The organism is Bacillus sp. RHFS10, assembly GCF_016757475.1.
Lineage (GTDB): Bacteria > Bacillota > Bacilli > Bacillales > Bacillaceae > Bacillus > Bacillus subtilis_G.
Genome location: NZ_JAESPO010000002.1, coordinates 460950 through 518620, shown reverse-complemented (window position 1 = coordinate 518620; position 57671 = coordinate 460950). Strand labels below are relative to the sequence as shown.

Here is a 57671-nt window from a genome sequence, read left to right as displayed (position 1 = left end):
TTGCCTGCTGCGGATGCATTCCGTAGTCCAGCATTCGGGTTATCATGGCCGTCTGGGTTTGCGGCTGGCCTTCTCCGCCTTGTGTGCCGTACAGGATTTTCGGTTTCCCGCCTTTGCAGGCCATAGCCGGCATCAGGGTATGGAAGCTGCGCTTTCTCGGTTCAAGCGTATTGACATGATCTTGATCCAATGAGAAAAATGACCCGCGATTTTGCAGTAATATGCCTGTATCACCAGCAGTGACAGCCGAGCCAAATTCAAAGTACAGGCTTTGAATGAATGACACTGCATTGCCATCCGCATCGAAGACGGCCGCATATGCAGTGTCACTTCCCACTGGCCTGCTTTCTGCCGGTTCTGCCAGATAACCGATTTCTTCCGCCAATTGTTTTGCATACTTTTTGTCCAAAAGCTTTTCAATTGGAATGTCAGCAAACGCCGGATCAGTCAAGACGGCATTTCGATCTAGGAAACTCTTTTTCAGCGCCTCCACTAACACATGATAATACTCAAAAGTGCCGTGCTCAATTTTGTGGAAATCATAGTTTTCCAAAATGTTCAGCGTCAATAAACCGGTAAATCCCTGAGAATTCGGCGGCGCCTGGTACATGCTGTACCCTCGGTAATCACTTGATACAGGCTCCGTCCACTCGCCCCGGTGCGCTTTAAAATCATCAAGTGTCATGCAGCTGCCGTTTTGCTGTAAATACGAGACAATTCGTTGAGCGATATCTCCTTCATAAAATGCGCTTCTTCCTTTTTCGGCAAGCATGTTCAAACTGTCTGCAAGTTCTTTTTGCACAAACCGCTCTCCCGGGACAGGCGCTTTGCCGCTTCTTGTGAAGATGTCGGCCGTGTAAGGCGCGGAGGCCAGCAGTTCAAGATTTGTTTCTGTGTGACGGCACTGATCAGCTGATACTGGAAACCCATTTTGGGCATAGTCTCGTGCGGGTTCCAGCACATCCGCAAGAGACATATGTCCGTACTCCTTCAGTACCGCATCCCAGCTATCAACCATCCCCGGAACGGTAATGGCGCTTTCGATCCCCCGCAGCGGAATCGTGCTTTTTCCCTTATAAACATCTCTCGTCACATTTTTCCCTGAACGGCCGCTGCCATTGTAGACTCTTACCGCCTTTGTTTCCTGGTGAAAGGTCAGCCAAAAGGAATCCCCGCCAAGCCCTGTCATATGCGGATACACAACTGCCAGACAAGCACTTACAGCCACAGCGGCATCAAACGCGTTACCTCCCTTGTCCAGTATGCGATTTCCAGCTTGAGAAGCAAGATAATGCGGGCTGACGACCATTTGCTTTGTACCGATGACAGATTTGTTCATCACAAGTCCCCTTTTTCAAGAGATTTTCTTTAGTATATGGAGCCTGATTTTCCACATCTACTGATGCGGCAGAAAAACTGACGAACTTTCTCCCTATCGAAAACAACAAAACATTATTTTATTCATTTTGAAAACAAATATAAAAATTTTCTTTCGAAACGTAACTTTTATGATAAAATGAAGTCTAAAAGGCAACGAAAGCAGGTGGAGCAATTGAGTCATGAATATCAAATCCCCAACCTTGTTCTTGATGAGATCGACAAACAAATTCTCACCATTTTACACGAGGAAGGCAGGATATCTTATACGGATCTTGGCAAAAGAGTTGATTTATCACGGGTCGCCGTACAGGCTCGTATCAACCAATTAATCGAAGCCGGTGTTATTGAAAAATTCACCGCTGTCATCAATCCCGCTAAAATCGGCATTCATGTATCCGTGTTTTTCAATGTCGAGGTCGAGCCGCAGTTTTTAGAAGAGGTCGCTCTTAAGCTTGAGGAAGAGCCTGCGGTCACCAGCCTTTATCACATGACAGGCCCGAGCAAGCTGCATATGCACGGGATCTTTGCCAACGATCAAGAAATGGAAGAGTTTTTAACAAAACGGCTGTATCCGCTGCGAGGCGTCGTCAGCGTTGATTGCCAGATGCTGATCAAACGATACAAAAGCCGTATGGGAATGAAGCTGTAAAAGGAGAGAAACGAATGAAAAATCATCCTTATCGGGATATGACAGCCGCAATGGTGCGTACCGGAATTTTAGGGTTCGGGGGCGGACCTTCCGTGATTCCGCTGATCCGCCATGAAGCGGTCAATAAATATAAATGGATTGACGATGATGAGTTCGGAGAAATATTAGCGATCGCTAATGCGCTTCCCGGACCGATTGCCACAAAAATGGCTGCGTATTTGGGCTTCAAGCTAAAAGGCACATTAGGCGCGATTGTCGCAACCCTGGCCCATATTCTGCCTACTTGTCTTGCTATGGTGGGCTTGTTTGCCGCTGTAAATGTCTTAAGCCATTCAGCAGTTGTTGCCGGCATGATTGGTGCTGTAACACCGGTCATTGCGGTAATGCTCGGTATCATGGCATACGAGTTTGGCCAAAAAGCGCTTAAAGGTTTCGGCTGGGTTACAGGCATCCTGTTTTTTATCATTGCTTTTATCGGCCTGCAAACGCTACAGATCAATCCGGGCCTTGTCATTATCATTTTCCTAGCGTACGGAGCGTTTCATTTTAGATTAAAAGACAAAATCACAAATAAACATTCAAAAGATAAAGGAATGTCGGCCTCATGATTATGATTTATTTATTTATGGCGTTTTTTATCGCAAACCTACTCGGATACGGTGGCGGACCTGCGTCTATCCCGCTGATGTTTGAAGAAGTTGTCAACAGATACAGCTGGCTTTCAAACGACCAATTCTCAAATATGCTCGCGCTTGCGAACGCATTGCCGGGACCGATCGCAACCAAAATCGCCGCCTATGTCGGGTACAGCGCCGGCGGGTGGCCCGGCTTTCTGGTTGCGCTGATCGCAACCATTGTACCGTCGGCGCTCGCATTGATCGTCCTGCTGCGCATCATTCAGCGCTTCCGCCAATCACCCGTCATCAAGGGCATGACGCTATCCGTTCAGCCTGTCATCGCGGTCATGATGCTCATTCTTACCTGGCAAATCGGCGCCGATGGCATCAAAGCGATCGGCTGGATCCAATCTATCGTGATTGCGGGGATTTCCCTTCTTGCCATGACAAAATTCAAGATGCATCCGGCATTTCTGATTATCGCGGCATTTTTGTATGGCGGTCTTGTGATTCCTCATTTGTAGAAAAAAGTACCCGGACAGGTGCTTTTTTATTTTGGTCCCGAAATGCCGTTCGATATGACAATTTGTTCTTCGCCTGCATCATTCTTCTTAATGTGCTTGATTTGCAGCATGGTCCCTGCTATTCTCACAGATTGCTTAATCTGATGCGAATTGGTTTCAATCTGAATCCAATCAGCAGGCGGCGCCTTCCAAATGAAAAAGAATGCCAGCATCAGCATACCAGCAATGACCGACAGCAGAAATTTCATATCGCATCATGTCTTTTCAATAATCGGCTCGCAGCGGACAGCGCCTGATGATCATCAAGAATATCGCCGGGACGATTGCCTTCTCCCAATACATAGCCTTTAAAAGGCATCCTCATGAATGCAAAAATATGCTCAAATTGCTGAATCAACGGCAGCCCCTTTATTTTAGGGTTGTCTCCGCCCACTGCTGCCACATATGCCTGCTTCATCGACATTTGCTGTTGAAAATCAGGAAATCGGGGATCTTTCAATGTCTGAGACCAGCGATCAATAAACAGCTTTAACGTTCCTGACATGCCGAACCAATAAATGGGGGTAGCGAATATGAGAATATCGCATGGCAATGTCCGTTCAATGATTGAATCGTAGTCATCTTGAACCGGGCCAAAGCCGCCTTCAGCATGGCGCAAATCTTCAATTGGCTGGATATGATATTTACGCAAATGAATGTGTTCCGTATCGAATCCTTGAACAGTTTTCTCCGCAAGAATATCCGTATTTCCGCCAGACCGCGTGCCGCCATTAATAACCGCAATTTTCATGATGCATCTGCTCCTTTGTTTACGAATGATTTTCTTCATCATATAATGAATTCATTAATCAATACAGATGATTATTTCGATTAACACAATCGATTAAATCGATTTAGAAAGGAAGAGAACAGGTGGAATTGAAGCAGCTGATAACGTTTATTACGGCAGCAGAACAGGTAAACTTCACCCTAACCGCCAAGATGCTTAATTATGCACAATCAAGTGTTACCTCTCAGATCAAATCACTTGAAGAAGAAATCGGGACGCCTTTATTTGAGCGGCTCGGCAAGCGGCTCATCCTGACAGAAGCCGGCAAAACGTTCAAAGCCTATGCAGAGAAGATCATTACTTTAACAGAAGAGGCAAAAATGGCCGCAAATCAAGTTAGAGAAACAACAGGAACCTTAAAAATCGGGGCGACGGAAAGCCAGTGCACATACCGTCTTCCGCCTATCATAAAAGCATTTAAACAGGCTTTTCCCCAAGTAAAGCTCATCTTCAAACCGTATATTTCCAATGAGCAAGCGAAAGAACAGCTCTTACAGGGCCAGCTTGATATCACCTTTATCTTGGATGTAAGCCGGGCGGACGACGCACTGCACGTTGAATCTCTGGTTCAGGATGAGATTAAAATAGTAGCTGCCAACGACCATCCTTTCCCTGCACATTCACCAGTAACATTGAAGGACCTTCAAAACGAAACCCTTCTGCTGACAGAAGACGGCTGCTCTTACCGCACGCTCTTTGAAAACACTTTACATGACGCCGCTGTCTACCCTGACAAATTAGAATTTGTCAGCATAGAAGCCATCAAACAATGCGTGATGGCGGGACTTGGAATTGGACTATTGCCTGAAATGACAGTAAAAGATGATATCGCAGCAGGCCGGATGAAAGAACTCAATTGGCAGAACGATTGCCCCGTTTTTACTCAATTAGCATGGCACAAGGACAAATGGATGTCTGCGCCATTAAAGGCTTTTATCGATTTGACGAGGAAAACATTCAAATAAAAAACTTGCGGCCCATGTGCCGCAAGTTTTTGAATGAACAAGCAATTCATATCGCTAGGCATTCATTGTTAAACCATTTTCTCATTTATCATCCTTACCCCAAATACTCCGCCCGCTGCTGTTCCCTCTTTTGATTTGAACGTGACAGTTACGCTCTTTTTTCCTTTCGTCCATGCAACTGGAATGTCATAACATACATCAAAAAGCTTTCCCGGATGATTTGCCTTCAGCTGCTGTCTGGCGAGTAATTGATCATCTATCATAATCTCAAAATGTCTTTCGTAAGTTTGTCCTTCTGCTTGAAAGGTATCATCACTTCCAAAATATGTGACCAGCAAATACATGGGTTGACTCGGCTCTGTTTTCATCTCATAACTAAAAAAACCATCTCCTCTGCTGTCTCGCCAGCCTCTGTGAACAATATCCGCGTAACCGGAGTAAGAGTTTTCTTTCTTTAGGTGATGTTCGATCTCCTGCTGCTGCTCATGCGGCTGAACGGCATCAACTGTTATGCGTCTGATGATCTCCTCCTTTTCTTTTTCTTCATCTGTATAATCAAGATATTCTTTCTCGGTCATCACATCCCAATAAACGGAATACCGCTGATGATGCACATTGTAGAACGGCATTAATGTGATTTCTTTATTACCCGGCTGGCCAATCGGTTTTGTTCGAAATATGAGTGATGTTTCATCTATCCGCTTCACCCATTGATCCAATTGACGCTGATCCGCAACCAACACAGGGACATCAATTAATGGATGATTATTAAGGGCGAGATGGTCAGCAAGTATATCTGTGTCAGGGAATTCCTCTCTCCCCAGTGCTCCTGCCAATACAACCGGCCCATACATCAGGACGCTTTTTTTAGGATCATCCTTCGCTTGATAGATGTGGAGTTTCATCGGCAAATCAATATCAATACAATCTCCTATGTTCCAATGTTTGTGAATAGCCAGGTACCCATTTTTCTCAACCGGCTGAATTCGCCTCCCATTGACACAAGCTTTAAGGCCGCCATTTGCCCAATAAGGCATGCGAATATGCAGCGTCATAGGCACATCGTCAGCTTTTTTCACAATCAGCCTGGTTTTTTCCGACGCTGGAAAAGAGGTTTCCTGTGAGATGATCAGTTGTTTTTCTTGCATGTTTATTTGTGAAGGAATAAATAAATTCACATACAGATCGTCTTGGTCTATATGATAAATATGCTGCGTATAGCGAGCGGGGTTTTCCATTCCCGTGCCGGTACAACACCAAAAAGAATCTTCCGGCGAACAATACACCTTAAAATGGCCCGGCTGTGTGGAAACAAAATAGGTTTTCATGCCCGAATCGGGATCTTGGGAAGTAAGAATATGATTATAAAGCGCGTTTTCATAGTAATCCATAAATCTCGCTTCGTGAAACCACCGGAACAAATGCTTCGTCAATTTCAGCATGTTATACGTATTGCACGTTTCCGCGGTCGTTACCCCTAACTCCTCGCTGCCTTTTGCTCCGAAATGCTCTCCGATACTGTTGCCGCCAATTGCGTAGGAACGCTGATAGACAACCTGTTCCCAAAAGAAGAGTGCGGCTTTTCTATATGCTTGTTTACCCGTTATATCATACAGCTTAGCGGCTCCAATCACCTTTGGAATTTGGGTATTGGCATGCTTTCCTTCAAGTTCATCCTTCCCCTCTGCCAGAGGCTGAAGAATGGCGCGATGACAGAAACGTTCTGAAAGTTCAAGAAATTCTTTGTTTTTCGTCAGCATATATAGATCCGCCATCGCCTCATTCATTCCGCCATGCTCGCATATCAGCATTCGCTGAAATTGCTCGTCCGTCAGGCGATCCAGCCCCTTTTTTGCCCAGTCAGCCAGCTTGACGACGACTCGTAAAGCCGTCTGATTGCCGGTTAGCCGATACGTATCTATTAATCCCGCAAACAGTTTGTGGAGGCTGTACCACGGCACCCAAGACCCCCCCAGACTAAAGTGGTCCACTCGAAAATCACCGCTGAACACCTCATCAAAACACGCCCTGGAGAAACCGCTTACATATCCCTCTACATCAAATCGCTGGATATGGATCAGTTCATTCACTGCGTACTCTGCTTTCTTTTTTAGCTCCTCATCCCCGGAAGCCTGGTACATAGCTGATGCGGCGGACAGCCAGTGACCAATTGAATGCCCGGCAATTTCCTTTGCCTCCCACCCGCCGTAGCGCGGTTTTTTAGGCAACTGAGATACAGCCTCATAACACGGAGCCAAAAGACGGTCTACATCCAAAAAAAGCAAATATTCCTTCCCTTTCATCTGAGAATCATAAAACATGCCTTTTAATAATGTTACATTTTCCATCTTGATCTCCCCCTATCATGTTTCATCATTCATAGTGATGCTTTTATTATCCAAATGATCATAAGGGATGTGAATTCAATATTTATCAAAAACATATCCTTTTTTTAGATTGAACCGTTACACTGGAGATAAGACAAGAGAAAGATGGTGAAGCCATGTATAAAGTAAAACTCCAAGCCAATCATTTGCCTAAGATCCGTGAGGCCGGACATATGAAGGATATAGAAGGGACTTTACGGCACCCTGACAGGACGATGGATGGAATCAGTGTATTTTTTTACGTAAAACAAGGCTCGATCCATGTATTTGAGAACGAAAACGAGTACCGCATTCAAGCGGGGGGATATCTTTTTCTTAAGAACAATACACCGCATTGGGGAGGCGATCTTTATACACCCGGAACCGAATGGTACTACTTTCATTTTTATGCCGAACCTTCCTTGGATCAGGAGGAAGAGTTTTCTCCATTTCACAATTCACCAATCCTTCTCGACAGCATCTATTCATCGAAATTAACCTTTCCGAAAAGCGGTTCTGTCTCTCATCGTGAGTACACAGAAAAACAGCTAAGCAGCATTATTCATGCTTTTGAATCACCAAGTGCTTTCAGAGCGCTCCAAGCGTGTTCGCTCACTTATCAATTTTTTATTGACCTGTATAGCAATGCGATACATAGTCAGGCAGGCACCCGCTCTTCAAGGATCATCAGCCGAATTATTGAATTTCTTCACCAAAACAAGCATGCAAAGCTGGTTAGTAGAGATTTTGAGGACGCTTTAGAAATGAATTATGCCTATCTTTCTTCCCTTTTCAAAAAGCAAACCGGGAAAAGCATCACAGCTTATAAAAATGAACTGCTGATCGCACAAGCAATTGATCTATTCAAAACAAGCAACTTAAACGTAACCGAAGTCAGCAGCACATTAGGCTTTTCTAATCCTTATTACTTCAGCAGAGTGTTCAAACGGGTCACAGGAGTAGCCCCGTCTGTATATATAAGCGAGATATACAGGAACCAATAAAAAACACTTGCAGTTCTCGGTCTGCAAGTGTTACACGTGATTTTTTTGATAAAATGTTCGCAAGACGTGTGTTTCAAGGTCAGCAAGGCGGACAGGGATTGGCAGCCGACTTTCTTGATTGATCAGGCTCATCGCGATGTGATAGCTGCTTTCTAAATCAATATGATTTCCGCAAGACAAGAAAATAGGCTTCACGTTCCGCCGCGTCCGCAGCGCCCGTCCATATACCTCGCCGTCAATGATAATATCGGTATATGCACCAACTTCATTTTCAGGCATCACGAAATCACAGCCTTTGATTTTGAGATAGGTTTTCGCAATCCCAATTGTCGGCTTATTAAGAAAAAAAGCCGCATGGGTGGCAACCCCCATGTGGTTGTAATGCAGGTACCCGTTGCCATCAAACAAAAACACATCCGGCTCCGTTTCCAGCTTTTTGGCCGCCTCGATGATCAGCGGCAGCTCGCGGAACGCAAGAAAACCGGAAACATACGGCACGCTGATTTTCCCCATACTGTGCACTTTTTCAATGACTTCTTTTGTATCAACGTCAATCACGATAATGCTGCACACCCCATACGGTTCGCCATCCTGATCCCAATAAGCGAGGTCGACGCCCGCACAGGTGTTGATGGAGTCTGGATGGATAGTGGGGGATAGGTTGATTTTATGTATAAGGGATTGTTGTGTTTGGACAAAATCCAATTCATCTTTTAGATGAAAATCGTGAATATGATGTATTTTCATTTCACTAGTTTTCCTCTCTTTACTTCCTAAAATAGTCTTCTCTGTTCAAATGTTTCTTATGGCTTTGAATCTATTTTCAAGGCGATAAAACTTCCATTAGGAAAATCTCCATCCCATCCACATGGAAAATAGCCCGCTTTATAAATTTCAAAAAGCTTTTCAAAAAAATTGTGTGTGTTCCCATTTATCGCTCTATTGATTGCACAATTATTCAGGTCTGCTACAACATCTTCAAAAAAAATATTAAATTCAGCCGAAACACTTCTGACATTTTCAGAAAAAAATTCTAGTAAAACGTCTAAGTCTTGTGGTTTTTGATCATCGTTTAATCCGTAAATATCGCCCCATACTTCACTCATTTCATTTTCTCTTATATCTTTCCACGTATATTCATCTTCACCAAATACTTCTTCATATGCATGGTATTTAGCTTTTATTTTGTCATTAATGATTTTAGTAAAATAACAGATATCATTTGATGCTAGAGGTTTAAACATTTTTGAAAAATCAATAACTTCTTCTACTAAATGATGATAATGTCCGTATTTCATTACTGATTATACCAACTTTCTCAAAGATCAACTGTAGCTCCCACACCTCTTTTCAATCATCATCTCTGCACATTCGTTCTTGTACCATTCGTCTAATTCCCTTTTCACAAATAGAGTTCTATAGAAATTATGGCTCATTGAAAAAAGCAGATAGTATCATCTGCTTTTTTATTAATATTCATTGTTAATTTCTTTTATAAAAATAAGATCCAATTGTTTAATTAATTCTTTAAGTTCAGTGCACATAATATCCTCTACAGGATTTTCCCAATCTCCGTTTTTTATAAGTTCAATGCCATAGCTACCGGTTGGATCTCCTTCTGGGTACCACCCTACATCAAGCAACAAATTTTTTGTCTTATGAGAAATTTGCAGGAGATCTTGGTTAAAGTCAAATAACCAAGCATCATCATTTGCCTCTAGAGTCTTAGGATCAGTATCTTTTAATGTAATATAATCAACAGTCCAACCAGCCGGTATCTTAAGCCTTAAGAAATTTGGAATCTGTTGGGTAAGTGGCTGCAAATCCTCTAAAACCCCACTCCCCACATTCCAGATTTGATATTCTAATTGTTCTAATAAATGTTCTATTTCATCAAAAGTTGCTTCTTCATAAATCATATCTGTTTTTAAGCCAACTACTTTGTTATGGTATTGATTATTTTCATATATTACTTTAATAGCAGCATTGCGTTTTTCATTTTGTAGTTTTAGTAGTTCATATTTTTCTTCCGTTCTTTTTTCTGAGTTTAAATTATTCACTACCACAGTCCATCCATCTAAGAACTTTAATGGTTGTATTCTAGAAAAATCATCATTTTTCAAAGTGTATTCACTTCCTATTTTGAATATACTCTTCTCTTGACATCATTTTGTTTAAATAATTTTTTATTCTATCATCATTCATTGGATGTCCGTGATATTTTCCCCCACTTGTCAACTCAGCTCTTACCCAATTAGCAGGTTTCCCTAAGTCATAACCAACAGGCTGGTCAAAGCGGTGAAAAAAGTAAATAGTTCCTTTTCCTTCATCAACAATTTTACCCTGTTGTAAAACTAATTTCTCTAAAGTCTTATTATCTACAGACGCCAAATACTGAGCTTGTTTCTTTCCAGTCTCACTGAATTGTTTTGCCTGCTCATCAGTCTTAGCTTTTATATGTTTTTTCCCATGATCAAAGTATTCTGCTTCGTTTATCATTCTTCTAAATTCTTTAGAACTATAATAATTATTATGAGCGACATAATCATGAAGTTTAGAAAAATTAGGAGTTTTACCACTAACCATCTTCACAATCCCAAGATCCTTCACAGCCGTCTTTTCCACATCTACACGGACTGACGGGATTCCGAACGTGGAGCCATCCGGAGTTACAGGGCGTTCTGCGTACACGCGGACGTTTGTTGGGACTTTGAATTGTTTGACTTTTTCTAATGTCTTGTTAGCTTTTTGGACTTTTGAATGAGTTGCAAGCGGTATGCCTTTATCTACATGTTTCGCCAGCGCACCTGCACCAACTAAACTCAAAGCCGCTTCCAGCCCACCTTGCTTCCGCTTCTCCTCTGACACTTCGTTGCCAAACATATCCCGTCCAGTAACAGCTTCTGAGAATCCGTTAGAAGCAACAAGGCCGTATGCGCCCATTTCTGACATTTTGAGAATGTCTAAGGATTTGCCTGTTTTGTAGGCGTCTAAAGCGTGTTCAGCTCTGGAGAGTTTTTCGCCAGTGACAGGAAAAAACAATTCATTTATAAAAAAACCTTGAAAGGCTTCAGTAGCCAATCAAGGTAAGAAATCAAAAATAATGTTATTGTACTTAGAAAAGGCTTCTTCATCTCACCTCTGCATCAAGTATCCATACTTTCTATTAGTTATTTAATATTATATTTTTCTTTTATTTTCTTAGACAACTCTTCAATAACTTCTTTCTTTTCAGGATTTTTTTCTAGATAAAAATTACATGTTGCACTTAAATACTGATACAATTCATCATAATCCACAATATCGTAATCATCATCACCATCACCAGAATAGAATAGAACTTTATTTTGTCCAAAGTATTCCTCATCATCTTGTTCATATTCATCTGAAAAAATTACTCCATTATATTCCCGACGTTCCCCATCTTTATTCTTAAATTCTTCTAAATGGTGAAGGAAGTTACGTCCATTAACATAAAGATTCAATACATCTATAACTGCTTCTTTAGTCAAATTATTCTGTTTCATCATCTCAATAAAATCTTCATATACACTCATCTAATCCACCCATTCTAACACTGGATAAGCATTCTCTATCTCTCCAGTTTCTGAATTCATAATACCTTCAAATTTTATTTTTTTTCCATCATAGTCTGTTTGTCCTTGTATTTTTATCTTCTTTTGTTTTAATAGAGGAATTTCCCTTTTACTGCTTAATCCTTCAACCATTGCCTTTTTGCTTAATTCTATTATTTCATCATCCGGAATAACCTTTGGGTCGTACACTGTCTTTTTATACATTTTGTCTTTATTAGGTATTACTTTGTATTCGCCCGTTCCGTTTTTACCAGTATAGTCCATTTTTTTCATATTTTACTTTATATTCTATATCGAAAATTCCATCTATACTTGGATGTTCTTTTTTATTAACATTTTCCAACTCATACTTGTTAGATTTACTATCAAAATAATTCTTAAACTCATCATAATTATGTCCACCACTAACACCATTACGTTCTGTAAACTTTTTAACTGGTCCTGTTGTATGTTCAGCATAGTAACCTTCTTTAAATTTTAGATTACCCGTACCCTTACTACCTTTACCACCACTAGCCATCTTCACAATCCCAAGATCCTTCACAGCCGTCTTTTCTACATCTACACGGACTGACGGGATTCCGAACGTGGAGCCATCCGGAGTTACAGGGCGTTCTGCGTACACGCGGACGTTTGTTGGGACTTTGAATTGTTTTACTTTTTCTAATGTCTTGTTAGCTTTTTGGACTTTTGAATGAGTTGCAAGCGGTATGCCTTTATCTACATGTTTCGCCAGCGCACCTGCACCAACTAAACTCAAAGCCGCTTCCAGCCCACCTTGCTTCCGCTTCTCCTCTGACACTTCGTTGCCAAACATATCCCGTCCAGTAACAGCTTCTGAGAATCCGTTAGAAGCAACAAGGCCGTATGCGCCCATTTCTGACATTTTAAGAATATCTAGGGATTTTCCGGTTTTGTAGGCATCTAATGCGTGTTCGGCTGCGATAGCCGCTTTTCCGGTTTTGTAGATGGCTTTTCCGCCTTTGAAGGCGCGGCCTGCCCAGCCGACGACCGGGATGTACCCTGCGGCTGCCATGGCGCCTGCTGTGACGCGTTCGGCTGTGGAAAGTTTTTCTCCTGTGACAGGATCGTAGCCTTCGGTTGCTCTTATCGTATCATAATAGCCGGTGACTTCGCCTGTGAAGGTGCAGACGCCATCCCATGTTTTTTCGTACCATGGTTTATTCGCTTCTTCTTCCGCTTTTTCTTGAAGGCGTCTTGCTTCTGCTTGCTGTTCTTTCGCCTCAATATAAGAAGTCGCTTGTTTTTCCGCTTCTATCGTACCTTTATACACTTCGCTTGAGGTGAATGCTTTTTTGTTGTAGTGAATGGGAGAGGCGCTTTTTCCTTTGCTTGTTGCTTGCATTAAAGCGGTGTACTTAGCAAGCACGGCATTATCGAGCGACTGCAGATTTTGATATTCTGTGGTCAGTGACTCGTCCAGTTCATCAACCGCTGTAATCGTATCGCGCCGGATTTTTTGTGCGTCGTACATCTTGTCTGCGTAATCGTTAAGAGAATAAGAGGATAAATCCAAAATGCCGACAAGATCGGCGAGAATGTTATCAATCTCCAATTTGTGCGCGGAGACGATTTCAGACGCTTTCAAACTCCCGTTTGTCAGCTCATTTTCCAGATATGACGTTTCCACATAATGATCTTTCAATTCTTTTTCTTTGATATCCCCTGAAATCCCTTTTAAAAAAGCGATTTGGGCTGAGACAAGTTTCAGCCACGTGTCTACAATATCAGCCTGTCCTTGAAAAAAATCTTTGATGTTGTCTGCGCCTTTCCCTGTAAAATCTTGGCCTAGATTGGCTACAGCCTGAAACGCTTTTTTTAGGGTTTCTAACTGCTCTTCAAGCGTTTCATATTGCTTTTTTCTGCTCTTCGCTTCTTCGATTAAAGTCTTTGATTCAAATACTTTACTCATTGCACAGCCCTTTCTATGCTATTTTGCGCCAATTGCCTCGTCCTGCTCCTTCAGTGAATCAACATTGTCTTTCGTGTCTTCTATGTTTTTTTGGACAGCTTTTTTATAATCGCCCAGCATGGTTTTAATGCTTGCCTCGCGCTCATGGTACTTTTTTGTATATTCCAGGTTGTTCTTGCCATTGGATCCGGCGGCGCCGATTGATACACCAGCCAGCGCATCTTTGACAGAATCCAATGTTTTAATAACAGTATCGTATTTCAGCTTAATTTCTGACATAAAAAAAGATCACCACCATTTTAGTTGTCTAATTGTATTTCCGACTTCTTCCGCGAATTCTTCTCCCTTTTTAAGAAGATCTGCTGCACCATTTGCTATGAACAATTCCGTCGCATAAGTGGCTTTATTTAATTCTAGACTAATAATTTCACCACTAATCGAAGCCATATACTCGTTATACTTATCATTCACAATCTTGGAAGCTTCCGATTTCGCCTCTTCTCTGCCCTTGTCGAAATCATCCGCTTTTGTTCCCGTCCAGTGCTTGCCCAATTCCGGTTTCACAATGTCTTTGATTTCTGTAATGGCCTCTTCTTGCAGTGTGTCTATGTCCTTTTTTGCTTTTTTCAGCTTTTCGATCTTGTCTTCGATATCGGAAATTTTTCCGTTGAGCGAACTTTTGATATCCACCAGCTTACTTTCATAACCCATCTGAATCACCTCTTAATACTCAAAAAGTCGTATGGAGGAGCTGATGAAGATAGACTTTTCCATACTTTATTTCCATATATTATATTTTAAAATAGCCAGAAGGCGGCATAAATAGGGTAAATGGCTTAATTTAGGCGTATAACACTCTCTATGTGTAGGTCTATGATCTTGTTTTTGTTCGTTATACAGCTAATGAAAGCGCTTTATGATATTGGAGCACCTAAAGTCATAGTTATAAAGGCACTTGAAAGAGACAGATATTGATGATCTATCTCTTGTTGTAAGAGTACATTCTGCTTTTGTTATTTTTCGTTTTAGACCTTAGCAGAAAAGAAAAAAACCGGCTCCCAGCCAGTTTTCTCTTTTCCAACTATTGAATTGCACCTGCTGGAACAACCGCCTTCCGTCCCACAGAATAATATTCCACCCCTGCAGCGGCTGCTTCATCCAATGTGTAGCAGTTTCTGCCGTCAAAGATGAGCGGCGTTTCCATCAAGTTCTGATAGGCCGCTAACGGGAATTGTTTAATGTCGGCCCAGTCGGTTAAAATCATGACGGCGTCAGAGCCTTTGACAGCTTCCTCGATTGTCTCTTTATATTCAACGGCTTCTGGCAGAACACGCTTTGCATGGTCCGCGGCAATCGGATCATAGGCTTTCATATGGGCGTCGAGCGCAGCGAGACGGTCTGCGATGACAATCGACGGCGCTTCCCTCAAATCATCTGTATTCGGTTTAAATGACAGTCCCAAAAGGGCAATCGTTTTTCCCGTCACCCCGCCGAGCCTGTTCAGCGCTTTATCTACCAGGATCGCCTGCTGATTGTTGTTGACTTTGATGACCGATTTCAGCAGCTCAAAATCATGCTCGACATTGCCGGCAATTTGCACGAGGGCGTTTGTGTCCTTCGGAAAACAAGAGCCGCCGTAACCTATGCCCGCTTTTAAAAACTGGCTCCCGATCCGCTTATCCTGTCCCATGCCGTACGCGACTGCTTCAATATCGGCGCCGACCTTTTCACATATATTTGAAATTTCATTTATAAAACTGATTTTAGTGGCCAGAAAAGCATTTGAGGCATATTTGATCATCTCGGCGCTTCTGATATCCGTTTGATAAATCGGAATTTGGAACGGGCGGAAAAGCTCCTCAAGCGTCTTGGCTGTTGTCTGATCCGCTGTTCCGATCACGATCCTATCGCCATGAAACGTGTCAGAGATCGCTGACCCTTCACGTAAAAATTCCGGATTGGACGCGACCGAAATGCTGACAGGCGCCGCAAGATGTTCAGTGATCAGCCCCTTAATCAAATCGTTTGTCCCGACGGGCACTGTGCTTTTCGTTACCACGATGGCATCCTGTTTGACATGCCGGGCGATGCGTTTGGCCGCATCTGTAATATGCTCCAGATTCGCGTGCCCGTCGCTTTTCTGCGGTGTACCGACCGCTATAAAAATAATGTCTGCCTGTGCCAAGCCTTTCTCATAGCTCATTTCAAAGTTCAGCCGTCCATCAGCTGTATTTTTCCTCATCAGCTCTTCAAGACCCGGTTCAAATATGGGGGAAATGCCCTTTCTCATTTCATCAATCTTGTGAGCGTCAATATCAATGCAGGTTACATGATATCCAATCTCAGAAAGAGAAACACCTGTCACAAGACCGACATAGCCTGTTCCGATGACTGTTATATTCATTGTTTCCCTCCAACAGTTAAATTGCTGCTTTGCAGCTTCCATAATATCGTATGAGAACATCCTATCATGAATGCGGATGATCTCCCGCATAGCCTGTCGGGTTCAGCCTGTACAGATTTCTGAAATGTGATTCAATCATACAATATACTATTATATCGCGCACAGAAAGGAAGTGGTGAAATGAGAACCGGCTGTTTAAAAGAGCCCAAATAATTTTCTTCTCTTGACCGGCCGCGGAGGCTGTCTGAAGATCGTCTGATTCTGCAGGAGAAGCTCAGCGTTTTCCGTCAGTATATAAGGAAATTCCCGACCGAATTCTTTCTCAAGAACATCAAGGGCTTCCCGGCAGCGAAAGTCTCTTGTTTTCAGATTATGAGCATCTGAGGCTACGAAATGAATCAAATTGGCTTCAGCCAGCCGGAGAGAAAATGCTTTCATCTGTTTTCCGAAAGTCCCCGCAAGACTTCCTGAAGTAATCTGAGATACCGCTCCTTTCTCCACAAGATGATACAGCAAGGATGGGTTTTCGCGAATTTCCCTGTTGCGTTCAGGATGGGCGATAACCGGAATATATCCTTTCAGCTGCAACTCATAAAAGAGCCGCTCCGCATAGCGGGGAACCTGATCAAACGGAAACTCAATCAGGATGTATTTTGTATCATTCAGCGAGAGCAGCTGCCGTTCAGCAAGGCCCCGCTCTAAATCGCCGTAGATTCTGATTTCCTGCCCCGGAAGCACGGTTAAAGGGATATTTTCTTTGATTAAACGTTTGTTTAACTGATCTGCCGCTTCTCTGACTGCCGCCGGCTCGTTTTCATACACACCGTTCTTATGATGCGGTGTCGCTACAATCGTCCGGATTCCCTGACGAACAGCGGCTCTTGCCATTTCTATGCTGTCAGCTGAAACGCTTGCCCCGTCATCCATTCCAGGAAGAATGTGACAGTGGATATCTATCATGTCTTAGCCCCCTTTTTCCGCAAAAATAAATAACGGGCAAGATGCACGTTATTTATTTTGTATGAAGTTATCCTTGTTTCCGTAGTATCCATATGCAGAATCCCTCGAAAACTTTTTGCCGTTCATAATCGCCCCAAGGAGCTTGCTATTGCACGATTCAAGTGCCTCTTTCGCTTTTGCGGCTTGTTCTTTTTCTGTTTTACCGCTTGAAATAACCAAAATAGAACCGTCTGCCACGCTCCCTAAAATCTGTGCATCCGCTACAGCGAGAATAGGCGGCGTATCAAAAATGACCATGTCATATGCCGCACACGCCTCGTCGGCAAGTTCTTTCATCCACTTTGAGGAGAGAAGCTCGGCCGGGTTTGGCGGGATCGGGCCGCTCGTCAGCACGTCAAGCTGTTTTTCATTAGATGTTTGTACAGCCTGTTCCAGTGAACTTTTCTTTAATAAAACAGATGTTAAACCTATTATATTTTCAAGATGAAAGGCTGTATGTACTGTTGGTCTTCGCAAATCAGCGTCAATCAGGAGCACTTTTTTTCCCTGCTGGGCAAATACGACAGCAAGATTAGCGGCCGTTGTTGATTTTCCTTCTCCGGGACAGGCCGATGTAATCATCACTGATTTCATTTGACGATCCACTGAAGCAAATTCTATATTCGTACGAATCGTCCTATATTGTTCAGAGTTCAAGGATTTCGGCTCTGTCATCGCAATGACATTCCTGCGCATCCAAGAGCCTCTGCTTTTTTTAAGCGCCAAAATGCCCACTCCCCGCTTTTTCAGATTGGATACCGTGTAAGCTTGCCGCTTTTTTCTGCTCATTTGCAATGGTGGAAACCGTCCCTAAAACAGGTATGTCCAGCAAGGATTCGAGCTGTTCTTCCGATTTGATCGTATTGTCCAAATACTCAAGCAGGAACGCCAGTCCGATGCTTCCCGCCAATCCCGCCGCGAACGCGATAGCAATGTTTAGGAGCGGCTTTGGCGATACAGGTGACGGATGTCCTGAAACCTCGGCTTTTGACAAAATGCTGACATTGTCAACATTCATAATGGTTGTGATTTTGTCTTGAAAGACAGATGCGATGGTATTGGCAATATGAGCCGCTGTTTCCGCATTTACATCCTTGACTGATATGTTGACCACTTGGGAGTCCTGCTCGCTGGATACGGTAATTTTGTCATTCAGCTCTTGAGAGGTCATCGACAGGCCCATCTCTTTAATGACTTCGTCTAAGATGGCAGGGCTCTTAATGATGACGTTATACGTATTGATTAACTGAAGATTGGTTTGGACATCATTAAATTGGACTTCTTTTCGGTCGTTTTTCGATTGATTGACCAGAATCTGAGTTGATTTTTCATAGATGGGTGTAAGTGCGAAGAAACTGATAAGTCCGCCGGCAGCAGTGGCAGCTGCGGTTACAATCATAATCAAAAGCATGCGTTTTCTTAACGTTGATAATATCTCTTTTAAACTAGTAGATTCTCCCATGATACCTCCAAATCTCTTATAGCATCCTTTTCCATATACGATTATACAACGTAGAAACCGCATTTCTCCAGATTTTCACGTGACATTATTCGACATTTTTTTACAAAACCTTATGTTGCGATCGTTTATGAAAGCGCTCTATTTTCTACCTTGACAAAGATGCCCTTTTTCTTCCATTCAGGCGTTCACGTCTTCTCGCATAAAAAAACCCCGCATCAGGCGTGCGGGATTCTTATGTTGCATATCCATTTTTAATATGAGAAATTAAATTTTCAAGCATTTCCTTCGTCGTCATCTCAGATGACCGTTCACCAATCTCATGTGCATGCATCAAAATTTTCAGAAATTCCTCTTGATTCAATTTCTTTTCACTCATCTTCTTGTTCCTTTCAGCTTCCATTAAGTTGAAAACACGATTATTATATGATGCTGATTCTCAATTTGCAATCTCTAATACATCATTCGACACATCCCATTTTTTATGTCCTTTTTTAGGAAAAACTTTTTCAGGCCGATGTGTTGCGATATAATAGAGAAATTGGATCTTTTTATTACGTGACTCGGTTAGGAGCGATAATCATGCTTCAGAATATGATTTCCAAAGACGATGTGCTGGCATCCGCTGAACAGTTGAAAGAACTGCTTCCTTACAATGAGGAACATGTTCAGCTGATTAAAAAAGCACTTATTTTATATCGGCAGGATTCAGTCTATCGTTTACAAGCAGTGAGTCCGACGGAAGTTACGGCTTACGTGCAGGATGTTGTGCCTGTGCGGGTCACATTGAACTTGTTTGCCATAGCCAAAAGCGGCTGTTCATGTCCGTCCAGAAGAATCTGCCGCCATATGCTGGCTGTTTTTTTATATGTATATGCAATGTTCGAGCGAGTGGGTACCTTTACAGAGCATTGGCTGGAGAGGGAAAAGCTCGAGGAAAGCAAAGAACTCGTCCGCCGGCAATTTCAGGAAAAAGTGCTTCCTAATGAAGAATCGCTTTCTAGCTGGCTTGCTTTTTTTGATTCAGAGTTCTCTCTCTGGCAGGCGCGCACGCCGGAAGGCAGCCAAAATATGCAGGGCCTCTATTACGGCTACCTGTCCGCTTTAAAAAAGCACACGCCAAACAAGCCGGAGCTAAAAAACCTGTACCAGATTCATTCCGCGATTGCGGTGTGGCTTCGCATGTTTACATTGATTGAAGCGGGCAAACTGAACCCCGATCAAGACTTTTATTCCCTCAATCCGTATGTTGAACAGCTGATGGATACGATCTACAGCTCTATTGATAAATTAAAAACATACGCGCTGTCATTCGCGCTTGATCCGTTTTTGGAGAGAACACCCGATGTTATCCGGCATTTGCTCTTGAAAGAAGATATTTTCCAATATGAACGCATCCGCATTTTCGGTGAAATTTGGAGCGCGTTGCTGTCGCGGCCAAAATGGGTAGCACGTGAACAGGACATTTTGAAAAAAGAGGCTGGACGGCGCTTTTCTCCTGAATTGCAATTCGGGCGCCTGCATTTGGAATTCCTGCAAAAGAATGATGATGTTATTTTTGCGGAAGCTGGTCAATTCCCGCCGGATGCGCTGCCATATACGTTTCAATGGCTGAGTGAAATCACTGCCAAAAAAGATTGGAAAAGGCTGAAAACATGGTATCAGCGAATTGAATCGATTGCGATGGGTTATACGAAACTCGATAAGCCGTTTAAAGAAATTCGCGACGTGATCGGCGAGCTGTTTCTTCTGCTGAATGCCTATGTGAAGCAAACCAATGACCAAGCGCTGTTTGAACGCTATGCTGCAGGCTGCCTGCCGTATACGTTCACAGAATACAGCCATCATTTATATGAGCAAAAACGATATGCCGAGTGGATCGAAATTCACAGCCTTGTCGGCTTTTCCATCTATGAAATGGATAAAATGATGCTGAAAGAAATTGCAGCGGGCGACCCGGAGGCGCTTATCCCGGCTTACCACAGAGAAGTGGCCTTTTTTATCGATCAAAAAAACCGCAGCTCGTACAAGGAAGCCGCCCGGCATTTAAAAAAACTGCGCACCCTGTACAGAAAAGCGAAGAAATTGAAGGTGTGGGAGCGGTATATTCAGCAGCTGAGCTCGCATTATAAGCGCCTGCGCGCGCTTCAAGAAGAACTGCAGAAAGGAAAGTTGATTGATGGCGAGTCTTAAAGAAATACTCATTCACGTCGAACAAATGGAAGATGGGTCATTTACGCTCTCAGCCTTTGATGAGAATGAGCAGCCCCTTCCCTACAGCCATATGAAGAGGCATTTGTTCCAATGGCATGAATCCTCATTTTACGGAACCTTTCTTGAGGATGTCAGCTTCATCGGGACAACCGCTGTTTTGCTTTCTCCATGGATGACTGTAGAGCTTCTCGGCAAAAACTCGTTCAACTCATTCAGCTCCGTGCAGCTTACAGAAGAAACGGAGCCGCTGATTGAGGCGGCATCAACCATCTATGAATTTATCGCAGACGGTGATTATCTGCCTGACTATGAAGCATGGACAAACGGTGTTTTTCGCTGGAAGGACCGCGATAATATGCTGGATGGCTTTACGGCGGATTGGTTTTCCGCCGCAGTGCAGGATTACGTCCAATACGACGATGACCTGCAGGAGAAATGGGAGCACATCAAGGAGAAATCGCCTGCGGTCACGTCATTCCGCGGACATTTTCTTGATGAAGAGGATTTTCTTGAAGGCATCGGCTGGATTGACGATCGATCTCCATTTACAGTCGGCCTGCGCTTAAATGAGCCGGATTTTGACGGAGACGATTGGAAAATCGAACTGTTTTTACGCGATAAAAAGAACGGCGCTGTTGAATTCTTTGACGGGCTGAAAAGCCTCAAAAAATCATGGCAGGCGCACAGCGATAAAATCGCGCGTGAGCAAGACCGCTTTCACAGAACGGTTCCGTGGCTGTCATTTGATTCCGGGACCACTCTGATTTCGGAGGAAGAAGCCTGGATCTTTCTGTCAGAAGCGAGTGAAACGCTTGTCGATATGGGCGTTGAAATCCTCCTGCCGTCCTGGTGGCAAATTGTCAGAGACAGCAACATGATGCTGAAGGCAAAGGTGTCATCCGCCCCACGCGGCGAGTCATTTGTCGGCATGAATGCGCTGCTTGATTTCAACTGGCGGTTTGCAACAAATGGAATTGAGCTGACTGAGGCCGAATTTAATGAGCTTGTCGCCAGCAACAGGCGCCTTGTTAATATCCGCGGGCAATGGGTCAAAATTGATCCGCAGTTTATCAAACAGATGAAACGCCTGATGGAAAAAGCGGAATCAGAAGGACTCCACATGTCTGATATTCTGTCGCGAGAACTAATGGATCAAGAGGAAGGCGGGCTTGAGGATTCAGATCTGATTGATACATCCGCTTTTGCCGGCATTCAATTCGATCTGTCCAAACAGCTCCGGTCACTGATTCGGAAGCTTACTGCCGCTGAAAACCTGCCGGATCACGAAGTCAGTCCTTCTTTCAAAGGCACGCTCCGCCCCTATCAGAAATACGGCATGAACTGGCTGCTGTTTCTGCGGGAAAGCGGTTTTGGCTCCTGTCTGGCTGACGACATGGGCCTTGGAAAAACGATTCAAATGATCGCCTATTTCCTTCACGTGAAGGAAAGCGGCCGGCAAAAAACGCCGAATTTGATTATCGCGCCGACATCCGTACTCGGCAACTGGCAGCGGGAGCTTCAAACCTTTGCTCCTGACCTGACTGTAGCGCTCCATTATGGGCCGCGCCGGCCAAAAGGTGATGATTTCGACGCGCATTACGAAAACGCAGATGTGGTACTCACTTCATACGGACTGTCTCATGCCGATTCGGAAGAGCTGTCTTCTGTGACATGGAACACAATCTGTCTTGATGAAGCGCAAAATATTAAAAACGCGCATACGAAGCAATCACGCGCAATCAGAAAGCTTAAAGGGCTTCACCATATCGCGCTGAGCGGCACGCCAATGGAAAACCGTTTGACCGAGCTGTGGTCCATTTTTGACTTCATGAATAAAGGCTACCTCGGCAGTCTGACGGGCTTCCATAAACGCTATGTGCTGCCGATCGAAAAAGACCGGGACGAAAAAAGAATCGGACAGCTTCAACAATTAATCCGGCCATTCCTTCTTAGGCGGACGAAACGGGATGAAGAGGTCGCGCTTAATCTTCCTGAAAAGCTGGAAGAAAAAGAATTTATCCCGCTGTCAGCCGAACAAGCGTCACTTTATGAGCAGCTTGTCAAAGACACATTTGACCATATGACATCACTGACCGGCATGCAGCGAAAAGCGCTGATCCTCAGCATGCTCGGACGGCTTAAACAAATATGCGATCATCCCGCGCTTTATTTAAAGGAAGATCAGACCGAATTGTTGGCCGGCAGATCAGTTAAGCTCGAAAAATTGCTGGAACTCATGACGGCGATCCGCGCCCAAAACGAAAGCTGCCTCATTTTCACGCAATACATTCAGATGGGGAACATGATGAAACGGCTGCTTGAAAAAACGTTCGGCGAACCCGTGCAATTTTTAAACGGGAGTCTCTCCAAGCAGGAGCGGGATACACTCGTTGAGAAATTCCAGAAGAAAGAATACCCGACACTGATTCTTTCATTAAAAGCTGGAGGCACCGGGCTCAATTTGACCGCCGCCAATCACGTCATCCATTATGACAGATGGTGGAACCCGGCGGTTGAAAACCAGGCCACTGACCGGGCATACCGCATTGGCCAAGAGCGCTTTGTCCACGTTCATAAAATGATTACGACGGGAACAATCGAAGAAAAAATTGATGTCATGCTTGAATCGAAACAAACCCTGAACGACCAAATTATCCAAAGTGAAAACTGGATTACCGAGCTTTCCACACAGGCACTCGAAGAATTGTTTACATTAAGCGCCTCAGCGCGATGATCATGACTATAAAAAAGCTGGCTCTTTGAAAGAGCCAGCTTTTTTCCGTTCGTAGCCGTCACGCCGGAATGTCCAGAGAATCCGTTACGCCGGTTATTAATAGGATGCACTTTTGATGCAGCATATAAACCTACAGTAAATGTTTAATCATATGTGCGACGCCGTGTTCGTCATTGGTCAAGGTTACAGCGTCGGCCATCGCTTTGATATCTTCCCGCGCATTGCCCATCGCTACACCTTTTCCCGCAGCCTCCAGCATCGATTTGTCGTTTAAGCTGTCACCGACAGCCGCCGTTTCTTCGATCTGAATATTCAGCCGTTCCGCAAGCCGCGCCAGCGCCTGCCCCTTGGAAGCTTTGCGGGAAGAAAGCTCAAAGTTATGCTCAGCCGAACTGACAAGTGTTAAATCTTCAGCATGTTCATATCTTTTCCAGCCTGCCTCAAGCTTCTCTTTGAAGAAAGAAAAACCGAGAATATTATAAAAGTCGATCTGCTGATCAGTTTCAAACAGCTCTTGAAACGAGCCAATGTAAGCGAAGCCCGATTGGCTGTATTGCACTTCGGCCGCCTGCATAAGGACAGAAAGATCCGCCTCCGGATTTGCGCTTCTGAATCGGTCCAGTTCAACTTCAAGAAGCTCTCTGCCGTTTTGCGGCGTATAAATGGCTGAATCTGTGAATACCTCGTAGTAATAGTTTTCCGACGCAAGCCATGAGAGAATGTCATACGCCCGTTGTTTCTCAATGGTTTCCTGATGATAAAGCCTGCCGTCAGGATCGTGAATGACGGCGCCGTTCGCGCTGATGACCCACGTTTTGATCCCGAGCGGCTCAAAAATCGACATGACGTCAAAATGAGCGCGCCCAGTTGACACCACCACTTCAATGCCGTCCCGCTGCGCCTGCCGCAGCGCGTTTTCATTTACCAAGCTTACTTGATGCTTGCTGTTGAGTAAGGTTCCATCTAAGTCAATCGCAATTAATTTCACGTTTGTCAGCCCTTTCTTCATCCTGCTCTGTTACGAGAAGTTCCACCCCGTTACGGTCAAGCAAATCACAAAATGCCTGATTCGGCAGCCTGTCTGTGACCAAGAGATCGATTTCGCTCAGCTCCGCATACTGATAAAAACTGGTACTTCCCAGTTTCGAATGATCTGCAAGCGCGATCACCTGCTTTGCCTGCTGAATCATTTTTCGCTTCACCATGCCATCTTCTTCATGTGCAATTGTAATGCCATGCTCAGAAATGCCGACCACACCGATCAGCGCTTTATCGACGTGATAACTTGAGAGCTTTTCAATCACAGAGGCACCGTACAGAAAGCGGTGCTCCTTTTCCAGTTTGCCCCCCAACAGGTAGATTTCAATTCCTTCTTTATCGGACAGCACTTCGGCCAGATTAATCGAGTTGGTAATCACCGTGCAATCATCCGCATTCATATGTTCTGCACATGCCTGAACGGTTGTAGAGGCATCTAAAATCACCCGGTCACCATTATGAATGAGCGATGCGGCAAGCCTGCCAATCTCGCTTTTTTCCTCGGACACTGTATTCAGGCGGCCGGAATAACTTTGAATTTTCTGATGCACAGTCGGCAAAATGGCACCGCCCCTTGTGCGGATGATGGCATTCTGTTCCTCCAGCTTCACAAGATCCCGTCTGGCTGTATCTCTTGAGACTTGAAGAAGCGTACAGATCTGCTCCGTTGTAATTCGGTTATGCTGTTTTAAAAAATCCAAAATCGCTACTAATCTTTCTTCTTGGTACACGCCCTCATTCCTTTTCTGATCTATCATCTTTAAGTGATTATAAGTTTTCCGAGAAATACAATCAATGATTTTAAGTGATTTTAAGCAAAAATGCATCATAAGAACCAATTTATCCTAAATATCATAAAAAGAAAGACCAGCCTGGTCGACTGGTCAATTTTGAGGGGATGATGCGGAGATTCTAATAATCGTGAAAGGATAGAAAACGGGAGGATCAGGGGTTTGTCAATCGGCAGCTTTTTCACGGGGTTTAGGGTCCATAAAACGAACAGTGTCAGCCAACACTTCTGTTACATACACGTTAACGCCTTCTGCGTTTTCATAGCTCCTTGTCTGAATCCGTCCGCTAACGCCGACGAGAGAACCTTTTTGGCAATATAACGCTGTGTTTTCAGCGGTTTTTCTCCAAAGCGTGCAATTGACGTAATCGGCCTCGATTTCACCTGAAGCATTCTTGAAGCTGCGGTTTACCGCGAGCGTAACGTGTGCGACTGCCGCACCGGCGGAAGTGTAGCGAAGCTCAGGATCTTTTGTAAGACGTCCGACAAGCATAACCTGATTGAACATGCGATTCCTCCTCTCCTTGCGCTTATATGTATTGTAGATGATGCAATGAGAAAAGAAAAACGCTTAAAAATGACTTTCAGCCTCTGTTTTTATCTTTTGTTTTCATTTTTCCTTCAGCTAAAAACATCTTTTGTTTTTTCCCTTTAAAGAAATATGTACTTTTTAAAAACCGGAAAAATATTTGCTTTGTCAGCCAATTTTGCGTATTCATACACACATAGGAAGAGCCATCCCACGCAAACCACTGAAAGCTCAGTTTTTTTTCCGGCATTGACAGCTCGATTTTATATTGCTCCATGCCGTCTTGCGTTTCGTATAAAAAGCTTATCCTTCTTTTTTTGTTCAGATGGACCTCAAAAACTTCTTTACGGCTTAACATATATGTTACTTCCTTTTGAATTAAACAGTTTTCAGAAGGAGTGCCGTCAATATAAATTTCTTTTAAGCGAAATTGATTCATACACATCTCTCCGTAATCCATAGTCAGTTACAGTATAATGAAAAAATTGAAATTATTAAATGTTTCGCCAATACAAAGTTCTTTAGTCCCGGCATTGCACGTTTTTTCCTCTAAAACGTTTATGTTATAATGGAAGGCAAGAAATCTTTGGAAGTAATCGGGGTGAGAATAGAAATGAAAACCTTTAAACTAGTTGACCTGAATGTGGAACGAGTGGACAAGGAAGAGAAATCAATTGAACAGTTTCCCCTTATTGACGGACTGATTATAAATAAAGAAGACGGTGAAAATCACTGGCTGATTGAAGCGCTTGTAGCGAAAGAGCACCTGTCTTTTTTTGAACAGCTTCAAAACAGCCAAACTGAAGCCACAGTATTTGTAACGATCACGAAAAAAAGCAATCGCCCCGCCCAGCTGACAGCGGCAGTGAAAAATATTGTCAAACTGGAAGAAAGCATACAGGTTTTAATCTACGGACAAATGGTCACAAGAAAACAGCATGGCACTGAAACCCTTCTGGAATCCCTTGTAAAAGAGGGCTATACAGGAACAAAACTGATTGAGGCGTTTAAGCAAAAAATATAAATGAGAGGGACATGTCCCCTCTTCAGGTGCAGAGGTGAAAATATGAGTAAGCGAAAGATGCAAGCAATCTTTTTATCACTTATCGGTGCGGCTCTCCTCATGACATCAAGTCTACAGACACCTACAGAAGCAGAAGCTGCTGAGAAAAACACAAATTCGAAAAAGCTGAAGGTTGATGAATTCTTCACAGATTACGACGGCACTTTTATATTGCGGGATCTAAAAAACGAAAAAACCTTTGTCTACAACGATCAGCGCGCAAAACAAAGATTTGCGCCGCAGTCGACATTTAAAGTTCCTAATGCGCTTATCGGATTACAAACAGGCGCTGTTAAAGATGAATATGACATCAAATACTGGGACGGCGTCAAACGGGAACTCGACGTTTGGAACCAAGACCACACGCTTGGCTCCGCTATGAGATATTCAGTTGTTTGGTATTACCAAGCAATGGCCCGGGACATCGGAGAAAAGCGAATGAAAGAATGGGTTGAAAAAATAAGTTACGGCAACCAAGACATCAGCGGCGGAATTGACCAATTCTGGCTAAGCAGCACTCTCAAAATCTCTCCTTTAGAACAAACAGATTTTATGGAATCGTTATACAAAGAAAAACTCCCATTTGACAAAAACGTCATGAAGACGGTAAAACGGATGATGGTTCAGGAAGATGAAGATCACTATATTCTTTATGGAAAAACTGGCTCTGGCTCTGGCATCGGCTGGTATACAGGCTTTGTCAAAACCGAGCACGGGGCGTACAGTTTCGTGACGAACATTGACGGAACCGGAACAGAAGCAAAAAGCACCACTATGGACATTTTGAAGAAGTATGTTCTTCATTAAAAAACCGCCGTTTGAACGGCGGTTTTCTTTATTCCGGCGACCTTGTTTGCTGCTTCAGCAGATCTCTGATTTCTTTCAGCAGCTCCTCTTGAGCATCCGGCGCTTCCGCCGCTTCTTCTTCTTCTGCTTCTTTTTTGCGCCTTAATCCATTTAAAATCCGAATCACAATAAAAATGGAAAACGATATGATTAAGAAATTCACAATCGTTTGTATAAAGCTGCCGTACTTCACTACAGCATCGCCAAATGTAAACGAAAGGTTTGAAAAATCAAGCCCTCCCAGCAGCAAGCCCACCAAAGGCATGATGATATCATTTACTAGAGATGTGACGATCTTTCCGAATGCGCCTCCTATTACAACACCAATCGCGAGGTCAACGATGTTTCCGCGCATAGCAAAAGCCTTAAATTCATTCCACATACAATCACCTGCTTTCTCATGTTTTGAAAGAAAAAAGACAAATGTGCCGCTGCCCATCTGCCTTTTTTCATTTACTCTCCGAGAGCAAAAGTCAGTTCGACTTCGCAAACGACTTCGCCATCGACTGTAGCAACGCCTTTTCCGCGCCCGATTGTTCCGCGCGCACGAGTGATTTCCACTTCGAGATGAAGCTGATCACCAGGCTTGACTTGTTTTTTAAACCGGCAATTATCAATGCCTGCAAAGAATGCCAGTCTGCCGCGGTTTTCTTCTTTAATCAGCATCGCAACAGCTCCGACTTGAGCAAGCGCTTCTACGATTAACACGCCGGGCATGACCGGATACTGAGGAAAATGTCCGTTAAAGAACTCTTCATTTGCGGTTACATTTTTATAGCCTTTTGCCCGTTTGCCCTCTTCAACTTCCGTAATCCGGTCTACAAGCAAAAACGGATAACGGTGAGGAATAATTTCTTTAATTTGCTGAGTATCAAGCATTCTCTTGACATCTCCTTCATCTGCATTAGTATGTATAGCAATCATCAAAGATCCATTCTGTACATTTGAAAAGTATATTATGAATTAAACTCTTTTTCAACAGGCGCTAAGATGTAACCAACTGTCAATGAGAGCCGTCAATAGTTATGATATGATAATTATAGATTTTACCAATAGCAAAGAGGTAGGAAAATGATTTCGAAGTTTATTGAAAAAAGGATGCAAAACATGTTAAACGAGTGGTATTCCGCAATAAGCAAACGCAAAATGAATCACGTTTGCTCAGTGAAAGAAAAAATTGACCAGCACCTTCCGAAGTTCAAAAAGAACACAAAACTTTGGATGCGTTATCAATTGTTTCAGGCCCGCCATCAGCTGCTTTTCGAAAACCAGAACGGACTTAATGCATTGTTCGATGATCTATACGGTCTGGAAGACAAAATGGATGATGAATTGAAATATTATCTGTATTTTTTCTCAGGATTATACGAAATGGTAAAAACAGCTCCGAAACATGCAGTGAATCATTTTAAAAAAGCTGAACAGTACCTGGCCGCCATCCAAAACACGTTTGAAGCCGCTGATTTATATTATCAAACTGCCGGCGCCTACTACTTGATGAAATCACCGCCGCTTTCCATCCAATACGTCAAAAAAGCATTAGACATCTATTTACAACAATTCGGCTATATCAAAAAGGTGATCACCTGCAAGCTTTTGCTTGCCGTTAATTATATTGATCAAGAACGGTATGAAAAAGCTGAGCAGCTTTTCGAAGAAATCATTAGGAAAACCCGGCAATTACATGACGAAAACCTGCTATGCCACGCTTATTATAATCTTGGCTTTTTAAAAGCGACCGAAAAAAAAGACCAGGAAGCGCTTCTTTACTTTACAAAAGTATTAAAGAATCAAGAATTTGAAACGAATTCTCCAGTCTCGTATCTGCACTGTGTGTACGAATCTGTCAGAGCGCTTTTTAAAACAGGACAGATCACAGAAGCGAAAGCCATCCTGCAAAAAGGGAAAGAATTATCTGAAAAGGTAGACATTCAAACCATTTATTTAAAATTAAAAACGCTTGAGGCGCTCTATACATCAGTTGAAGACCCCTATGATCTGCTGCTCGAATATGTGCTTGAGTTAGAAAAAATTGAAGCTTGGGTGGATTTAGAAGTGCTTTTAGAAGACATCACGGAATACTACAAAAAAAAGGACGATTTCGAAAAAGCCGCTTTTTTTATCATGCGCGGCTGATTGAAAACGCCCATTTCTTATTATCTGACTGAATTAATTAAACCGAGCATTTGATCTCCCATTGTAATCGTTCTGCTGTTCAGCTGATAGGAACGCTGGGACGTGATCAAATCTGTCATTTGTTCTGAAATATCAACATTGGACATCTCAAGCGAACCCTGCTGCATGCCGATGTCCTGTCTATTAGCGCCATTCAGCTCTTCAAAAGCTGCCGCATTATCAATAGAGAAAAGGTTATTCCCTTCCGATTTCAGCTCTTGAGGGTTATTCACTTGGACAACTCCGAGATTAAACCGCTGGACCGCGTTTCCGTCAGATGCGGTTAAGGTGCCGGTTTCATTGATGATGATATTTTTCATTGAGCTGTCGATGTTCACTGTATTGCCGTTTTCATCAAGCACCGGATGCCCATTTCCAGTTACGAGCTGAAGCTGGTTGGCATTCGCAGCTGAAGGCGTTACATACAGTGCTCCATCCCTCGTGTACTGGCGGTTTCCATTTACGTTCACCTGAAGATATTGGTATGGAGACGTAAACGCGATATCGAGGTCGCGATCCGTCTTCTGAATGCTTCCCTGATCAGACACAAGGCGTGAATTCATCATCGCCCCAACGCCAAGGCGCAAGCCGGGCGGTGTTTTTCGGGCTTTTGCCACGTCCTCATTTTTTTCATCAACCTGATCGAATTGCTGTCTGACAAGCTCAGAAAAATTCGTATCTTTTGCCTTATAGCCGGTTGTGTTGCTGTTTGAAAGGTTGCTGCTGATTGTGTCAATTTGCTGCTGCAGCTGGTTTAAGGTTGTTGATGCCGTTAGCATTGACCTGAGCATAGTTGATGTCCCCCGCTTTTTCTTCCGTTATCTTAGATTTTTCCGATTTCATTGGCTGCTTTATCCATACTTTTATCGTAAGCCTGAATCACCTTCTGATTGGCCTCAAACGATCTGTACGCTTCAGTCATTTCTGTATAGGCGCTTGTCACATCCACGTTTGAAAGCTCAGAGACGCCTTGGTTTAATGAATAGGATACCTGGTTATTTCCAGCTGCGCTTGGCAGATCATTGCCGTCCGCCGTGCTGTACAAATCATTTCCGTCCCGTTTCAGATCGCGGACATTCTCCGCCATTCTGACATCAATCTGGCCGGCTGTCCGCCCGTTCGTTGTCACAGTACCGTTTTCAGACACAGTGAAATTCTCATTATCAACAGTGATTGGCTGGCCATCCGTTGATAAAATAGGATTTCCATTGATCGTCAGCTGATTATTCTCATTTAGTGAAAATGTGCTGCTTTTTGAATAACGGATTCCGTCCGCTGTCTGAACCGGATAAAAAAGGGCCGCGTTTTCATTGGTTTCCGCATGAACCGGCACTTGATTTTCGACCAATGTGATGTCTGTAGGCTGATCTGTGGACTTAAGGCTTCCCTGTGTGAAAAGAGGCTTAAGTTCCTGCATATACACACCAGTATTCACAGAACCGATTTCTGTCTTCGATGTTCCGGCCGGAGATTTTGATTCTATTCTGCTGAGCAGCATTTCAGGAAAGGCGCGCATGGAGCCTTGTTCTGCTTTATATCCTGATGTATTGGCGTTTGCGATATTATTTGAAAGCATTTCCGTTCTGCGCTGCTGGGCAATCATTGCGGATGTTGCTGTATATAATCCTTTTAACAAATTTCCCACCTCTAAAATGGCATATTTTCCAGTTGTCATATAGGAACGTTCGTTCTATAATAAAAATCAGTATTTTATCCTATTATCGTCATTTATCATCCATTCGTGAAGGCTTTTCCATAAAAAAACCTCATTCTTTTTCAGAATGAGGTTTGTGAAATCAGCTTAGTTTGCGTTTAGGAAGCTTGTCCATATTATCAAGCATGACACCTGTGCCGATGGCTACGCAATCCATAGGATTTTCAGCGACGAGGACCGGTACCTTCAGCTCTTCTGCAAGCAGCTGGTCAAGGCCGTTTAAGAGCGCGCCTCCGCCGGTAATGATAACACCGCGGTCAATAATATCAGCGGAAAGTTCAGGCGGTGTTCTTTCAAGCACTTGTTTCGCAGCCTGCACAATAACAGCGACAGATTCACGAAGGGCTTCTTCAACTTCTTTACTGTTTACTGTAATTGTTCTTGGAAGACCGGAAACCATGTCCCGCCCGCGAATGGAAATTTCCTCGTGACGTGCGTCTGGGAAAACCGTTGCGACTTTAACCTTAATATCTTCCGCAGTACGTTCGCCGATCAGCAGCTTGTACTCGCGTTTGATGTAATTTAAGATTTCCATGTCAAACTTGTCCCCAGCCATTTTAATAGAAGAGGAGGTGACAATATCGCCCATTGAAATAACCGCGATATCCGTCGTCCCGCCTCCGATGTCTACAACCATGTTACCGCTTGGCTGGAATATTTCCATACCCGCGCCGATAGCGGCAACTTTAGGTTCTTCTTCAAGGTACACATGTTTACCGCCGCTTTTTTCTGCAGCTTCTTTGATTGCTTTCTGCTCAACGGATGTGATATTCGTCGGGCAGCAAATGAGCATGCGCGGTTTTGAGAACAGGCCTTTTACATTCAGCTTGTTGATAAAATGCTTGAGCATTGCTTCTGTTACTTCAAAATCAGCGATAACTCCGTCTTTCAGCGGGCGAATCGCAACAATATTCCCAGGTGTACGTCCAACCATTCGTCTTGCCTCTTCGCCAACCGCCAGCACTTTGCCGCTGTTTTTATCAAGTGCAACTACGGAAGGTTCATTCAAAACAATTCCTTTACCTTTAACATGGATCAGTACATTTGCAGTACCGAGGTCAATACCAATATCCCTTGCAAACATCTATTTATATCCTCCTTGAAAATCTGTTTCACAGTAAATATCCACATTGTGCCCTAATTATATATATTATCATAAAATATAGAAAAAAAGTTGGAAGCACATTAAGTTCTTTACAAATTTTTGCGGATGTTTTATGAACGATTTCAGGGAAGACACTGCTGGCTGATGACAGCAGGTGATTACGATTGCTGAACAGGTTCTCCTTCGAGAATATCGTCTTTTTTATATTTCAGTTTTGTCGCTTCTCCTCCTCTTAAATGCCTGATGGATTTATGATAATCGAGTATTTCTTTCACTTCGTTTGCCAAGTCAGGATTAATTTCAGGCAGACGCTCTGTTAAATCCTTGTGTACTGTACTTTTGGAAACACCAAATTCCTTCGCAATGACACGAACGGTTTTCTTTGTCTCCACGATGTACTTTCCTATCTTGATTGTTCGCTCTTTGATGTAATCGTGCACACCACTCGACCTCCCTAAAATGGATGTGAGAAGTGTGAAATGAGATCCGTATTCTGTAAAGAGTCGTTCAGTATGCCGCTTCTTCGTTGTATGGTTTTAAAAGTAAGTTTATGAAATATGCCCACGATCCCTCACCTCAAACACTCTCTTTGTTAGGTTTGTAACAGTGTATTAGCATTCTTTTGGGAATATGCTAAAAACTCAATAAGGACAAGGGGTGAAACAAACTTTTTCAGCTTCAGCAAACTATTTCGTGTCACTACATTTTTACCTTTACATCCCTTCTCCGCTCCTGTAGAATTAAAAAAGCGATTAGTTACTTAGGTAAGTTTTTTAGAAGGAGACCAAAATGACCTACGTCAACAGACACCTCATTCATCAAATCAACCAAAGCGCCCGCCTGATTGCCAAGAAAGCCAATGAACAGCTGGAGCCATTCGGCCTTTATTCCTCTCAATGGTCAGTTTTATATTGTTTGCGTACGATCGGACCAATGACTCAAAAAGAGATTTGGTCCTATTTAAATGTGGAAGCGCCGACTGTGACACGGACGATCAAACGCCTGGAAGAAAACGGCTGGGTACAGAGACGGCAAGGTGAAGACAAACGGGAGAAACTTGTTGTCCTCACAAAAGCAGCTGAGAAAAAATACGAAGAAATCAATGTGAAAATGCTGAAATTCGAGGAAGAGCTGCTTGCGGATTTCCCGGATGAAGATAAGGAAGCTTTTTCTCATTTATTTCGCATGTTTTTACAACAATGAAAATAAGGAAGTGACATACATTTGAAAAAAGCGGATGCGATATGGACCAAGGATTTTATTATGGTCCTGCTTGTCAATTTATTTGTGTTTGTGTTCTTTTATACATTTTTAACTGTCTTGCCGATTTATACGATTCAAGAGCTTGGCGGCACAGAATCACAGGGCGGGCTTTTAATCAGCCTGTTCCTTCTGTCTGCGATCATTACACGGCCTTTCTCCGGAGCCATTGTTGAGCGTTTCGGGAAGAAAAGAATGGCGATCGTCTCTATGGCGTTATTCGCCCTTTCGTCTTTTCTGTATATGCCGATTCATAACTTTTACCTGCTGCTCGGATTGCGTTTCTTCCAAGGGATTTGGTTCAGCATTTTAACGACTGTTACAGGTGCAATCGCAGCCGACATTATCCCGGCCAAACGCCGCGGTGAAGGGCTTGGATACTTTGCCATGTCTATGAACCTCGCCATGGCAATCGGGCCTTTCCTTGGGCTGAACTTGATGAAGGTCGTAAACTTTTCTGTATTCTTTACAGCCTTTGCGCTGTTTATGGTTGCAGGCTTGCTTGTTTCGTTCTTGATAAAGGTGCCTCAAAACCAAGACAGCGGCACGACTGTATTCCGTTTTTCCTTCGCGGATATGTTCGAAAAAGGCGCACTTAAGATCGCGACGGTCGGTTTATTTATTTCTTTCTGTTATTCAACTGTCACAGCGTATTTGTCTGTATTCGCCAAATCAGTTGATCTTTCGAATGTCAGCGGATATTTCTTTGTTTGCTTCGCGGTGACAATGATGATTGCACGCCCGTTCACAGGGAAATTGTTCGACAAAGTCGGACCGGGCATTGTCATTTATCCATCAATCATGATTTTCTCAGTAGGGCTCTGCATGCTGTCCTTTACACATAGCGGCATGATGCTTCTGCTTTCAGGAGCGGTTATCGGTCTCGGATACGGTTCAATTGTTCCTTGCATGCAAACATTGGCGATCCAGAAATCTCCGGCTCACCGCTCTGGTTTTGCGACGGCAACGTTCTTTACCTTCTTTGACAGCGGAATTGCTGTAGGTTCGTATGTGTTCGGATTGTTTGTAGCGTCCGCCGGCTTCTCTGCCATTTATTTATCAGCGGGGCTGTTCGTTCTGATTGCTCTGCTTCTCTACGCGTGGAGCCAGAAACCTGCTGAGGCTGAAGGGAAAGTGTCTATTGCGGAATAACTCTGAGACTGCCGAAAAATCCGGCAGTCTTTTTTTGCATATAAAAATCGGCGTCCTGCTCCGTTGAATGGAAGAGGACGCCGATGTTTGTATGTTATTCAATGACCGGCCGCGCAGGTGAATCAGGATCTAACGTAAAGTCATAGGACTCTTCATTACGATACATCGGATCGGCATAAATGGATTGCTGATCGTTATTTGTCGCTTTTCGATACGCTGCAAACGAATCGTATTCATTCTTTTTCCACATCCATATACCGTCTTGATCCGTTTCCTTATGGTACACGTTATGATTGACCGTATTGCCTTCATTTGCCGTAAAATCGTTTCCGATAAATAATCTTGAATCGCTGGCCGTCAATATATTCTTTTCGATTGTGTTGTTTTTTGTGTCGTACTGCAGCAGCAGCTGGCCGCCATACAGCCCCTTTGTGTCATTCCGGTACATCATGTTGCGGGCAATCAGAGAATTGCTGGTGCCGCCCCGCTTTTTGTCATACCCTCCGATTGAAATACCGGTATACGCATTGTTGTACACTTTGTTGTCTGTTATCTGAATAGCGGTTGCGTATTTCCCTTTGTGTTCAGACGTTGCTTCAATCCCAATATCATTATGGTAAACTGTGTTTTTCTTAATCTCGATACTGTGCCCCCCATCGACATATATCCCGCCCGCTGAGTAATCATCTCCATAAGCAGGATTTCTGTAAGTTGAGTTTTGATAAACCGTATTGTTTTCTACGACTCCGTTTCGCACGTAATCGTTTTTCGCCGCGGTTCCCTCATACCCGATAAGGTCGATCCCGATGTTGTTATTGTTGCGGACCACATTGCCCGCAACGGTGAAGCCGTCAATATTTCCGTTCAGCACAACCGCTTCACTCGCTCCAAGCGTCAGATTCTCTACAGTATTGTCCTCGATTTGAATGTCTTTCATGCTGCCAGTCCCATAGACTGCGATTCCGTGGGCATTTCCTTCATCCGCTGTTGTCTTAATGTCCCGGACATGATTGTTCTGAATCGCAATATGACCGCTGGAGCCCGATACATAAATCCCCATAGCAGTTGCTTCCTCAGATGAAACAGAAAGATCTTGAATCGTTAAACCGCTGATGGCAATGTCATGTTTATCGTGAATATGAATGAGCGGTGTTTCATATTCTGCGTCCGCAATGGATTCTCCGCTGATCACGACTTTTTCATTTTCATAGTTTCGGAACGTGATCGGTTTTCCATCTGTACCGCTGTGCTTTACCTCAAGGGTTTCATGATACGTGCCTCCCCGAATCATCACGGTTGTGCCGGCGGCAGCCTCCTCGGAAGCATGTGCCAGTGTACGAAACGGCTTGTCTTTTGTTCCTTCATTTTGATCACTGCCATTTGGCGAAACATAGATGCAGTTCCCTTGCTCCTCCCCATTCGCTTTTGTCTTATCAAAAACAAAGGCAAGGATGACGGACGTTAACACACCTGCCAAAAGAATAAAATACCATTTTCTCATATTCGATTCCCATTTCGTTTTAGAATAGATTTCTAAAACCATTATAAATGTTCTATTTATGGAAAACCATTTCAAAAATATGAAAATATACCGTGAGATAGATCTTATTCAGCCCGACGAACCTGCCCAGATTCAAACGTCTCAATCGTCGACGAAGCCGGCGGGTGAACACGCATCAGAACAATATAGAAAAGAAATGAAATCAGCACACCTACAAACCAGGAAATATCGTATAAGCTCTTCAATACAGGAACATACATACCAATCAGTGAGATCAGTGCACCCAAAATCGTGGCTGCAAACGCACGGTAATTGTAGCCTTTAAAATACACATAACGCCCTGTTTCAGAATACAGGTCATCTACCGAGAGCTCCCGTTTGCGAATGATAAAGTAATCAGCCATCATCACGCCAGCCACCGGACCAAGCATGCCGCCTATTAAGCCGAGAAACGCATATACGCTTGTCGCGCTCTCCATCAGCTTCCACGGAACCGTAAATAAAGCGAGCAACGCAGTGATAAAACTGCCGCGTTTGAAATTAATATATTTCGGCAGGGCATTCGCTATATCATAAGCCGGCGATACGATGTTCGCGGCGACGTTTACAGAGATCGTGGCGATGCAGAGCGTAATCACGGACAATACAATAATGTATGGGTTATCAAATCTCGCCAAAATATCGACAACGTCCCAAATCGGCTCACCGAAAGCAACCTGTGAACCGGAGGTCACTGTAATACTGGCAAACGCAAACAGCGCGAAGGTTCCCGGCAAACCGTAAAATTGCCCTTTGATTTGCTCTTTTTGCGTTTCAGCAAATCGTGTGAAATCAGGTATATTTAAGATCAATGTCGCCCAGATGCCGATAATGCCGGTAACCCCGGCAGCAAACGGCCAGAACGTTTCTGAAAACGTATGGAACTTTCCCGGCTGGGAATAGATTGGCCCCAATCCTCCGGCAATATCAACGGCCCACCATACCATGCCGCCAAATACCAGATACACTAAAGGACCAGCCCATACCTCAAAGCGTTTAATCGATTCCATGCCGTGGTGCAATACGAGTAAATGAATGGTCCAAAAGAATACAAATGAAAGCAAACCAGACAAGTGAATGCCGAGAAGGTTCCACCCGCCGCCAATTTCTCCCCAGCCCGGCCACATATTTAAAAGCAAAATGTTCAGCGCCGTGCTTCCAGCAAAGGTCTGAATGCCGAGCCACATGATCGCTGTAAACGCCCTTAGAAGCGCCGGAATATTCGCGCCGTATATTCCGTAAGAAGCCCGGATGATCACCGGAAACGGCAGCCCATATTTTGTCCCCGCATGACCGTTTAAAGCCAAAGCGCCAAACAAGATAAGCGATGCCGTAATAATGATTGCCAGCACCTGCCAAGGCGAGAGGCCGATCGCAATTAATCCGCCCACCGTCGCGTAGGTCGGTATATTATGTATACATCCCATCCAAATGGAGGCAAAGTTCATTGCTTTCCACGTTCGTTTTTCCTGTCCTAAAGGCAACAGATCTTCATTGCTCAGTCTGTTGGATTGATGCTGGCTCTCTTCTAATGTCATAGCCGGCTCCCCTTTCAATATTGTCTGTTTTTCGTTACATGTGCAGTTTTCTGACATTCGATGTCACTTAATATAACTGAAAAGTCAGACAATAACATTGGCTATGATATACAATTTTCCTGTTTCTATTTGAACAGCTTAAACAAGAAAAAGAGACAGCCACAGCGCCTGTCTCTTTTCTCACGATGCAGTTTTCATTCATGGCGCAAATCCCTCAGCTATAAACAGGCTCGCTCCGCTCGCAATGATCATGATGATGCCCATCCTATCAAAATGGGCTGCCGTAAATTTTTTCCAAAAAAGAAGACCAAGGATCACCGAAGACAAAGTCGACTCTAAATAACGGCAGGTTTGAAACAGCCCTGAAGTCGCCCCCGCCATGTTGGAAGGACTTGTTTCCAGCATTGCCGCTTGAAGCGCGACACTTCCAAGTCCGCAGCCTATACCCAAATTCCCAGAATGTCGAGCTGCTGGATAATCGTTTTGATTTCTACCTCTGTTTTCTGATCTTTCGGGGAACATATGCCCAATAAGATGCTTGTGAAATACCCAGAAGGAGCGTTTTTCTCATGATTTTTCTTTTATGTAAAAGTAGCAGGTCGTGCATACGAATAGACCGGCAAGCACTGTCATCATAAAGGGTGTCATCGCTTCATCACCTGCCCGCCGTTTAACGGTTCCTGCCTGAAAATGCCCATGAATTTACTGCGGTCCACCCAAAGCAGGACGAGACACATCACCATTAATATCGTGCTAAGATCCTGCACGCCAATGTCAAAACAATAGTTAATCAAGGCGATGTTCATAATAATCGGCATAAATACAACCGCCCCTAACGCAGCTGTTCGCGGGATCAGCAATAAAACAGCTGCAATGATTTCACCGAAACCTATGAACAGTTCATAAACATGAGAATACCCGAAAAATGTCCACGCAATAGTAAACCCTTTCCCAGCAGCTGCCTCGATTTCAGGCGTTACCTCACCAAACTGGCCGATCACTACTTTCGCCAGGCCGTATACGAAAAAATTAAAGGCTAAAAACAATCGGAACGTCGCTGGAATCGATTTACTTATCGCTCTCCTGAGCCTGCCGCCTTTGTTCATAACGAACCCTCCTCTTAGTGTATTAATCAAGTTAGTACAATTAATACACTATAAAACATTCTAATTATTGTCAATTCCCTTTTCCGCTCATATAGACAGCATCTTTTATAGATACAAAGTCTTATAATCGTAAAAAATGCCATTTCCCATTCTTTACACCCTCGATATCATTCCCTAAAAAATCATGTAAGGAAATCTTACATGAAAATGTTTTATCATTCTTTTTTCTCTATAATGAGGAAATATAATAATTCTTTTATTCTGAAAAATACGGAGGAATGAGACATGCAAATGGGCGATACAGTTTTTATGTTCTTTTGCGCTTTACTCGTGTGGCTGATGACCCCGGGATTAGCGTTATTTTATGGAGGAATGGTAAAAAGCAAAAATGTGCTGAGCACCGCTATGCACAGTTTCTCTTCCATTGCCATCGTTTCCATCGTTTGGGTGCTGTTCGGATATACACTCGCCTTCGCACCAGGCAATTCAATCATTGGCGGACTGGAGTGGGCCGGTCTGAAAGGGGTTGGATTTGACCCGGGAGATTACAGTGATACCATTCCACATTCATTATTTATGATGTTCCAAATGACGTTCGCTGTTCTGACAACAGCCATTATTTCCGGCGCTTTCGCAGAGCGGATGCGATTCGGCGCTTTTCTTTTATTCTCTGTTTTATGGGTTTCCTTAGTTTACACGCCGGTTGCGCACTGGGTATGGGGCGGCGGCTGGATCGGCCAGCTTGGCGCGCTCGATTTCGCCGGCGGCAACGTTGTTCATATTTCCTCCGGTGTGGCAGGCCTTGTTCTCGCTATTGTGCTCGGAAAACGGAAAGAAGGCACAGCGCCTTCTCCGCACAATCTCATTTACACCTTCTTAGGCGGGGCTTTGATTTGGTTCGGCTGGTTCGGTTTTAACGTCGGCAGCGCCCTGACCTTAGATGGCGTGGCCATGTACGCCTTCATCAACACAAACACTGCCGCAGCTGCCGGGATTGCCGGCTGGATTTTAGTAGAATGGATCATTAACAAGAAACCGACGATGCTCGGAGCGGTATCCGGCGCAATCGCCGGGCTTGTGGCGATTACACCGGCAGCTGGATTTGTCACACCATTTGCATCCATTTTGATCGGCATTATTGGCGGAGCGGTTTGTTTCTGGGGCGTTTTCTCGCTCAAAAAGAAATTCGGATACGATGACGCACTTGACGCCTTTGGCCTGCACGGCATCGGCGGCACATGGGGCGGAATCGCAACAGGATTATTCGCGACTACCTCTGTTAACTCGGCGGGTGCGGACGGATTATTCTACGGTGATGCCAGCTTAATCTGGAAACAAATCGTAGCCATCGTTGCCACTTACGTTTTTGTATTTGTAGTCACTTTCGTTATTATTAAAATTGTAGGCCTCTTCCTTCCCCTTCGCGCAACCGAAGAAGAAGAGTCACTTGGGCTTGACTTAACGATGCACGGGGAAAAGGCATATCAAGATTCTATGTGAGGAGTGACGCTATGAGCGGTCAAATGTTCAAGGTGGAAATTGTAACGCGTCCGGCAAATTTCGAAAAGCTGAAGCAGGAACTCGGAAAAATCGGAGTGACCTCTCTGACCTTCTCTAATGTTCACGGCTGCGGTCTTCAAAAAGCACATACGGAGCTCTATCGAGGGGTCAAAATAGAAAGCAATGTATATGAGCGTTTAAAAATTGAGATCGTGGTCAGCAAGGTTCCTGTTGATCAAGTGACTGAGATCGCTAAAAGGGTCCTGAAAACAGGATCACCCGGCGACGGAAAAATATTTGTCTACGAAATCAGCAATACGATCAACATCCGCACCGGCGAGGAAGGACCTGAAGCACTGTAATCGTTGTGAAGAGATTCGGAATTCCGGATCTCTTTTTTTGCACATAGAATCCCCCCAGAAAGACTGTCTCCCCTTCGAATCCTCTTCAAGCATCACGCTTTCCGGCAAACTTTTTTTGATTTGAAACTTTTTACGAGTATAATGAGTCTACTATTAAAAATGCAAAAGGTGATTATTTGAATTACGAACTATTTAAAGCCATCCATGGACTATCTCATCACAATTCGGTTCTCGATTCCATTATGGTCTTCATAACGGAATATGCTATTGTCGCTTACGCCCTTATCCTGCTGGCAATCTGGGTGTTCGGGAACACGCAAAGCAGAAAAAATGTGCTTTACGCAGGCCTTACAGGAATTGCGGGTCTTATCATCAACTATTTGATTTCGCAAGTTCATTTCGAACCGCGCCCATTTGTCGCGCACACAGTGCATACGCTGATTCCGCATGATGCGGATGCATCATTTCCGAGTGACCACACGACAGGCGCGTTAGCGATTTCTATTGCGATGCTTTTCAGAAACCGCAAAATCGGCTGGCCGCTTGTCATTTTCGGGCTTTTGACAGGCTTTTCGAGAATTTGGGTAGGGCATCACTATCCGGCAGATGTATTGGGCAGCCTCGTTGTCTCTATCATTATCGGGTTCCTATTCTTTAGGTTTTCAGATCTGCTTCGCCCATTCGTCGATTTGATTGTAAGAATCTATGAAGCCATCATTAATAAGCTGACGAAAAAACCAACCGATCAAAATTTCTAAACACGATAAAAGCCGGCGTCTGAATCCAAGACAGCCGGCTTTAATATTTTTCATACATCTCATGTTTTCTCCGCTTCGCCAACACATATAAACCACAAAACAATACAATTCCAACAGTATCAATGAGCACATCCCGAATACATCCGTTCCTGCTGAAGAAGAGCTGAAGAACTTCTGTGAAAAACGCAAACGCGAAAGAGCCGGCTGCAGCTGCTTTTATGCTGCCCCGCTGTTTCCACAGCAAATAGGTCATGACAAAGAAGGAAAACGCGTGCCCGATTTTTTGAATAAACGCTTCAGGTACAGCAAGCTCAGCAAAATCCATCACTAAGAATTGAGACAGATCGGGATGCGGCTGAAAATGAAAAGCTACCGTTTGAGATACGACCATACCGCTGAAGCTTTCCGTACAGACAGAAAGGAGAATAAAAAGGGTCCAGCCTCCAAGTAATAGACGGTTCATGACATAACCTCCTTTATAGCGTACATGTCAATGTGTAACGACATAGACGGTGAAACAAAGCAAAAAGTAACAGAAAAAAACGCCCATCACACGGATAGACGTTTTCTTCATTAAGACTGCTCAGTGTCTTCTGTTGTGCTGCTTTCTTTAGAACCAGATTTGTCAGTTGAATCATCCGTTTTTTCACCGGATTTTTCTTCTGTTCCTTTATCAGTTGATCCGTCCTTTTTCTCGGAAGATTGCTGAATGGATTCTTCTGTTTCAGCGGCAGCTTTTTCTTCAGCTGCTGCAGCTTTTTCAATAGAAGAAACCGGCTTGTCCATAAAGTTCAGCGGGTTCATTGCGACTCCGTCTTTACGGATTTCAAAATGCACGTGGTTTCCGCTGTCTTCACTGTAAAGGTTCTTGCCAGACTTTCCAATCACTTGGTTTTGTTTTACCTTGTCACCTTGCTCAACACTTACTTCAGAAAGAGATTGATACACAGTTGATAAGCCGTCTGCATGTTCAACTTCAATCACGTATCCCAGCACTGGATCTTTTTCAGCTTTGACAACCGTACCACTCAGAGAAGCAGAAACATCGAAATCTTTTCCGTCTTTCTCAGCTAAGTCAATTCCTTTGCTTAGGCTGTACGTGTTATTATAGGTAACGAGTGCTGCTTCTTTCTCTTCTTTTGCGGCATCGGTTTCATAGAACTTTTTCACAACAGATACGTTTTCAGAATCAATAACCGGCATAGCGACATTTTCCATTGACTTTCCTACTTCAACTGCATCGTCGTTGTTGTCATATGCGGAGTTTCCGCCGTTATCAGCCAACTGATCCTTTACTTCATCATTTGATACAGATTGATACCAAAGGACAGCTGTTAAAATGACGGCCGCACTGACTAAGTAAATTGCAGGGAACACCCAGCGTTTACGAAAAAACTGCTGAAGTTTTTTGACTTGAGAAGTTTTCTTTTCTTCCTCTCTCATTGTTTCATCACCTCAGCAACATTCTGAACACTTTTCTGAAAATATATACACCTATACAAAAAAACTTTTTTTAAATGTAGTTTGCGCAGGCTGATACGAAAATATGTGATTTTTTTTGAGAGGAGTGCCAAATACGTATGGACATGACATTGCGTCTTGCTGAACATAAAGATCTGGAGGCTGTTGTCGCGATTTATAATTCAACGATTGCTTCGCGAATGGTAACAGCCGATACTGAACCGGTAACACTTGAAGACCGGATGGAGTGGTTTATGCGACATACAGAGTCACGGCCGCTCTATGTTGCCGAAGACGGAAGCGGGAACGTTGCCGCCTGGATCAGCTTTGAAACATTTTACGGAAGGCCCGCCTATAATAAAACAGCGGAGGTCAGCATATACATTGACGAAGCATGCCGCGGCAAAGGCGTCGGATCGTATTTGCTCCAGGAAGCGCTTCGCATTGCGCCGGAACTTGGCATCCGCTCACTTATGGCCTTCATTTTCGGACATAATAAACCAAGCCTGAAGCTGTTTGAAAAGCATGGGTTTGCAGAATGGGGATTGTTCCCCGGCATCGCCGAAATGGACGGCAAAAGATACGATTTAAAAATTCTAGGGAGAGAACTATCATGATTAGTCTGGATAAAGATGAAAACGAGATTGAAAATCATAATGAAGGAAATGATGCCGTTGAACAGGAGCTTGCGGCTGAGGAAAGTGAGAACCGCCAGCTGAGCGCCGCTGCTGTCAAGTCGCTATCAGACATTGCCAAGTGGGGCAAAATGTCAGGCATTTTACTGATCATTATGGGATCGCTGGTCACTCTGTCTGCTTTGATGACAGTGATCGGCGCGATTCCGGGCGTGCTGCTCATTATTTCGGGTGTCTTTCTGATGCGTTCAGCAAAAGCAGCCGCGGAAGCCGAAGGAAATCTTGCCGGCAGCGCTGGTGAAAGCATGCTTGAGAATTACGGAAAGTTTATAAAAATGCAGTTGTTCTACGCTGCATCCAGTATTATTTCGGGCCTGATCGGGATCGTTATGGTCATTTTCATACTGGTGATTATCGGCATTGCCGCTTATGAAAGCACCGATACGTATGAAGATACGGATTCTTATTACTATGAGGATGATCCGGTGTTTGAATAAAAGCATCAAATGAAGAGACAGTACCGGGCATGAGTTCCAGATAAAACGGAACCGTGCCTTTTTTATTTGTCTATTTTTCATCATTTACCTCAATTTGACGGATATGTGCCTATAAAAGCAGGCAGGTGCAAACACCAAGTTCTTATGGAAGCATACAATCTAATAAAACGACTTGGTAGAAAACAACTTTCAAAAGTGGCACCTGCCACATCACAGCAGGATTGTCCCAATAAAAATAAAGGAGTGGGGCATTTGGAAAGCAACAGCATTTCGGAAAAAGTAAAAGTCATTGCTGAAATTGCAAACGCCCATCAAGGAAAAGAGGAGAACCTCAAAGCACTGATCAAGGTTGCCGCAGAAAGCGGAGCAGATGGTGTGAAATTTCAGTGGTTCAAGTATGACCGTATTGCAACACCGTGTTTTTTTGCTTATGAGTCGTATATTGAGCTGTTTTTGAATGAAGATGTATGGAAAAATTGTGTCGCTTATGGAAAAAGACATGGATTAGAAATTTGGGTGGATATTTTCGATTCATGGGGGGCAGAGCTCTTTTTGCACCTGCAGCATGACATTGATGGCATAAAGCTTCCAACAACCATCCTTCAATCCACGGAAATCATGAAAACGATCGGTATGACCGAGAAGCCTGTACTCATTGGAGTTGGGGGATGGTACGAAGAAGAGATCGATCAGATGATGTCGCTTGTAAAACAACATATGGCAAATCAGCTCATTCTCATGCACGGATTTCAAGGGTATCCGACAAAATTAGAGGATATTAACCTAAAACGGATACAACATCTACAAAAAAGATACAAGGTTCAAATAGGATTTGCGGATCACATCGACGCAGATCATCCGCTTGCAGCCGACCTTCCTGTCTATGCATTTTTCTCAGGGGCAGCTGTTATCGAAAAACATATTACCCTAAATCGGGCAGCTAAAGGGTTTGATTATTATTCTTCACTAGAGCTGAACGAATTCAAAGTAATGACGGAAAAGCTCCAGCAGGCCCAAATTGCAGCTGGCTCACCTGAAGTAAATGAATCCGAAAGAAAGTATTTGTATGATTCATCATTACGTACAACAGCCAACCAGGATATAAAAAAAGGAGAAATCATTACACTGGATAAAACGAGCTACAAAAGATGCGGAAATGAGAATGCATTAATGCCTTTACAAGCCGAGGACGCATTTCCTCAAGTAGTAACTGCTGATTTATCGTTAAACCAGCCAATTACACCCAACGAAATAAAAAGTCCAAGAATTGCGATTGCAGTGATATGCCGGCTAAAATCGACTCGTTTGCCGAAAAAAGCGCTGCTCCCGATTTACGGTATTCCATCTGTTGAGCGCTGTTTAATCAATTGTCTGGCTGTCCCTTCTGTTCATGAAGTTGTGCTGGCAACGTCAAATCTTCCAGAAGACGATCCGCTTGAAGCTTTTACTCTAAACGGAAAGGTCAGAATCGTGAGAGACTCCCCCGAAAATGTGGCAGAAAGAATGCTTGAAGCCGCAGCGTTAACAAAAGCCGATATTATTATCCGGGTGACAGGTGATTGCCCGGCAGTTTCACCTGAAGTGCTTCAATATTTAATTGACCGGCACTTGCAAAAAGGAGCAGATTATACTCAGGAAATCTCAAGTTCAGCAGGAATATCCTGTAATGTCATTACTGTTGAAGCCCTTCAGCGGCTTGTGCAGCAGCCAAAACCATTAACCCATACAGAATACCTTTCTTTTTATTTTTTAAACAACCCTTCTCTATTTTACATCAATCAAGTCAGCCTGCCAGAAGAACTCGATTATCCATCTTGGCGTTTAACACTTGATGAACCTAAAGACTTAGAGTTGTTTGAACAAATATATCGAAACTTGGATGTCAAACACGAACCGCTCTATTTCAGCCGAATAAGGGATTATTTATCAGAAAACCGGCACGTTTCAAAAATAAATCAAGATGTGTCGACCAAATGGATCGATCAGACATCTCTAGTAGAAGAAATCAACAAAGCAACGCTGTTGCCATCAGAAAACAAATAACATCTCGCCAAAAAAACTGTGCATGAGTTCGGAATCATTCCGAAAGCGTGCATTTTAATTTCGATTGTCCACATCATCCCTAGTGTCTAAAAAAACACCCGATTGTCAGGAAAATCCTAACATTCCGGGTGCAGTTCTTATTTAATACAATTTCTTGCGTCTGTCTTCCTCAGTCAAAAATTCCACAAAACTCCGCATCGCAAACGGTTCTTCCTTAATCTGGCGCGTATAGGAGTCTTTCCGCTCTTCTGAAAGGATGTCGCTCTTTTTGATCCTGTTCAGCATATAGATGCGAACCGTTTTTTGGACCTGTTTATGCTGGTAGCCTGCTTCTTTGAAAAATGCCAATCCAAGCGCCGCCAGAAGGGCGAATATTCCTGCGCTGATCAAGGACTCCCTGTCTGCTGAAGCGTGAAATAGAAAAGCGACCAAATTAAAGAGAGAGAATGCTGCAAGCGGAAAAGCAAGAAAACGGTAAATGACGGTTTTCTTCATAAATGGCTGTACGGCCTTTTGAATTTTTTGCATTTCTGTTTTAATGAACCCCGGCATTTGTTCGACTCTGTAAAAGTTCATGTAATCCTCCCCCTTTATTTGATGTTGCAAAGCTTCACGAACGTTATCATATGTGTTATTTTAACGCAGGTGCAAGCTGGTTTTAAAGAAATCTGCCCGACTTTTCGGCGAAGAATCTGGAGCGCCGCTCTTTATTCTTTTAAAATGGGAGTGTTATAATTTGTAATGGGAATCAGATCGCTGTTAATCATGGAATACTAATGGCAATCTTCTTGATAAATATTGAATGAGCGGGGTTACAAATTGAGTATTTCTTCCATCCTTTTATCACTTTTTTTCATTTTGAATATTCTTTTGGCCATCATTGTCATTTTCAAAGAACGGCGCGATGCCAGCGCATCTTGGGCTTGGCTGCTTGTTCTTTTCTTTATTCCCGTTTTAGGCTTTATTTTATACTTATTATTCGGCCATAATCTCAGGCGCAAGCAATTGTTTCAATGGGAGGACCGAAAAAAGATCGGAATCGAAAAGCTGCTGAAGCATCAGCTTGAAGACTTAGAAACCAGGCAATTTCAGTTCAACAACCGGGCAACATTTGATAATAAAGATTTAATTTATATGCTTATTATGAATAATCATGCTGTGTTTACAGAGGATAATTCAGTTGACGTGATTACAGACGGCCGGGATAAGTTTCAGCGGCTGCTGCATGACATCTCAAAGGCTAAGGATCATATCCACTTACAATATTATATTTATAAAGGTGATGAATTAGGAAAAAAATTACGGGACGCTCTCATCCAAAAAGCGAAAGAAGGCGTTCAGGTCAGGGTGCTATATGATGAACTCGGGTCCAGAACACTGAGAAAAAAGTTTTTTAAAGAGCTCCGCGAAGCCGGCGGGCATGTGGAGGTCTTTTTCCCTTCAAAACTCAGGCCGATTAACTTGCGGCTGAATTATCGGAACCACCGAAAGCTTGTCATCGTAGACGGAGTGATCGGTTATGTCGGAGGATTTAACGTCGGAGATGAGTACCTCGGGCTTAATCCGAAATTCGGCTATTGGCGTGATACGCATATTCGGCTGCAAGGAACCGCCGTGCACGCCATCCAGACACGTTTCATCCTTGACTGGAATCAGGCTTCCCATCGCCATACGCTGACATATATTCCGAATCACTTTCCTGATCACGGCCCAAAAGGCAACGTCGGGATGCAGATTGTCACAAGCGGCCCGGATTCCGAATGGGAACAAATTAAAAACGGCTACATTAAAATGATTTCGAATGCCAAGCGTTCTATTTTAATTCAGACGCCTTATTTTATCCCTGACGCAAGCTTGCTCGATGCTTTAAGGATCGCGTGCCTGTCAGGCATTGATGTCAACATCATGATCCCGAACAAGCCTGATCATGCCTTTGTATACTGGGCGACACTTTCGTACATCGGCGATCTGTTGAAAGCCGGGGCCACTGTCTATATATATGATAACGGCTTTATCCACGCGAAAACCATCGTAGTGGATGACGAAATTGCATCAGTCGGGACAGCGAATATCGACGTTCGAAGCTTCAGGCTGAATTTTGAGGTTAATGCATTTATTTACGATATCTCCATTGCGAAAAAACTGGTTTCTACATTTAAAGAAGATTTGCTCGTATCCAGAAAATACACCTATGAAGAATACCTGCAGCGCCCCTTATGGATTCGAATGAAAGAATCCATCTCGCGGCTGTTGTCGCCGATTTTATAAGATGCGCCAAAACCCCGGCTTTTACGGCCGGGGTTTTTCCTGATAGTCACAGTAGATGATCATCGCTTCCCGCAAAAAAGCGGCAAGGCCATCTCCATATTGGTTGATCGAATCGGTAAATCGTTCGTCAGTGATATACACTTCTCCAAGCCCTCTGAAAATGTCTAGCGTGCAATCGTAATGATATTGACAAATATGGTCGCGAAATGCTCCCACAGCGGCCTGAACCTCTGCATCATCGGGACCGTGCTCCATTCGCGCCGCGATTCTCCTGTAAATCGAATCAAAGTCAGCCATGATCGTACGCCAATCGTCTGCCGAGTATGCGGATGTCTTCTTCTCTGTTTCTTCCGCGATGTCCTTTCCATAGAGCTTTCTGACTTCATCAGCGTATGTCTGCTGGTGCTCTTCAATGTCTTTTATGCTTAATCCGGCAAATAAATCCCACTTATTCATTTGTTCTCCTCCCTCAATGGACTGAATCGTCCTGTCAATCGTTTGAATCATCTCTTCCATTCTTTGTTTTTTCTTCATCAACATATCCTTTTGCGATTGAAGCGCTTCTTTCCGGTCAAAATTCGGATGATCCAGCAACTTTTTAATATCATCCAAACGAAAACCTATTTCCTTAAAAAATAAAATCTGCTGCAGTCTTTCTAGATCTGAATCACTGTATAAACGGTATCCCGCGTCAGTAACCGTTGAAGGATTAAGAAGCTGAATATCGTCATAGTGATGAAGAGTCCGAATGCTGACGTCCGCTATATCCGCCACTTGTTTGACCTGATATTTCATATTTGCCGCCTCCTCGTCTTTTATCGTAAACAATCACGCAGCGTCAGGGTCAACCCCAAAATTGTTAATTTTAATATACAAAACTTCTCACAAATAGTGTATAAAAGAAAAGTGAGTATTTTTTTTGTAAAGGGGAGCCAGTGTACATGAATCCTGAAACAATGAACAAAACCCTCGTTAGCATTTCGAAATGGGGGAAAGCAACAGGCATTTTATTTATTATTATGGGCGCTCTTACCGCGCTTTCAGGCGCGTTCTTTTTTCTAATCGGTGCCGTGCCAGGCGTACTGCAAATTATTGCTGGAATCTTTTTGATGCGGTCAGCTAAAGAAGCAGGACAAATGGCTGACCACAACAGCGGACAGTCTGAAGACTTAATGCTGGAGAATTACGCTAAGTTTGTGAAGATGCAAGGGATTTATTTAATCGTAAGCATTGCTGTATCTATTCTTGCGATTATCGCCTTCTTCGTCTTCTTAATGCTTGGGATTGCTGACGGCCTTTTCAGCGATTATGATACGTACAGCACTTATTAATCAGAAAAACCCGGAGGAAGCTCCGGGTTTCAGATTGTTGACAAAAACCTAAAACGGTTTAGTTTTAGGTTTTTGTCATCTTTTCAGCGTGGTTGAAAACCCTTGAAGTCTAGGAAAGGCGAGCATTGGAGCGGAGCGAATGTCCTAATTCGTGAGCACCAACGCACAGGCTTGACAACGAATGCAAGGGTTTGTCGACACGCTGAAACCCGGAGGAAGCTCCGGGTTTTTTATTATTATTCCGCTTCGCTTACCACTGTAAAGCGTTCATTTTTGTGTGCAGGATGTTCAAGCTCATCCACTGCAGCAATGGCATAATCCGCATAGCTGATATAGCTATCGCCTTTCGCGTTAACGATGACATTGTCTTTTCCTTTTTGATAAGAACCCGTCCGTTTTCCTGCCGGATCAAAAAATGCCGCAGGGCTGAGGAACGTCCATGAAACGGAGTCTGTCTGCTGCAAATCTTTCAGGTTCTCCCCTTGGTTTGATGCAGTCGGCACATATTCTTTCGGGAATTCCGGTGTATCCATTAAACGGGTTTTTTTCGCTTCATCAACAAACAGGCTTCCTGCTCCGCCAACGACAAGCAATCTTATGTTTTTCGCGTCCTTTAAGATGCTGATTAGTTTTCTGCCTGCCTCAACATGAAGATGTTCCTCACCAGCCGCAGCTCCAAAAGCGTTGACGACCGCATCGAAAGGCTTGATGTCTTCTGCAGTCAGTTCAAACACATCTTTCTCCAAAATCGCTATATCCTGTTCCTTCACTTTTGAAGCGTTTCGAACGATGGCAGTTACTTCATGCCCTCTTGTTTTCGCTTCTTTCAAAATCTCGTTCCCTGCTTTTCCGCTTGCACCGATAATTCCAATTTTCATTTTTCATGCCCTCCCTATTGTAACAATTTTAGTTACATGTTGGCGGTGAGAAGTCATCCCTTTTGATTAAAAGAGATGATTCATAACATCTTTTAATGACTTGCTTGCCAGTTCATTCTCCATCGCTTTTTGCACACTTTCAAAAGTTTCATCCAGTGCGTTCTGAATTTTTTTCCCTACCGGACAGTTCGGATTCGGGTTTTCATGAACCGCAAAGAGTTCATCTTGCTTTTGGACAGCCCGATATACTTCTAAAAGAGAAATATCAGCCGGATCTTTTTTGAGTCTTGCACCCGGCACCCCGGCGCGTGATGTGAGAATATCCGCTTTTTTCAGCAGGCTGATCATTCTTCGCACGACAACCGGATTGGTGTTGACGCTGCCAGCGATGATTTCTGAAGACTCTTTTTCATCCATCGAAATGAGGGATAAAATATGAATGGCAACAGCAAGACGGCTGTTAATCATGTTTTTCACCACCGTTGTAACTATAATAGTTACATTTGATTCGTTTGTCAACATCTAATATACACTAATTACGGGGTTCGTGTGCACCGTTTTTAGTCAATAGAACGGCCGGATGCACCCCGGCCGTGTCTTGTCAGAATAAGAAATATCTTTGTCCAAGCGGAACATAATCGACAGGCTGGCAAGACAGTTCCTCTCCGTCAGCAAAGACCTGATAGGTTTTTGGATCAACTTCGATCTTCGGCAAAGCTGAGTTCAATTTCATATCCAGCTTGCTCAGCTTTCTGATATTTTTGACAGGAGAAATTCTTTTTTCCAGCCCTAAACTTTCCGCCACACCCCGCTCAATGCTTGCCTGAGACATAAATGTAATGGATGTTGAACGGTTGGCTTTTCCGTATGACGCATACATTTGGCGCATAAATACCGGCTCAGGCGTCGGAATGGACGCGTTCGGATCTCCCATTTGCGCACGTGCAATCATGCCGCCCTTTAAGACAAGTTCCGGCTTAACGCCGAAAAATACCGGGTCCCACAAAACGAGATCAGCAAGCTTCCCTTTTTCCACCGAGCCGACTTCATGGCTGAGCCCGTGAGTAATTGCCGGATTAATCGTGTATTTGGCAATGTAGCGTTTTGCTCGCACATTGTCGTTTCCGTTTTCGCCAGCAAGAGCGCCGCGCTGTTTTTTCATTTTGTCGGCTACCTGCCACGTTCGGATGATCACTTCACCGACCCGCCCCATTGCTTGGGAATCCGATGATGTCATGCTGATCGCGCCGATATCATGGAGAATATCCTCTGCCGCAATGGTCGCAGCCCTGATTCTGGAATGGCTGAATGCCACATCTTCAGGCACTTTCGCATCTAAATGGTGGCAGACCATCATCATGTCAAGATGCTCCTCCATCGTATTAACAGTATAAGGAATGGTTGGCGTTGTGGATGACGGCAGAATGTTTGCGTAAGAGGCGAGTTTCATAATATCCGGAGCGTGGCCGCCGCCTGCTCCTTCAATGTGATAGGTATGAATGACCCGGTCCCCGATCGCGTCGAGCGTGTTTTCCAGGAAGCCCGCTTCGTTAATCGTATCGGTATGGATGGCGACTTGAATATCAGCCTCATCCACAACTTCCATACACGTTTTGATGGCGCTTGGCGTCGTGCCCCAGTCTTCATGAAGCTTAAGGCCGATGGCGCCTGCTTCCACCTGTTCGACCAGCGGCGCTTTATCGGATGCATTCCCTTTTCCTAAGAAGCCGACATTGATCGGAAACGCCTCGGCCGCTTCCAGCATCCTTGCCATATACCACGCGCCAGACGTACATGTTGTCGCTTTGCTTCCTGTAGCGGGTCCTGTCCCGCCTCCCAAAAGGGTCGTCACACCTGAAGAAAGCGCAACTTCCATCTGCTGAGGGCAAATAAAATGAATGTGCGTATCCACTCCTCCGGCTGTTAAGATTTTACCTTCACCGGAAATCACCTCTGTACCCGCGCCAATGACCATATGCGGATCGACTCCATCCATGATATCAGGGTTTCCGCTTTTTCCGACGCCGACAATCCGTCCGTCCTTAACACCGACATCCGCTTTAACAATGCCTGAGTAATCCAAGAGCACGACGTTGGTAATGACCAAATCCAAAGCGCCGTCTTTCCCTGTGATTCTGCCGTTTTGACCCATGCCGTCACGGATCGTTTTTCCGCCGCCAAAGACCATTTCTTCACCGTATACTGTGAAATCCTGTTCAACCTCGATCCATAAATCCGTATCGCCCAATCTGATTTTATCGCCCGTTGTCGGGCCAAACAGCTCCGCATATTGCTCCCGTGACATCTTCATCGGATTACACCCTCCATCCAGCCGGCTTGTTTTAAGTTGGCTAACGTCTTTTCTTTGCCGCGTCCATCGATATATGTATCGGCCATTCCGTTCAGTCCCCGTACTGTTTTTCGTCCGCTGAATTCAACAAGCGTGACGGTTTTCTCCTCACCTGGCTCAAAACGGACCGATGTGCCTGACGGAATGTCGATACGCATGCCGATGGTTTGTTCACGATCAAATGATAATGCACGATTGGCTTCCGCAAAATGAAAATGCGAGCCGACTTGAATGGAGCGTGATCCGGTGTTTTTCACCGTTACCTCCCGTGTCTGGCGGCCTTCGTTAATCGTAATCGTTCCCTCAGCAATTTGAAATGTTCCCGGCTTCATGACGTCACCTCCGCAGAAATCGGCTGGTGTACGGTGACAAGCTTTACTCCGTCAGGGAATGTGGCTTCCACCTGAATGCTGTCGAGCATCTCAGGCACACCCTCCATCACGTCTTTTTCCGTTAACACATGGCGGCCGGTTTCCATCAGCTCCGCCACTCTCTTTCCGTCACGTGCGCCTTCCATGATAAAGCAGGTGATATAAGCGGCGGCCTCGGGATAATTCAGCAGAACGCCGCGCTCCTTTCGCTGTTTGGCTAGTTCTCCCGCTGCAAAAATGAGCAATTTCTCTTGTTCAACCGGTGTCAGTTTCATCTGTAGTCCTCCTTCTTTTTTCATATAAAGCAGATGTGGTTACTACGAATTTACGGAACATGCAGGCGGGACATCACCTCCCTTACTTCAGCATAAAAATCATACAGTAAGATGCCTTTCAAAGCGGCGTGCCGTTTCTTCATCGGCCTTCCCATCATCAATAACCGTTCCCCTGTCGATCACATAAAGGTGGTCAGCACATGTTAACGCATTTTCCAGACTGTGCTCGACTAACATAACGGAAATGTCCTTTTTCCTGGCAATTTCCACGATAACTTGTCTGATTAGTTCGACAATTGACGGCTGGATTCCTTCCATTGGTTCATCAAGTAAAATAATTTTCGGATTTCCCATCAGCGCTCTGGCAATTGCAAGCTGCTGCTGCTGCCCTCCGCTTAAATCGCCGCCTTTGCGGTCAAGCATCTCCTTTAAAACGGGAAACCACTGAAAAATTTCTTCCTTGATCTGCCCCGTCCGCTTTTTCTTCGGAAGCGGCTCCTCCCCGAGCAGCAGGTTGTCACGAACGGTTAAGGAGGAAAAGATATCTCTTCCCTGCGGAACGTACGCAATCCCCGCTCTTGCCCGTGTTTCCGCCTTTTCGTTTTGAACAAACGTTTGATTAAAACAAATATCCCCCTGTTTAGCCGGAAGCAGGCCTATGATTGTTTTCAGCAAAGTGGATTTGCCGACTCCGTTTCGGCCTAATACAGCGACAATCTGCCCCGGACGGACGAACCATCATGCTGAGGCTGTGCAAAACCATCGATTGATCGTAACCGGACGTTACATTGCTGACGGTAATCATGACACACTTCTCCTTCCTAAATACACCGCTGCCACCTCTTCATTGCTTGTGATGTCATCCATCGACCCTTCACAAAGCACTTTGCCTTCATGCATGACCGTGACTTTTCTTGAAAACGAACGCACAAAATCCATATCGTGCTCGACAATCAGAACAGAGCACGTTTTCGCGATCTCTTCAAGCAAGGCTCCGGTTTTTTTCCGCTCCTTTCCCGTCATGCCGGCAATCGGTTCATCCAGCAGCAAAAGCTTTGGCTCCATGGCGAGCTGCATGCCGATTTCAAGCCATTGCTTCTGTCCGTGTGACAGGCTTCCGGCTGTTAGATCCCGTTTGTCATCTAACCCTATCAGCCTCAGGATGTCTATCATCTTGTCACTTTGCTCTTTTGTCATACGCGCTGTCAGCAATGAAAGAATCGTTTTTTTCTGTTTCATGGCAAGTTCGAGGTTTTCAAACACTGTCAGCCGCGTAAAGACACTCGGGGCCTGAAACTTTCTGGCGACCCCCAGTTTCGCGATCTGATATTCCCGAGTCTTTGTCAATTCATCCGCTTCCTGAAAAAGAACTTCACCCGAATGCGGCTTTGTTTTTCCGCAAATGATGTCCAGCAAAGTCGTTTTTCCGGCGCCGTTCGGCCCAATCAGAAAATGGATATCACGTTCCTGCACACTGATATCAGCGCCCCGCAAAGCCCAAAACCCGTCAAACTTAACCTTCACGTCACGGCAGGTAAGTATCGGTTTCATAAGCAGCCGCTCCTTTCTTTTTTGAGGAGGAAAGCTGGTTTATAAGCTTCTCGAACAGCCCGACAATCCCTTTTGGCATATAGAGCACGACGATGATAAACAGTGCGCCGAGGAAGTACAGCCAAATGTCAGGATAATATTCGCTTAAATAGCTTTTCATTCCGTTCGTTAGAAGTGCGCCAAGCACCGCCCCGAAAATGGAGTGCCTGCCGCCGATCGCCACCCACAGCACCATTTCCACCGAAGGAATGATGCCCATCATTTCCGGCGAGATCATCCCGTCCTGAAGCACAAACAGCATCCCGGCAATCCCGGCCATCGCAGCGGATACACAATAAATAAACACTTTAAAAACGGTGGAATGATACCCGAAAAAACGGACTCTGTTTTCTCCGTCGCGCACCGCCTGCAATAGCCGCCCAAAACGGCTTCTCGTCAGAAACAAAGCGAGCACGACAGAAGCACCGAGGAAAAAGAGTGCCGTAAAATACAAAATCCGCTTCATTGCGGGATCGGCCAGAGAATACTGGAAAATGGAATAGAAATTCGTGAGGCCATTCGTGCCGCCTGTGATTCCCTGGCTGCCGATGAACAATGTGACAACCACCACAACAACAGCCTGAGAGATCAACGAAAAATAAACGCCCTTTATGTTGTTGCGGAAGGTAAAGTAACCGAGTAAAAAGGCCAGAAAGACAGGCACAGTGACTGCCGCGGCAATCGCAGCTAAAGGGTTCCTGAACATTGCCCAGATCCACGGCAGTTCAGTGACCCCTGTCCACTCCATAAAGTCAGGAATGCCTGACGGCGAGGCTTCTATTTTTAAATACATAGCCATGCAGTAAGCACCCAATCCGAAAAAGACGCCATGTCCCAAACTCAAAATGCCTGTATATCCCCAAATCAGGCAAATGCCGACCGCTACAATCGCAAAGCACAAAAACTTTGCCAACAGCCCTAATCGAAACTCCTGCAGCAAGAACGGAGCGGCGATAAGAAGAGCAAACATCACCAGATACGGACTGAATTGTGAAAACCGCTTCATCCGGTTCCCTCCTAATCAAGTAATCTCGTTCTGACACTCGCAAGACCTGAAGGCCGCCATTGCAGAAAGAGAATAATAAATGCAAACACGACAACCTTGGCAATCGTAGCACTTGTGGAATACTCAACGAATGTGCTCAGCAAACCGACGGCCACCGCGCCTATAATGGTGCCTTTCAATTTTCCGATTCCTCCTAAAATAACGATCATGAAAGCATCGACTAGGTAAGATGAACCGAGAGTAGGCCCAATTGAGCCAAGCAATGTGAGTGAACTCCCCGCGATACCGGCCAGCCCGCTTCCGAGCGCGAAAGCCAACGTATCGGTTTTTCTCACAGATACGCCGAGACACGATGCCATGCTCCGGTTCAGCGTGACAGCCTGCATCCGCCGCCCCGCAGAGGTTTTAAATAAATAGAAACCGAGCAGCGCCAGCGTAAAAAAAACGAGCGCCAAAATAAACAGCCTTTTATACGGAAAGGTGACGGAAAACAGCGTCACCCCACCCGTCAGCCACTCAGGAGACTTGACGGCCACATTCGGCGCGCCAAAAATCGATCTGGCCGCCTGCTGCAGAATCAAGCTCACTCCCCACGTCGCCAAAAGGCTGTCGAGCGGACGGTCATATAATCGCCTGACGATCACTTTTTCAATGACAATCCCAATAAGCGCCGCAACCGCAAACGCCATGATGATTGCGATTAAAAAATAGTAAGAAAACAGGGAAGCCGGCAAATAGCTGATAAATAGCTGCTGAACGACATATGTCGTGTAGGCTCCTGCCATAATCAGCTCACCGTGCGCCATATTAATAATGT

Annotated in this window: 62 protein-coding genes and 4 pseudogenes (2 of these 66 cut by a window edge); 20 read left to right on the top strand and 46 right to left on the bottom strand. The window is 44.2% G+C overall.

Annotated elements, in window-relative coordinates:
* Positions 1–1339 carry the 5' portion of a gamma-glutamyltransferase gene (ggt, locus tag JMN17_RS09335; RefSeq protein WP_202327936.1) on the bottom strand. 239 nt of this gene lie to the left of the window's left edge, so 1339 of the gene's 1578 nt are visible here — the first part of the coding sequence; it begins with the start codon at positions 1337–1339; its stop codon lies off the left edge, out of view.
* 213 nt (positions 1340–1552) lie between these two features.
* On the opposite strand from ggt, the gene chrS reads away from it, so the two are divergent.
* Genes chrS through chrA form a run of 3 tightly spaced genes read left to right on the top strand, consistent with a single transcriptional unit; the run spans position 1553 to position 3170 of the window.
* Entirely contained in the window at positions 1553–2029 is a 477-nt protein-coding gene (gene chrS, locus JMN17_RS09330; protein WP_003235604.1) for a chromate efflux transcriptional regulator ChrS, read from the top strand.
* Between the two features lie 14 nt (positions 2030–2043).
* Positions 2044–2637, top strand: a complete 594-nt coding sequence (gene chrB / locus JMN17_RS09325; RefSeq protein ID WP_087991753.1) for a chromate efflux transporter subunit ChrB — start codon at positions 2044–2046, stop codon at positions 2635–2637.
* A complete protein-coding gene (chrA, locus tag JMN17_RS09320) occupies positions 2634–3170 on the top strand; it encodes a chromate resistance efflux protein ChrA (RefSeq protein ID WP_087991754.1) in 537 nt (178 codons plus the stop codon). Before chrB ends, chrA begins: the two co-directional genes overlap by 4 nt.
* A gap of 26 nt (positions 3171–3196) precedes the next feature.
* On the opposite strand, the gene JMN17_RS09315 is transcribed toward chrA, so the two are convergent.
* Together JMN17_RS09315 and JMN17_RS09310 are read right to left on the bottom strand one after the other, a co-directional pair.
* A complete protein-coding gene (locus tag JMN17_RS09315) occupies positions 3197–3418 on the bottom strand; it encodes a hypothetical protein (protein ID WP_087991755.1) in 222 nt (73 codons plus the stop codon).
* Positions 3415–3960, bottom strand: coding sequence for a flavodoxin family protein (locus tag JMN17_RS09310; RefSeq protein WP_202327935.1), 546 nt, complete (start codon positions 3958–3960; stop codon positions 3415–3417). The genes JMN17_RS09315 and JMN17_RS09310 overlap by 4 nt, the downstream gene beginning before the upstream one ends.
* A 122-nt stretch (positions 3961–4082) precedes the next feature.
* Between JMN17_RS09310 and JMN17_RS09305 the strand changes: the two genes are divergently transcribed.
* The gene (locus JMN17_RS09305; RefSeq protein ID WP_148962574.1) at positions 4083–4964 is read left to right on the top strand and encodes a LysR family transcriptional regulator; all 882 of its coding nucleotides are present in this window, start codon (positions 4083–4085) and stop codon (positions 4962–4964) included.
* 68 nt (positions 4965–5032) lie between these two features.
* On the opposite strand, the gene JMN17_RS09300 is transcribed toward JMN17_RS09305, so the two are convergent.
* Entirely contained in the window at positions 5033–7312 is a 2280-nt protein-coding gene (locus tag JMN17_RS09300; RefSeq protein WP_202327934.1) for a beta-L-arabinofuranosidase domain-containing protein, read from the bottom strand.
* A gap of 155 nt (positions 7313–7467) precedes the next feature.
* On the opposite strand from JMN17_RS09300, the gene JMN17_RS09295 reads away from it, so the two are divergent.
* Complete coding sequence (locus JMN17_RS09295) at positions 7468–8334, top strand: AraC family transcriptional regulator (protein WP_202327933.1); 867 nt, start codon at positions 7468–7470, stop codon at positions 8332–8334.
* A gap of 30 nt (positions 8335–8364) precedes the next feature.
* On the opposite strand, the gene JMN17_RS09290 is transcribed toward JMN17_RS09295, so the two are convergent.
* From JMN17_RS09290 to JMN17_RS09225, 14 genes and pseudogenes are all read right to left on the bottom strand, one after another.
* Complete coding sequence (locus JMN17_RS09290; RefSeq protein WP_202327932.1) at positions 8365–9081, bottom strand: endonuclease V; 717 nt, start codon at positions 9079–9081, stop codon at positions 8365–8367.
* Between the two features lie 56 nt (positions 9082–9137).
* A complete protein-coding gene (locus JMN17_RS09285) occupies positions 9138–9632 on the bottom strand; it encodes a hypothetical protein (RefSeq protein WP_087991761.1) in 495 nt (164 codons plus the stop codon).
* Positions 9633–9803: 171 nt separating this feature from the next.
* On the bottom strand, positions 9804–10457 hold the full coding sequence (locus JMN17_RS09280) for a hypothetical protein (RefSeq protein ID WP_087991762.1): 654 nt from the start codon (positions 10455–10457) through the stop codon (positions 9804–9806).
* A 7-nt stretch (positions 10458–10464) separates the two neighbouring features.
* A pseudogene (locus JMN17_RS09275) lies at positions 10465–11361 on the bottom strand (T7SS effector LXG polymorphic toxin); the annotation flags it as partial.
* Positions 11362–11504: 143 nt separating this feature from the next.
* Entirely contained in the window at positions 11505–11891 is a 387-nt protein-coding gene (gene cdiI / locus JMN17_RS09270; RefSeq protein WP_087993995.1) for a ribonuclease toxin immunity protein CdiI, read from the bottom strand.
* Positions 11892–12203 (bottom strand): CdiA family toxin C-terminal domain-containing protein, encoded by a 312-nt coding sequence (locus tag JMN17_RS21725; RefSeq protein ID WP_242519874.1) that lies wholly within the window; start codon positions 12201–12203, stop codon positions 11892–11894.
* 442 nt (positions 12204–12645) lie between these two features.
* A pseudogene (locus tag JMN17_RS09260) lies at positions 12646–13863 on the bottom strand (ribonuclease YeeF family protein); the annotation flags it as partial.
* Between the two features lie 18 nt (positions 13864–13881).
* The gene (locus JMN17_RS09255; RefSeq protein WP_087992642.1) at positions 13882–14142 is read right to left on the bottom strand and encodes a YwqI/YxiC family protein; all 261 of its coding nucleotides are present in this window, start codon (positions 14140–14142) and stop codon (positions 13882–13884) included.
* Positions 14143–14151: 9 nt separating this feature from the next.
* Positions 14152–14574: a YwqH-like family protein gene (locus JMN17_RS09250; RefSeq protein WP_202327931.1), complete on the bottom strand. Its 423-nt coding sequence runs from the start codon at positions 14572–14574 to the stop codon at positions 14152–14154.
* A 370-nt stretch (positions 14575–14944) separates the two neighbouring features.
* A complete protein-coding gene (gene uglF, locus JMN17_RS09245) occupies positions 14945–16267 on the bottom strand; it encodes a UDP-glucose 6-dehydrogenase UglF (RefSeq protein ID WP_202327930.1) in 1323 nt (440 codons plus the stop codon).
* A gap of 195 nt (positions 16268–16462) precedes the next feature.
* Positions 16463–17227 carry a tyrosine-protein phosphatase gene (locus JMN17_RS09240; protein WP_087992645.1) on the bottom strand — a complete coding sequence of 255 codons (765 nt, stop codon included), beginning with the start codon at positions 17225–17227 and terminating at the stop codon, positions 16463–16465.
* Between the two features lie 48 nt (positions 17228–17275).
* Positions 17276–17992, bottom strand: coding sequence for a CpsD/CapB family tyrosine-protein kinase (locus tag JMN17_RS09235; protein ID WP_087992646.1), 717 nt, complete (start codon positions 17990–17992; stop codon positions 17276–17278).
* A complete protein-coding gene (locus JMN17_RS09230; protein WP_087992647.1) occupies positions 17982–18728 on the bottom strand; it encodes a YveK family protein in 747 nt (248 codons plus the stop codon). The genes JMN17_RS09235 and JMN17_RS09230 overlap by 11 nt, the downstream gene beginning before the upstream one ends.
* Before the next feature lie 232 nt (positions 18729–18960).
* Positions 18961–19104 carry a hypothetical protein gene (locus tag JMN17_RS09225; RefSeq protein ID WP_003221769.1) on the bottom strand — a complete coding sequence of 48 codons (144 nt, stop codon included), beginning with the start codon at positions 19102–19104 and terminating at the stop codon, positions 18961–18963.
* 203 nt (positions 19105–19307) lie between these two features.
* Here JMN17_RS09225 and JMN17_RS09220 point away from each other — a divergent pair, with 203 nt between their 5' ends.
* Both JMN17_RS09220 and JMN17_RS09215 read left to right on the top strand, forming a co-directional pair.
* The gene (locus JMN17_RS09220) at positions 19308–20918 is read left to right on the top strand and encodes an SWIM zinc finger family protein (protein WP_087992648.1); all 1611 of its coding nucleotides are present in this window, start codon (positions 19308–19310) and stop codon (positions 20916–20918) included.
* On the top strand, positions 20905–23673 hold the full coding sequence (locus JMN17_RS09215) for a DEAD/DEAH box helicase (RefSeq protein ID WP_087992649.1): 2769 nt from the start codon (positions 20905–20907) through the stop codon (positions 23671–23673). Before JMN17_RS09220 ends, JMN17_RS09215 begins: the two co-directional genes overlap by 14 nt.
* A gap of 130 nt (positions 23674–23803) precedes the next feature.
* On the opposite strand, the gene JMN17_RS09210 is transcribed toward JMN17_RS09215, so the two are convergent.
* The 4 genes from JMN17_RS09210 to ywpG all read right to left on the bottom strand — a co-directional run bounded on the left by JMN17_RS09210 (position 23804) and on the right by ywpG (position 26469).
* Positions 23804–24661: a Cof-type HAD-IIB family hydrolase gene (locus JMN17_RS09210; protein ID WP_087992805.1), complete on the bottom strand. Its 858-nt coding sequence runs from the start codon at positions 24659–24661 to the stop codon at positions 23804–23806.
* Positions 24642–25442 carry a transcriptional regulator GlcR gene (gene glcR / locus JMN17_RS09205; protein ID WP_087992806.1) on the bottom strand — a complete coding sequence of 267 codons (801 nt, stop codon included), beginning with the start codon at positions 25440–25442 and terminating at the stop codon, positions 24642–24644. Before glcR ends, JMN17_RS09210 begins: the two co-directional genes overlap by 20 nt.
* A gap of 225 nt (positions 25443–25667) precedes the next feature.
* Entirely contained in the window at positions 25668–26009 is a 342-nt protein-coding gene (ssbB, locus tag JMN17_RS09200) for a single-stranded DNA-binding protein SsbB (protein ID WP_014665657.1), read from the bottom strand.
* Between the two features lie 76 nt (positions 26010–26085).
* On the bottom strand, positions 26086–26469 hold the full coding sequence (ywpG, locus tag JMN17_RS09195) for a DynA interaction protein YwpG (protein WP_087992650.1): 384 nt from the start codon (positions 26467–26469) through the stop codon (positions 26086–26088).
* A gap of 174 nt (positions 26470–26643) precedes the next feature.
* Here ywpG and JMN17_RS09190 point away from each other — a divergent pair, with 174 nt between their 5' ends.
* Both JMN17_RS09190 and blaOXA read left to right on the top strand, forming a co-directional pair.
* A complete protein-coding gene (locus JMN17_RS09190) occupies positions 26644–27054 on the top strand; it encodes a YwpF-like family protein (RefSeq protein ID WP_087992807.1) in 411 nt (136 codons plus the stop codon).
* Between the two features lie 42 nt (positions 27055–27096).
* Positions 27097–27900, top strand: coding sequence for a class D beta-lactamase (gene blaOXA / locus JMN17_RS09185; protein WP_087992651.1), 804 nt, complete (start codon positions 27097–27099; stop codon positions 27898–27900).
* Between the two features lie 28 nt (positions 27901–27928).
* Here the strand turns inward: blaOXA and mscL are convergent, their stop codons facing one another.
* Positions 27929–28321, bottom strand: coding sequence for a large conductance mechanosensitive channel protein MscL (mscL, locus tag JMN17_RS09180; RefSeq protein WP_087992808.1), 393 nt, complete (start codon positions 28319–28321; stop codon positions 27929–27931).
* Positions 28322–28392: 71 nt separating this feature from the next.
* The gene (gene fabZ / locus JMN17_RS09175; RefSeq protein WP_003235662.1) at positions 28393–28818 is read right to left on the bottom strand and encodes a 3-hydroxyacyl-ACP dehydratase FabZ; all 426 of its coding nucleotides are present in this window, start codon (positions 28816–28818) and stop codon (positions 28393–28395) included.
* Between the two features lie 192 nt (positions 28819–29010).
* Here fabZ and JMN17_RS09170 point away from each other — a divergent pair, with 192 nt between their 5' ends.
* Entirely contained in the window at positions 29011–30075 is a 1065-nt protein-coding gene (locus JMN17_RS09170; RefSeq protein WP_087992652.1) for a response regulator aspartate phosphatase, read from the top strand.
* Positions 30076–30095: 20 nt separating this feature from the next.
* Here JMN17_RS09170 and flhP read toward each other — a convergent pair whose 3' ends face one another.
* From flhP to JMN17_RS09145, 5 genes are all read right to left on the bottom strand, one after another.
* Positions 30096–30905 (bottom strand): flagellar hook-basal body complex protein FlhP, encoded by an 810-nt coding sequence (gene flhP / locus JMN17_RS09165; protein WP_087992653.1) that lies wholly within the window; start codon positions 30903–30905, stop codon positions 30096–30098.
* A 32-nt stretch (positions 30906–30937) separates the two neighbouring features.
* On the bottom strand, positions 30938–31750 hold the full coding sequence (gene flhO / locus JMN17_RS09160; RefSeq protein WP_087992654.1) for a flagellar hook-basal body complex protein FlhO: 813 nt from the start codon (positions 31748–31750) through the stop codon (positions 30938–30940).
* 160 nt (positions 31751–31910) lie between these two features.
* Positions 31911–32912 (bottom strand): cell shape-determining protein Mbl, encoded by a 1002-nt coding sequence (mbl, locus tag JMN17_RS09155; protein ID WP_003221803.1) that lies wholly within the window; start codon positions 32910–32912, stop codon positions 31911–31913.
* A gap of 179 nt (positions 32913–33091) precedes the next feature.
* On the bottom strand, positions 33092–33373 hold the full coding sequence (gene spoIIID, locus JMN17_RS09150) for a sporulation transcriptional regulator SpoIIID (RefSeq protein WP_019715977.1): 282 nt from the start codon (positions 33371–33373) through the stop codon (positions 33092–33094).
* A 14-nt stretch (positions 33374–33387) separates the two neighbouring features.
* Positions 33388–33498, bottom strand: a complete 111-nt coding sequence (locus JMN17_RS09145) for a protein usd (protein WP_087992655.1) — start codon at positions 33496–33498, stop codon at positions 33388–33390.
* 224 nt (positions 33499–33722) lie between these two features.
* On the opposite strand from JMN17_RS09145, the gene JMN17_RS09140 reads away from it, so the two are divergent.
* Positions 33723–34136 (top strand): MarR family winged helix-turn-helix transcriptional regulator, encoded by a 414-nt coding sequence (locus JMN17_RS09140; protein ID WP_087992656.1) that lies wholly within the window; start codon positions 33723–33725, stop codon positions 34134–34136.
* 21 nt (positions 34137–34157) lie between these two features.
* Positions 34158–35345 carry an MFS transporter gene (locus JMN17_RS09135; RefSeq protein ID WP_087992657.1) on the top strand — a complete coding sequence of 396 codons (1188 nt, stop codon included), beginning with the start codon at positions 34158–34160 and terminating at the stop codon, positions 35343–35345.
* A 94-nt stretch (positions 35346–35439) separates the two neighbouring features.
* Here the strand turns inward: JMN17_RS09135 and JMN17_RS09130 are convergent, their stop codons facing one another.
* The 4 genes and pseudogenes from JMN17_RS09130 to JMN17_RS09115 all read right to left on the bottom strand — a co-directional run bounded on the left by JMN17_RS09130 (position 35440) and on the right by JMN17_RS09115 (position 39529).
* Complete coding sequence (locus tag JMN17_RS09130; protein ID WP_087992658.1) at positions 35440–36846, bottom strand: right-handed parallel beta-helix repeat-containing protein; 1407 nt, start codon at positions 36844–36846, stop codon at positions 35440–35442.
* A gap of 104 nt (positions 36847–36950) precedes the next feature.
* Positions 36951–38423 carry an allantoin permease gene (gene pucI / locus JMN17_RS09125; protein ID WP_087992659.1) on the bottom strand — a complete coding sequence of 491 codons (1473 nt, stop codon included), beginning with the start codon at positions 38421–38423 and terminating at the stop codon, positions 36951–36953.
* 198 nt (positions 38424–38621) lie between these two features.
* Positions 38622–38873, bottom strand: a pseudogene (locus JMN17_RS09120) (MFS transporter); the annotation flags it as partial.
* A gap of 194 nt (positions 38874–39067) precedes the next feature.
* Positions 39068–39529, bottom strand: a complete 462-nt coding sequence (locus JMN17_RS09115) for a hypothetical protein (RefSeq protein ID WP_087992660.1) — start codon at positions 39527–39529, stop codon at positions 39068–39070.
* A 285-nt stretch (positions 39530–39814) separates the two neighbouring features.
* Between JMN17_RS09115 and amtB the strand changes: the two genes are divergently transcribed.
* The 3 genes from amtB (at position 39815) to JMN17_RS09100 (ending at position 42149) form a co-directional block, all read left to right on the top strand.
* Complete coding sequence (gene amtB / locus JMN17_RS09110) at positions 39815–41029, top strand: ammonium transporter AmtB (RefSeq protein WP_202327929.1); 1215 nt, start codon at positions 39815–39817, stop codon at positions 41027–41029.
* 11 nt (positions 41030–41040) lie between these two features.
* Positions 41041–41391 (top strand): P-II family nitrogen regulator, encoded by a 351-nt coding sequence (locus JMN17_RS09105; protein WP_014665678.1) that lies wholly within the window; start codon positions 41041–41043, stop codon positions 41389–41391.
* A 176-nt stretch (positions 41392–41567) separates the two neighbouring features.
* The gene (locus JMN17_RS09100) at positions 41568–42149 is read left to right on the top strand and encodes an undecaprenyl-diphosphatase (RefSeq protein ID WP_087992662.1); all 582 of its coding nucleotides are present in this window, start codon (positions 41568–41570) and stop codon (positions 42147–42149) included.
* 40 nt (positions 42150–42189) lie between these two features.
* Here the strand turns inward: JMN17_RS09100 and JMN17_RS09095 are convergent, their stop codons facing one another.
* A complete protein-coding gene (locus JMN17_RS09095) occupies positions 42190–42612 on the bottom strand; it encodes a VanZ family protein (protein ID WP_087992663.1) in 423 nt (140 codons plus the stop codon).
* A gap of 110 nt (positions 42613–42722) precedes the next feature.
* A complete protein-coding gene (gene spoIIQ / locus JMN17_RS09090) occupies positions 42723–43592 on the bottom strand; it encodes a stage II sporulation protein spoIIQ (RefSeq protein ID WP_087992664.1) in 870 nt (289 codons plus the stop codon).
* 143 nt (positions 43593–43735) lie between these two features.
* Here spoIIQ and JMN17_RS09085 point away from each other — a divergent pair, with 143 nt between their 5' ends.
* From JMN17_RS09085 to JMN17_RS09075, 3 genes are all read left to right on the top strand, one after another.
* Complete coding sequence (locus tag JMN17_RS09085; protein WP_202328230.1) at positions 43736–44227, top strand: GNAT family N-acetyltransferase; 492 nt, start codon at positions 43736–43738, stop codon at positions 44225–44227.
* Positions 44224–44742, top strand: coding sequence for a DUF5362 family protein (locus JMN17_RS09080; RefSeq protein WP_202327928.1), 519 nt, complete (start codon positions 44224–44226; stop codon positions 44740–44742). The genes JMN17_RS09085 and JMN17_RS09080 overlap by 4 nt, the downstream gene beginning before the upstream one ends.
* Positions 44743–44994: 252 nt before the next feature.
* Positions 44995–46785 carry an N-acetylneuraminate synthase family protein gene (locus JMN17_RS09075; RefSeq protein ID WP_087992666.1) on the top strand — a complete coding sequence of 597 codons (1791 nt, stop codon included), beginning with the start codon at positions 44995–44997 and terminating at the stop codon, positions 46783–46785.
* A gap of 141 nt (positions 46786–46926) precedes the next feature.
* On the opposite strand, the gene JMN17_RS09070 is transcribed toward JMN17_RS09075, so the two are convergent.
* Entirely contained in the window at positions 46927–47361 is a 435-nt protein-coding gene (locus tag JMN17_RS09070; RefSeq protein ID WP_087992667.1) for a DUF5392 family protein, read from the bottom strand.
* 243 nt (positions 47362–47604) lie between these two features.
* Between JMN17_RS09070 and cls the strand changes: the two genes are divergently transcribed.
* Positions 47605–49053: a cardiolipin synthase gene (gene cls, locus JMN17_RS09065; protein WP_087992668.1), complete on the top strand. Its 1449-nt coding sequence runs from the start codon at positions 47605–47607 to the stop codon at positions 49051–49053.
* 21 nt (positions 49054–49074) lie between these two features.
* On the opposite strand, the gene JMN17_RS09060 is transcribed toward cls, so the two are convergent.
* Complete coding sequence (locus JMN17_RS09060; protein WP_202327927.1) at positions 49075–49848, bottom strand: MerR family transcriptional regulator; 774 nt, start codon at positions 49846–49848, stop codon at positions 49075–49077.
* Between the two features lie 146 nt (positions 49849–49994).
* Between JMN17_RS09060 and JMN17_RS09055 the strand changes: the two genes are divergently transcribed.
* Complete coding sequence (locus JMN17_RS09055) at positions 49995–50384, top strand: DUF5362 family protein (RefSeq protein WP_087992670.1); 390 nt, start codon at positions 49995–49997, stop codon at positions 50382–50384.
* Positions 50385–50620: 236 nt separating this feature from the next.
* Here the strand turns inward: JMN17_RS09055 and JMN17_RS09050 are convergent, their stop codons facing one another.
* From JMN17_RS09050 to urtB, 9 genes and pseudogenes are all read right to left on the bottom strand, one after another.
* The gene (locus JMN17_RS09050; protein WP_202327926.1) at positions 50621–51262 is read right to left on the bottom strand and encodes an NAD(P)-dependent oxidoreductase; all 642 of its coding nucleotides are present in this window, start codon (positions 51260–51262) and stop codon (positions 50621–50623) included.
* Positions 51263–51328: 66 nt separating this feature from the next.
* The gene (locus JMN17_RS09045; RefSeq protein WP_087992672.1) at positions 51329–51730 is read right to left on the bottom strand and encodes an Rrf2 family transcriptional regulator; all 402 of its coding nucleotides are present in this window, start codon (positions 51728–51730) and stop codon (positions 51329–51331) included.
* A gap of 133 nt (positions 51731–51863) precedes the next feature.
* Positions 51864–53573, bottom strand: coding sequence for an urease subunit alpha (gene ureC, locus JMN17_RS09040; protein ID WP_087992673.1), 1710 nt, complete (start codon positions 53571–53573; stop codon positions 51864–51866).
* Positions 53570–53944: an urease subunit beta gene (gene ureB, locus JMN17_RS09035; RefSeq protein ID WP_087992674.1), complete on the bottom strand. Its 375-nt coding sequence runs from the start codon at positions 53942–53944 to the stop codon at positions 53570–53572. The genes ureC and ureB overlap by 4 nt, the downstream gene beginning before the upstream one ends.
* The gene (ureA, locus tag JMN17_RS09030) at positions 53941–54258 is read right to left on the bottom strand and encodes an urease subunit gamma (protein ID WP_087992675.1); all 318 of its coding nucleotides are present in this window, start codon (positions 54256–54258) and stop codon (positions 53941–53943) included. Before ureA ends, ureB begins: the two co-directional genes overlap by 4 nt.
* 99 nt (positions 54259–54357) lie before the next feature.
* Positions 54358–55063 (bottom strand): annotated as a pseudogene (gene urtE, locus JMN17_RS09025) (urea ABC transporter ATP-binding subunit UrtE).
* A complete protein-coding gene (urtD, locus tag JMN17_RS09020; RefSeq protein WP_202327925.1) occupies positions 55060–55809 on the bottom strand; it encodes an urea ABC transporter ATP-binding protein UrtD in 750 nt (249 codons plus the stop codon). The pseudogene urtE and the gene urtD overlap by 4 nt, the downstream one beginning before the upstream one ends.
* Positions 55784–56854, bottom strand: coding sequence for an urea ABC transporter permease subunit UrtC (urtC, locus tag JMN17_RS09015; protein ID WP_087992678.1), 1071 nt, complete (start codon positions 56852–56854; stop codon positions 55784–55786). The genes urtD and urtC overlap by 26 nt, the downstream gene beginning before the upstream one ends.
* 11 nt (positions 56855–56865) lie before the next feature.
* A protein-coding gene (urtB, locus tag JMN17_RS09010) for an urea ABC transporter permease subunit UrtB (RefSeq protein WP_087992679.1) crosses the window boundary here: on the bottom strand, positions 56866–57671 show its 3' portion. It continues 97 nt past the right edge of the window; the window shows 806 of its 903 coding nt (coding positions 98–903); its start codon lies beyond the right edge, outside the window; the stop codon is at positions 56866–56868.

Coding starts and splice junctions, on each gene's coding strand:
- JMN17_RS09130 (WP_087992658.1), bottom strand. CDS start 36,846: ATGAGAAAATGGTATTTTATTCTTTTGGCAGGTGTGTTAACGTCCGTC.
- JMN17_RS09215 (WP_087992649.1), top strand. CDS start 20,905: ATGGCGAGTCTTAAAGAAATACTCATTCACGTCGAACAAATGGAAGAT.
- mscL (WP_087992808.1), bottom strand. CDS start 28,321: ATGTGGAATGAATTTAAGGCTTTTGCTATGCGCGGAAACATCGTTGAC.
- chrB (WP_087991753.1), top strand. CDS start 2,044: ATGAAAAATCATCCTTATCGGGATATGACAGCCGCAATGGTGCGTACC.
- JMN17_RS09190 (WP_087992807.1), top strand. CDS start 26,644: ATGAAAACCTTTAAACTAGTTGACCTGAATGTGGAACGAGTGGACAAG.
- ureA (WP_087992675.1), bottom strand. CDS start 54,258: ATGAAACTGACACCGGTTGAACAAGAGAAATTGCTCATTTTTGCAGCG.
- fabZ (WP_003235662.1), bottom strand. CDS start 28,818: ATGCTTGATACTCAGCAAATTAAAGAAATTATTCCTCACCGTTATCCG.
- urtC (WP_087992678.1), bottom strand. CDS start 56,854: ATGAAGCGGTTTTCACAATTCAGTCCGTATCTGGTGATGTTTGCTCTT.
- JMN17_RS09070 (WP_087992667.1), bottom strand. CDS start 47,361: ATGAACTTTTACAGAGTCGAACAAATGCCGGGGTTCATTAAAACAGAA.
- mbl (WP_003221803.1), bottom strand. CDS start 32,912: ATGTTTGCAAGGGATATTGGTATTGACCTCGGTACTGCAAATGTACTG.
- ureB (WP_087992674.1), bottom strand. CDS start 53,944: ATGAAGCCGGGAACATTTCAAATTGCTGAGGGAACGATTACGATTAAC.
- JMN17_RS09250 (WP_202327931.1), bottom strand. CDS start 14,574: ATGGGTTATGAAAGTAAGCTGGTGGATATCAAAAGTTCGCTCAACGGA.
- JMN17_RS09225 (WP_003221769.1), bottom strand. CDS start 19,104: ATGAGTGAAAAGAAATTGAATCAAGAGGAATTTCTGAAAATTTTGATG.
- JMN17_RS09315 (WP_087991755.1), bottom strand. CDS start 3,418: ATGAAATTTCTGCTGTCGGTCATTGCTGGTATGCTGATGCTGGCATTC.
- JMN17_RS09050 (WP_202327926.1), bottom strand. CDS start 51,262: ATGAAAATTGGAATTATCGGTGCAAGCGGAAAAGCAGGGAACGAGATT.
- ywpG (WP_087992650.1), bottom strand. CDS start 26,469: ATGAATCAATTTCGCTTAAAAGAAATTTATATTGACGGCACTCCTTCT.
- JMN17_RS09140 (WP_087992656.1), top strand. CDS start 33,723: ATGACCTACGTCAACAGACACCTCATTCATCAAATCAACCAAAGCGCC.
- blaOXA (WP_087992651.1), top strand. CDS start 27,097: ATGAGTAAGCGAAAGATGCAAGCAATCTTTTTATCACTTATCGGTGCG.
- JMN17_RS09080 (WP_202327928.1), top strand. CDS start 44,224: ATGATTAGTCTGGATAAAGATGAAAACGAGATTGAAAATCATAATGAA.
- pucI (WP_087992659.1), bottom strand. CDS start 38,423: ATGACATTAGAAGAGAGCCAGCATCAATCCAACAGACTGAGCAATGAA.
- JMN17_RS09285 (WP_087991761.1), bottom strand. CDS start 9,632: ATGAAATACGGACATTATCATCATTTAGTAGAAGAAGTTATTGATTTT.
- urtD (WP_202327925.1), bottom strand. CDS start 55,809: ATGAAACCGATACTTACCTGCCGTGACGTGAAGGTTAAGTTTGACGGG.
- chrA (WP_087991754.1), top strand. CDS start 2,634: ATGATTATGATTTATTTATTTATGGCGTTTTTTATCGCAAACCTACTC.
- JMN17_RS09230 (WP_087992647.1), bottom strand. CDS start 18,728: ATGGGAGAATCTACTAGTTTAAAAGAGATATTATCAACGTTAAGAAAA.
- JMN17_RS09045 (WP_087992672.1), bottom strand. CDS start 51,730: ATGATTAACAGCCGTCTTGCTGTTGCCATTCATATTTTATCCCTCATT.
- JMN17_RS09170 (WP_087992652.1), top strand. CDS start 29,011: ATGATTTCGAAGTTTATTGAAAAAAGGATGCAAAACATGTTAAACGAG.
- JMN17_RS09060 (WP_202327927.1), bottom strand. CDS start 49,848: ATGAAATATCAGGTCAAACAAGTGGCGGATATAGCGGACGTCAGCATT.
- amtB (WP_202327929.1), top strand. CDS start 39,815: ATGCAAATGGGCGATACAGTTTTTATGTTCTTTTGCGCTTTACTCGTG.
- flhP (WP_087992653.1), bottom strand. CDS start 30,905: ATGCTCAGGTCAATGCTAACGGCATCAACAACCTTAAACCAGCTGCAG.
- ureC (WP_087992673.1), bottom strand. CDS start 53,573: ATGAAGATGTCACGGGAGCAATATGCGGAGCTGTTTGGCCCGACAACG.
- spoIIQ (WP_087992664.1), bottom strand. CDS start 43,592: ATGAGAGAGGAAGAAAAGAAAACTTCTCAAGTCAAAAAACTTCAGCAG.
- JMN17_RS09105 (WP_014665678.1), top strand. CDS start 41,041: ATGAGCGGTCAAATGTTCAAGGTGGAAATTGTAACGCGTCCGGCAAAT.
- JMN17_RS09220 (WP_087992648.1), top strand. CDS start 19,308: ATGCTTCAGAATATGATTTCCAAAGACGATGTGCTGGCATCCGCTGAA.
- JMN17_RS09095 (WP_087992663.1), bottom strand. CDS start 42,612: ATGAACCGTCTATTACTTGGAGGCTGGACCCTTTTTATTCTCCTTTCT.
- JMN17_RS09295 (WP_202327933.1), top strand. CDS start 7,468: ATGTATAAAGTAAAACTCCAAGCCAATCATTTGCCTAAGATCCGTGAG.
- JMN17_RS09055 (WP_087992670.1), top strand. CDS start 49,995: ATGAATCCTGAAACAATGAACAAAACCCTCGTTAGCATTTCGAAATGG.
- JMN17_RS09240 (WP_087992645.1), bottom strand. CDS start 17,227: ATGATAGATATCCACTGTCACATTCTTCCTGGAATGGATGACGGGGCA.
- cdiI (WP_087993995.1), bottom strand. CDS start 11,891: ATGAGTGTATATGAAGATTTTATTGAGATGATGAAACAGAATAATTTG.
- JMN17_RS09300 (WP_202327934.1), bottom strand. CDS start 7,312: ATGGAAAATGTAACATTATTAAAAGGCATGTTTTATGATTCTCAGATG.
- JMN17_RS09085 (WP_202328230.1), top strand. CDS start 43,736: ATGACATTGCGTCTTGCTGAACATAAAGATCTGGAGGCTGTTGTCGCG.
- JMN17_RS09310 (WP_202327935.1), bottom strand. CDS start 3,960: ATGAAAATTGCGGTTATTAATGGCGGCACGCGGTCTGGCGGAAATACG.
- JMN17_RS09255 (WP_087992642.1), bottom strand. CDS start 14,142: ATGTCAGAAATTAAGCTGAAATACGATACTGTTATTAAAACATTGGAT.
- JMN17_RS09115 (WP_087992660.1), bottom strand. CDS start 39,529: ATGAACAAAGGCGGCAGGCTCAGGAGAGCGATAAGTAAATCGATTCCA.
- JMN17_RS21725 (WP_242519874.1), bottom strand. CDS start 12,203: ATGAAAAAAATGGACTATACTGGTAAAAACGGAACGGGCGAATACAAA.
- JMN17_RS09290 (WP_202327932.1), bottom strand. CDS start 9,081: ATGAAAATACATCATATTCACGATTTTCATCTAAAAGATGAATTGGAT.
- uglF (WP_202327930.1), bottom strand. CDS start 16,267: ATGAATATAACAGTCATCGGAACAGGCTATGTCGGTCTTGTGACAGGT.
- ssbB (WP_014665657.1), bottom strand. CDS start 26,009: ATGTTCAATCAGGTTATGCTTGTCGGACGTCTTACAAAAGATCCTGAG.